At 61.1% G+C, this 55600-nt stretch carries 52 protein-coding genes and 1 pseudogene (1 of these 53 running past the window's edge); 24 read left to right on the forward strand and 29 right to left on the reverse strand.

The annotated features are described in order from the left end of the window. Positions 1–239: 239 nt before the first annotated feature. From moaD to RLEG4DRAFT_RS16605, 4 genes are all read right to left on the reverse strand, one after another. Positions 240–494, reverse strand: coding sequence for a molybdopterin converting factor subunit 1 (gene moaD / locus RLEG4DRAFT_RS16590; RefSeq protein ID WP_003578378.1), 255 nt, complete (start codon positions 492–494; stop codon positions 240–242). Next, the gene (pgsA, locus tag RLEG4DRAFT_RS16595) at positions 491–1081 is read right to left on the reverse strand and encodes a CDP-diacylglycerol--glycerol-3-phosphate 3-phosphatidyltransferase (RefSeq protein WP_003574129.1); all 591 of its coding nucleotides are present in this window, start codon (positions 1079–1081) and stop codon (positions 491–493) included. Before pgsA ends, moaD begins: the two co-directional genes overlap by 4 nt. A 211-nt stretch (positions 1082–1292) precedes the next feature. Continuing rightward, complete coding sequence (uvrC, locus tag RLEG4DRAFT_RS16600; protein ID WP_003578381.1) at positions 1293–3335, reverse strand: excinuclease ABC subunit UvrC; 2043 nt, start codon at positions 3333–3335, stop codon at positions 1293–1295. Then, positions 3332–4099 (reverse strand): SDR family oxidoreductase, encoded by a 768-nt coding sequence (locus tag RLEG4DRAFT_RS16605; RefSeq protein ID WP_003578383.1) that lies wholly within the window; start codon positions 4097–4099, stop codon positions 3332–3334. The genes uvrC and RLEG4DRAFT_RS16605 overlap by 4 nt, the downstream gene beginning before the upstream one ends. 365 nt (positions 4100–4464) lie before the next feature. Here RLEG4DRAFT_RS16605 and RLEG4DRAFT_RS16610 point away from each other — a divergent pair, with 365 nt between their 5' ends. After that, the gene (locus RLEG4DRAFT_RS16610; protein WP_003578385.1) at positions 4465–5100 is read left to right on the forward strand and encodes an outer membrane protein; all 636 of its coding nucleotides are present in this window, start codon (positions 4465–4467) and stop codon (positions 5098–5100) included. Positions 5101–5182: 82 nt separating this feature from the next. Here RLEG4DRAFT_RS16610 and RLEG4DRAFT_RS16615 read toward each other — a convergent pair whose 3' ends face one another. Together RLEG4DRAFT_RS16615 and RLEG4DRAFT_RS16620 are read right to left on the reverse strand one after the other, a co-directional pair. Beyond that, positions 5183–5779, reverse strand: coding sequence for a glutathione S-transferase (locus tag RLEG4DRAFT_RS16615; protein ID WP_003578387.1), 597 nt, complete (start codon positions 5777–5779; stop codon positions 5183–5185). A gap of 63 nt (positions 5780–5842) precedes the next feature. Continuing rightward, positions 5843–6712, reverse strand: coding sequence for a 23S rRNA (adenine(2030)-N(6))-methyltransferase RlmJ (locus RLEG4DRAFT_RS16620; protein WP_003578389.1), 870 nt, complete (start codon positions 6710–6712; stop codon positions 5843–5845). Positions 6713–6728: 16 nt separating this feature from the next. On the opposite strand from RLEG4DRAFT_RS16620, the gene RLEG4DRAFT_RS16625 reads away from it, so the two are divergent. From RLEG4DRAFT_RS16625 to RLEG4DRAFT_RS16645, 5 genes are all read left to right on the forward strand, one after another. Next, the gene (locus tag RLEG4DRAFT_RS16625) at positions 6729–8954 is read left to right on the forward strand and encodes a molybdopterin-containing oxidoreductase family protein (protein ID WP_003578391.1); all 2226 of its coding nucleotides are present in this window, start codon (positions 6729–6731) and stop codon (positions 8952–8954) included. Beyond that, positions 8930–9520, forward strand: a complete 591-nt coding sequence (locus tag RLEG4DRAFT_RS16630; RefSeq protein WP_003578393.1) for an NUDIX domain-containing protein — start codon at positions 8930–8932, stop codon at positions 9518–9520. The genes RLEG4DRAFT_RS16625 and RLEG4DRAFT_RS16630 overlap by 25 nt, the downstream gene beginning before the upstream one ends. A 148-nt stretch (positions 9521–9668) precedes the next feature. Next, a complete protein-coding gene (locus RLEG4DRAFT_RS16635; RefSeq protein WP_003578395.1) occupies positions 9669–10838 on the forward strand; it encodes an alpha-D-ribose 1-methylphosphonate 5-triphosphate diphosphatase in 1170 nt (389 codons plus the stop codon). Positions 10839–11117: 279 nt separating this feature from the next. Beyond that, positions 11118–11345 carry a hypothetical protein gene (locus tag RLEG4DRAFT_RS16640; protein WP_210161333.1) on the forward strand — a complete coding sequence of 76 codons (228 nt, stop codon included), beginning with the start codon at positions 11118–11120 and terminating at the stop codon, positions 11343–11345. 4 nt (positions 11346–11349) lie between these two features. Then, positions 11350–12516 carry an acyltransferase family protein gene (locus RLEG4DRAFT_RS16645; protein WP_003578397.1) on the forward strand — a complete coding sequence of 389 codons (1167 nt, stop codon included), beginning with the start codon at positions 11350–11352 and terminating at the stop codon, positions 12514–12516. Position 12517: 1 nt separating this feature from the next. On the opposite strand, the gene purN is transcribed toward RLEG4DRAFT_RS16645, so the two are convergent. Both purN and purM read right to left on the reverse strand, forming a co-directional pair. Beyond that, complete coding sequence (gene purN / locus RLEG4DRAFT_RS16650) at positions 12518–13189, reverse strand: phosphoribosylglycinamide formyltransferase (protein WP_003578398.1); 672 nt, start codon at positions 13187–13189, stop codon at positions 12518–12520. Next, complete coding sequence (purM, locus tag RLEG4DRAFT_RS16655; RefSeq protein ID WP_003578399.1) at positions 13186–14259, reverse strand: phosphoribosylformylglycinamidine cyclo-ligase; 1074 nt, start codon at positions 14257–14259, stop codon at positions 13186–13188. The genes purN and purM overlap by 4 nt, the downstream gene beginning before the upstream one ends. A 245-nt stretch (positions 14260–14504) precedes the next feature. On the opposite strand from purM, the gene RLEG4DRAFT_RS16660 reads away from it, so the two are divergent. The 4 genes from RLEG4DRAFT_RS16660 to ppx all read left to right on the forward strand — a co-directional run bounded on the left by RLEG4DRAFT_RS16660 (position 14505) and on the right by ppx (position 20135). Further along, on the forward strand, positions 14505–15629 hold the full coding sequence (locus RLEG4DRAFT_RS16660; RefSeq protein WP_037093795.1) for an AI-2E family transporter: 1125 nt from the start codon (positions 14505–14507) through the stop codon (positions 15627–15629). Continuing rightward, positions 15622–16335, forward strand: coding sequence for a DnaA regulatory inactivator HdaA (gene hdaA, locus RLEG4DRAFT_RS16665; protein ID WP_003578401.1), 714 nt, complete (start codon positions 15622–15624; stop codon positions 16333–16335). The genes RLEG4DRAFT_RS16660 and hdaA overlap by 8 nt, the downstream gene beginning before the upstream one ends. Before the next feature lie 62 nt (positions 16336–16397). Continuing rightward, positions 16398–18602 (forward strand): RNA degradosome polyphosphate kinase, encoded by a 2205-nt coding sequence (locus RLEG4DRAFT_RS16670; protein WP_003578402.1) that lies wholly within the window; start codon positions 16398–16400, stop codon positions 18600–18602. 12 nt (positions 18603–18614) lie between these two features. Then, positions 18615–20135, forward strand: coding sequence for an exopolyphosphatase (gene ppx, locus RLEG4DRAFT_RS16675; protein WP_003578403.1), 1521 nt, complete (start codon positions 18615–18617; stop codon positions 20133–20135). A 288-nt stretch (positions 20136–20423) separates the two neighbouring features. On the opposite strand, the gene RLEG4DRAFT_RS16680 is transcribed toward ppx, so the two are convergent. The 4 genes from RLEG4DRAFT_RS16680 to RLEG4DRAFT_RS16695 all read right to left on the reverse strand — a co-directional run bounded on the left by RLEG4DRAFT_RS16680 (position 20424) and on the right by RLEG4DRAFT_RS16695 (position 25695). After that, positions 20424–21782 (reverse strand): esterase-like activity of phytase family protein, encoded by a 1359-nt coding sequence (locus tag RLEG4DRAFT_RS16680; protein ID WP_003578404.1) that lies wholly within the window; start codon positions 21780–21782, stop codon positions 20424–20426. A 105-nt stretch (positions 21783–21887) separates the two neighbouring features. Beyond that, positions 21888–22949 carry an adenylate/guanylate cyclase domain-containing protein gene (locus RLEG4DRAFT_RS16685; protein ID WP_003578406.1) on the reverse strand — a complete coding sequence of 354 codons (1062 nt, stop codon included), beginning with the start codon at positions 22947–22949 and terminating at the stop codon, positions 21888–21890. 77 nt (positions 22950–23026) lie between these two features. Beyond that, on the reverse strand, positions 23027–24172 hold the full coding sequence (rnd, locus tag RLEG4DRAFT_RS16690) for a ribonuclease D (RefSeq protein ID WP_003578408.1): 1146 nt from the start codon (positions 24170–24172) through the stop codon (positions 23027–23029). Between the two features lie 131 nt (positions 24173–24303). After that, on the reverse strand, positions 24304–25695 hold the full coding sequence (locus RLEG4DRAFT_RS16695) for a multicopper oxidase family protein (protein ID WP_003578410.1): 1392 nt from the start codon (positions 25693–25695) through the stop codon (positions 24304–24306). 255 nt (positions 25696–25950) lie between these two features. Here RLEG4DRAFT_RS16695 and aspS point away from each other — a divergent pair, with 255 nt between their 5' ends. Beyond that, positions 25951–27741, forward strand: coding sequence for an aspartate--tRNA ligase (aspS, locus tag RLEG4DRAFT_RS16705; protein WP_003578415.1), 1791 nt, complete (start codon positions 25951–25953; stop codon positions 27739–27741). Positions 27742–27872: 131 nt separating this feature from the next. On the opposite strand, the gene RLEG4DRAFT_RS16710 is transcribed toward aspS, so the two are convergent. Continuing rightward, on the reverse strand, positions 27873–29060 hold the full coding sequence (locus RLEG4DRAFT_RS16710; protein WP_003578417.1) for a hypothetical protein: 1188 nt from the start codon (positions 29058–29060) through the stop codon (positions 27873–27875). A gap of 235 nt (positions 29061–29295) precedes the next feature. Here RLEG4DRAFT_RS16710 and parC point away from each other — a divergent pair, with 235 nt between their 5' ends. Together parC and RLEG4DRAFT_RS16720 are read left to right on the forward strand one after the other, a co-directional pair. Beyond that, positions 29296–31551 carry a DNA topoisomerase IV subunit A gene (gene parC, locus RLEG4DRAFT_RS16715; protein ID WP_003578419.1) on the forward strand — a complete coding sequence of 752 codons (2256 nt, stop codon included), beginning with the start codon at positions 29296–29298 and terminating at the stop codon, positions 31549–31551. Positions 31552–31744: 193 nt separating this feature from the next. Next, positions 31745–32203 (forward strand): SRPBCC family protein, encoded by a 459-nt coding sequence (locus RLEG4DRAFT_RS16720; RefSeq protein ID WP_003578421.1) that lies wholly within the window; start codon positions 31745–31747, stop codon positions 32201–32203. Here the strand turns inward: RLEG4DRAFT_RS16720 and RLEG4DRAFT_RS16725 are convergent. From RLEG4DRAFT_RS16725 to hemB, 6 genes are all read right to left on the reverse strand, one after another. Beyond that, entirely contained in the window at positions 32193–32585 is a 393-nt protein-coding gene (locus RLEG4DRAFT_RS16725) for a type II toxin-antitoxin system death-on-curing family toxin (protein WP_003578423.1), read from the reverse strand. The two genes, RLEG4DRAFT_RS16720 and RLEG4DRAFT_RS16725, sit on opposite strands and share 11 nt — an antisense overlap. Further along, complete coding sequence (locus tag RLEG4DRAFT_RS16730; RefSeq protein WP_003578427.1) at positions 32582–32803, reverse strand: AbrB/MazE/SpoVT family DNA-binding domain-containing protein; 222 nt, start codon at positions 32801–32803, stop codon at positions 32582–32584. The genes RLEG4DRAFT_RS16725 and RLEG4DRAFT_RS16730 overlap by 4 nt, the downstream gene beginning before the upstream one ends. Before the next feature lie 62 nt (positions 32804–32865). Beyond that, on the reverse strand, positions 32866–33744 hold the full coding sequence (locus RLEG4DRAFT_RS16735) for a DMT family transporter (RefSeq protein WP_003578429.1): 879 nt from the start codon (positions 33742–33744) through the stop codon (positions 32866–32868). Next, on the reverse strand, positions 33745–34521 hold the full coding sequence (locus RLEG4DRAFT_RS16740; RefSeq protein WP_003578431.1) for an arginyltransferase: 777 nt from the start codon (positions 34519–34521) through the stop codon (positions 33745–33747). It abuts the gene before it with no gap. A gap of 205 nt (positions 34522–34726) precedes the next feature. Then, positions 34727–35185, reverse strand: a complete 459-nt coding sequence (locus tag RLEG4DRAFT_RS16745) for an RDD family protein (protein ID WP_003578433.1) — start codon at positions 35183–35185, stop codon at positions 34727–34729. Positions 35186–35257: 72 nt separating this feature from the next. Next, complete coding sequence (gene hemB, locus RLEG4DRAFT_RS16750; protein ID WP_003578435.1) at positions 35258–36271, reverse strand: porphobilinogen synthase; 1014 nt, start codon at positions 36269–36271, stop codon at positions 35258–35260. A gap of 222 nt (positions 36272–36493) precedes the next feature. Between hemB and RLEG4DRAFT_RS16755 the strand changes: the two genes are divergently transcribed. The 7 genes from RLEG4DRAFT_RS16755 (at position 36494) to RLEG4DRAFT_RS16785 (ending at position 43252) form a co-directional block, all read left to right on the forward strand. Beyond that, a complete protein-coding gene (locus RLEG4DRAFT_RS16755) occupies positions 36494–36931 on the forward strand; it encodes a DUF6163 family protein (protein ID WP_003578436.1) in 438 nt (145 codons plus the stop codon). Between the two features lie 128 nt (positions 36932–37059). After that, a complete protein-coding gene (gene ldtR / locus RLEG4DRAFT_RS16760) occupies positions 37060–37575 on the forward strand; it encodes a transcriptional regulator LdtR (protein ID WP_003574072.1) in 516 nt (171 codons plus the stop codon). A 442-nt stretch (positions 37576–38017) separates the two neighbouring features. Next, positions 38018–39319 (forward strand): L,D-transpeptidase family protein, encoded by a 1302-nt coding sequence (locus RLEG4DRAFT_RS16765; protein ID WP_003578438.1) that lies wholly within the window; start codon positions 38018–38020, stop codon positions 39317–39319. A 217-nt stretch (positions 39320–39536) separates the two neighbouring features. Further along, a complete protein-coding gene (gene glyA / locus RLEG4DRAFT_RS16770) occupies positions 39537–40835 on the forward strand; it encodes a serine hydroxymethyltransferase (RefSeq protein ID WP_003578440.1) in 1299 nt (432 codons plus the stop codon). Positions 40836–40844: 9 nt separating this feature from the next. After that, positions 40845–41321 (forward strand): transcriptional regulator NrdR, encoded by a 477-nt coding sequence (gene nrdR / locus RLEG4DRAFT_RS16775; protein WP_003547190.1) that lies wholly within the window; start codon positions 40845–40847, stop codon positions 41319–41321. 3 nt (positions 41322–41324) lie between these two features. Further along, a complete protein-coding gene (gene ribD, locus RLEG4DRAFT_RS16780) occupies positions 41325–42641 on the forward strand; it encodes a bifunctional diaminohydroxyphosphoribosylaminopyrimidine deaminase/5-amino-6-(5-phosphoribosylamino)uracil reductase RibD (protein WP_003578441.1) in 1317 nt (438 codons plus the stop codon). Then, positions 42641–43252: a riboflavin synthase gene (locus RLEG4DRAFT_RS16785; protein ID WP_003578443.1), complete on the forward strand. Its 612-nt coding sequence runs from the start codon at positions 42641–42643 to the stop codon at positions 43250–43252. Before ribD ends, RLEG4DRAFT_RS16785 begins: the two co-directional genes overlap by 1 nt. Before the next feature lie 115 nt (positions 43253–43367). On the opposite strand, the gene rfbA is transcribed toward RLEG4DRAFT_RS16785, so the two are convergent. The 9 genes and pseudogenes from rfbA to RLEG4DRAFT_RS16830 form a co-directional block, all read right to left on the reverse strand. Continuing rightward, complete coding sequence (gene rfbA, locus RLEG4DRAFT_RS16790; RefSeq protein ID WP_003578445.1) at positions 43368–44237, reverse strand: glucose-1-phosphate thymidylyltransferase RfbA; 870 nt, start codon at positions 44235–44237, stop codon at positions 43368–43370. Between the two features lie 9 nt (positions 44238–44246). Continuing rightward, on the reverse strand, positions 44247–45134 hold the full coding sequence (rfbD, locus tag RLEG4DRAFT_RS16795) for a dTDP-4-dehydrorhamnose reductase (protein WP_003578447.1): 888 nt from the start codon (positions 45132–45134) through the stop codon (positions 44247–44249). Positions 45135–45137: 3 nt separating this feature from the next. Further along, positions 45138–46193, reverse strand: coding sequence for a dTDP-glucose 4,6-dehydratase (rfbB, locus tag RLEG4DRAFT_RS16800; RefSeq protein ID WP_037094643.1), 1056 nt, complete (start codon positions 46191–46193; stop codon positions 45138–45140). A gap of 6 nt (positions 46194–46199) precedes the next feature. Further along, positions 46200–46778: a dTDP-4-dehydrorhamnose 3,5-epimerase gene (rfbC, locus tag RLEG4DRAFT_RS16805; RefSeq protein WP_003578451.1), complete on the reverse strand. Its 579-nt coding sequence runs from the start codon at positions 46776–46778 to the stop codon at positions 46200–46202. Further along, positions 46768–48779 (reverse strand): annotated as a pseudogene (locus RLEG4DRAFT_RS16810) (glycosyltransferase family 1 protein). The gene rfbC and the pseudogene RLEG4DRAFT_RS16810 overlap by 11 nt, the downstream one beginning before the upstream one ends. 254 nt (positions 48780–49033) lie before the next feature. Beyond that, complete coding sequence (locus RLEG4DRAFT_RS16815; protein WP_003578453.1) at positions 49034–49840, reverse strand: hypothetical protein; 807 nt, start codon at positions 49838–49840, stop codon at positions 49034–49036. A gap of 277 nt (positions 49841–50117) precedes the next feature. Continuing rightward, positions 50118–50633: a GNAT family N-acetyltransferase gene (locus RLEG4DRAFT_RS16820; RefSeq protein WP_003578454.1), complete on the reverse strand. Its 516-nt coding sequence runs from the start codon at positions 50631–50633 to the stop codon at positions 50118–50120. 10 nt (positions 50634–50643) lie between these two features. After that, on the reverse strand, positions 50644–51147 hold the full coding sequence (locus RLEG4DRAFT_RS16825) for a cupin domain-containing protein (RefSeq protein WP_003578456.1): 504 nt from the start codon (positions 51145–51147) through the stop codon (positions 50644–50646). Between the two features lie 147 nt (positions 51148–51294). Next, positions 51295–51654 (reverse strand): hypothetical protein, encoded by a 360-nt coding sequence (locus tag RLEG4DRAFT_RS16830; protein ID WP_003578458.1) that lies wholly within the window; start codon positions 51652–51654, stop codon positions 51295–51297. A gap of 130 nt (positions 51655–51784) precedes the next feature. Here RLEG4DRAFT_RS16830 and RLEG4DRAFT_RS40185 point away from each other — a divergent pair, with 130 nt between their 5' ends. From RLEG4DRAFT_RS40185 to RLEG4DRAFT_RS16845, 4 genes are all read left to right on the forward strand, one after another. Then, entirely contained in the window at positions 51785–51994 is a 210-nt protein-coding gene (locus tag RLEG4DRAFT_RS40185; RefSeq protein WP_125869635.1) for a hypothetical protein, read from the forward strand. 3 nt (positions 51995–51997) lie between these two features. Next, positions 51998–52453, forward strand: a complete 456-nt coding sequence (gene ribH / locus RLEG4DRAFT_RS16835; RefSeq protein ID WP_003578460.1) for a 6,7-dimethyl-8-ribityllumazine synthase — start codon at positions 51998–52000, stop codon at positions 52451–52453. Between the two features lie 3 nt (positions 52454–52456). After that, a complete protein-coding gene (gene nusB / locus RLEG4DRAFT_RS16840) occupies positions 52457–52939 on the forward strand; it encodes a transcription antitermination factor NusB (RefSeq protein ID WP_003578462.1) in 483 nt (160 codons plus the stop codon). Positions 52940–53137: 198 nt separating this feature from the next. After that, positions 53138–55276: a sodium-translocating pyrophosphatase gene (locus RLEG4DRAFT_RS16845; protein WP_003574040.1), complete on the forward strand. Its 2139-nt coding sequence runs from the start codon at positions 53138–53140 to the stop codon at positions 55274–55276. Positions 55277–55379: 103 nt separating this feature from the next. Here RLEG4DRAFT_RS16845 and RLEG4DRAFT_RS16850 read toward each other — a convergent pair whose 3' ends face one another. Beyond that, positions 55380–55600: the 3' end of an outer membrane protein assembly factor BamE gene (locus RLEG4DRAFT_RS16850; protein WP_003578464.1), read on the reverse strand. Its footprint extends 313 nt past the window's final position; only the last 221 of its 534 coding nucleotides appear in the window; its start codon lies beyond the right edge, outside the window; the stop codon is at positions 55380–55382.

Raw genomic sequence — 55600 nt, forward strand, 5'->3', positions numbered from 1 at the left:
ATGCCTCCGCTGCTGTGAGGCGCGGCCAAACCCCCACGCTCCCTCATTCCTGTGCTTGTCACAGGAATCCAGTGCGCCCAAGTCCTTGGGCGCGGGAGACAATCCTACCGCTCGGAGGGAGTCATTCACCGCGCCGACGCGCGGTGGCTGGATTCCTGTGACAAGCACAGGAATGAGGTAGAGAGAGGGAGACGCCGTCTTACCCATTGTCAGCTTTCAACAGCCCAAGCAGAGGGGCCTCATCCCCCCGTCATCGGCGGAAAAATGCCGATCTCACGGGCGGCGCCGATCGGCTCATCATGCTCGACATGCTCCATGTCGAGCGCCACGCGGATCACATCGGGATATTGAAGCGCGGTCTCATATTCTTCGCCCAGCGTCTTCAAATGATTCAGAAGATCGGCAACGGTGACGACGGAGGAGGGGAGGTCGATTTCCTCTTCGCCCTTGCCGATGCGCTCGCGCACCCATGCGAAATAGACAAGCCGGGTCATTCCTCGTCATCCACGATATGTTTCAAGCCGGCACGGAAATAATCATAGCCGGTATAGATGGTCAGCAGTGCGGCGATCCACAAAAGCGCGATGCCGGTCTGCGTCGTATAGGGGAAAATCTCGTCGCCGGCCGGGCCGGCAAGCAGGAAGGCGATGGCGACGAGCTGCAGCGTCGTCTTCCACTTGGCGATCCGCGTCACCGGCACGCTGACCTTCAGCGCCGCCAGATATTCACGCAAGCCGGACACCAGGATCTCACGGCAGAGAATGGTGATCGCCGCCCAGATCGACCAGCCGGCGATGGTCTGGTCGGCTGCGACCAGGAGCAGGATCGAGGCGACCAGCAGCTTGTCGGCGATCGGATCGAGCATGCGGCCGATATTCGACGTCTGGTTCCAGATGCGCGCGAGATAGCCGTCGAGGAAATCGGTGAGCGAGGCGATGACGAAGATCCACAGCGCCACCCAGCGCGCCGTATTGCTGATCGACAGCCTGCCCTCGATGAAGAAGCAGAGAACGATCAGCGGCACGGCGAGGATACGGCCGTAGGTCAAGAGATTGGGGATGCTGTACGCACGCGATGCCATGGGATCGTTTCTCTGAATTGATGCGCCGCTACAGCGCCGCGCGGCTTTTCAGACGCGCAAAAGACGATGTAACACTTTGAACCTGCGCATCGTGCTTTCCAATCGATTCCGATTTTCGGGCCGATGCCGTAGATGACGGCTTTGATCGCGGACCGTCAACATTCTTTCTGTCTTTTCACTGCCTTTGCGTGGAATTTGCGACCGACGCCGGTTATTTCGCGGCGTCGTCGTGGAAATGGTTATAGACCTGCCTGGCAACAGCTTCGGAGATGCCTTCGACGGTCATCAGGTCGGAAAGGGCGGCGCGCGAAACCGCCTTCGCCGTGCCGAAATGCTGCAGCAGCGCCCGTTTGCGGGACGGGCCGATGCCGCCGATCTCGTCGAGCGGGTTCTTGATCATTTCCTTCTTGCGCCGTGCCCGGTGCGAGCCGATCGCGAAACGATGCGCCTCGTCGCGCATGCGCTGGATGAAATAGAGCACCGGATCGCGCGGCGGCAGCGTAAAACTCTCGCGTCCCGGCGGGAAGAAGCGTTCTCGCCCGGCATCGCGGTCGACACCCTTGGCGATGCCGATCGCCGTCACGCTGTCGGTGATCCCCAGCTCGGTGAGGATGGCGCGTACCGCTGTCATCTGCCCCTGGCCGCCGTCGATGAGGATCACATCCGGCCAGGCCGGGAAGGGCATGTCTGCGGCGTCGGTGGTGACCTTCTCTGCGGTCCGGTCGGGAATACCTTCCTCCTTGATCAGCCGCGAGAACCGCCGTGTCATCACCTCCTTCATCATGCCGAAGTCGTCACCGGGGGTGATGTCGGTCGATTTGATGTTGAACTTGCGGTACTGGTTCTTGACGAAACCTTCCGGCCCCGCGACCACCATGCCGCCGACGGCATTGGTGCCCATGATGTGCGAGTTGTCGAAGATTTCGATGCGCTGCGGCGCATAGGCAAGCCCGAACGTGTCCTTGAAACCTTCGAGCAGCCGCGATTGCGACGCCGTCTCGGCCAGCTTTCGCCCATGCGCCTCGCGCGCATTGCCGACGACGTGGTCGACCAGATCGCGCTTCTCGCCGCGCTGCGGCACCAGGATCGAAACCTTGTGAGCGGCCTTTTGGCTGAGTGCGGCCGCGAGCAGTTCCATCTCCTCGATCGTTTCCGACAGCATGATCTGCTTCGGCACCGGCTTGTCGTCGTAGAACTGTGCGAGGAAGGCGTTCAGCACTTCGGCGCCGGAAAGCTGCGGATCGGCCTTGGGGAAATAGGCGCGGTTGCCCCAGTTCTGGCCGGTGCGGAAGAAGAACACCTGGATGCAGGAAATGCCGCCCTCGTGGTGGATGGCGAAAACGTCGGCCTCCTCGACGCCGGCCGGATTGATGCCCTGATGGCTTTGCACATGCGACAGTGCCGCCAGGCGATCGCGGTAGATCGCCGCCCGCTCGAAATCGAGGTCCTCGGCCGCCTGATTCATCACCTCGGCCATATGCGACTTCACCTTCTGGCTCTTGCCGGAGAGGAAGTCCTTCGCCTCCTGCACCAGTTCGCCGTAACCCTCGTCGCTGACCTCGTGGGTGCACGGCCCGGAACAACGCTTGATCTGGTAGAGCAGGCAGGGGCGTGTGCGCGTTTCGAAGACGCTATCGGTGCAGGTGCGGATCAGGAAGGCGCGCTGCAGCGAATTGATTGTGCGCCCGACGGCGCCCGCTGAAGCGAAAGGCCCGAAATAATCGCCCTTTCGCGCCCTCGCACCACGATGCTTGAAAATCGCCGGCGCCCGGTGGTCGCCGGTGATGAGGATATAGGGAAAGGACTTGTCGTCACGCAGCAGCACGTTAAAGCGCGGCCGCAAGCGCTTGATCAGATTCGCTTCCAGCAGCAGCGCTTCGGTTTCCGTGCGGGTCGTCACGAATTCCATGTTCGCCGTCTGCCGCACCATCTGGGCGATGCGGTTGGAATGCACGCGGCCGACGGCATAATTGCTGACGCGCTTCTTCAGGCTGCGCGCCTTGCCGACATAGAGCACGTCGCCCTCTGCATTGAACATGCGGTAGACGCCGGGACTGTTCGGCAGCCGCTTGACGAATTCGCCGATCAGATCCGCGCCGATCAGCCCCGTCTCGTTGATGCTGCCTGCGTTCCAGTCGACGGCAGCCGCAAGCGGGGCGGCGGCGGAAACGTCGCCTTCCACCTCGATATCGTCTTCGCTCTCATCCGTATCGTCGTAGAGAACGCCGCCATCCGGCAGCTTTCGTCCGTTCATTCCGTAATCTCCGCCACATCGGGCGTCTGCCAGGCAAGGTGCTGGCCGCCATCGAGGGCAATCATCTGGCCGGTGATCGAGGGCGTGTCATAAAGGAAGCGAATCGTTTGTCCGAATTCCTCCAGTGCCGGCCCTCGCTGCAAGATAAGGGCTGCGACCTGCGCTTGGAAGTCCTCCTGTGCCTGCCGCTCGCTCGGCATCGACGGGCCGGGGCCGATCGCATTGACGCGGATGCGCGGCGCCAACGCCTGAGCAAGCGTCTGCGTTGCCGTCCACATCGCGGACTTGGAGAGTGTATAGGAATAGAAGCTGGGTCTCAGGGCCCAGACCCGCTGGTCGATGATGTTGACAATCAGTCCCATTGCCTCGGCAGACACCTGTTGCGCGAAGGCTGCCGCGAGGATCGATGGCGCACGCACATGCAGGTCGAAGTGCAGCGCCCATGTGGCGGCGTTAAAACTGCGCGCGGAATCATGCTGGAAAACCGACGCATTATTGACCAGCAGATCGAGCGGCCCGAGCGCTTCCGACGCCTTCGCGACCAACTCAGCCGTTTCGCCGATATTGGTAAGGTCGGCCTGCAAAGCGATCGCCCGAAATCCCTTCTGCCGCAATTCCGCCCCCAGCTCTTCGGCCTCACCGATCGAGCCGTTGGCGTGGATCGCAACGGAAAAGCCATTTGCAGCAAGGTCTTCGGCGATTGCCCGGCCTATTCTTTTGGCGGCCCCGGTTATAAGGGCCGAGCGAAGTCTTTTGTGGTTCAAAATCCTGCCTTCTGATCCCGCGAGTCTGTCTGCCGACTATATAGGCGCGGGCGGAGATTATATAAATAGGCTGTTGCGGTTGCATCCGGGGACGGGATATTCTATGTATTATTTAAGAATGCGATTTCCTAAAATAAGTATTTTCAGTTTAACTCTTCAGTAGGGTTAACGAAATGTATGTTGCGTCAAAGCAACATCGAATTTCGGCCATGCGGCAGCCACAATGATATCACAATTTGGCTCTTTCAAATCCGCATTTGAGTTCCAATTTCAGTCTCGATCCGGAAGGGACATCTGGCAATATCCCGCCAATGCTTCACTGATAGACAGTGATCAAGCGGCGCGGGACTGAAAGGAGACTAAGTATGCGTGTACTCATTGCTGGCCTCATGGCCTCCGTTTTTGCAATTGCGGGCGTCTCGGCAGCTCAGGCGGCCGATGCCGTCGACCAGGTTCCGGAAGCACCGGTCGCCCAGGAAGCTCCGGTCAAGCCGGCTGGTAACTGGGAAGGCTTTTACCTCGGCGGCGCCGGCACCTACAACATGGGTGACTTCGGTTCCGACCGCCACACCTATGGTTTCGGCGGCCAGGTTTTCACCGGCTACAACTGGCAGCAGGGCCAGATCGTTTACGGCGTTGAATCCGATCTCGGCTACAGCGGCGACGACGTCTCCTCGGGCGGCGTCAAGAACAAGTATGGCTGGAACGGCTCCGTCCGTGGCCGCGTCGGCTACGACATGAACCCCTTCCTGCTCTACGGCACGGCCGGTCTCGCCCTCGGCGACGTCAAGGTTTCCGACGGCACCTCGGACGAGAGCAAGACGAACTACGGTTATACGGTCGGCGCCGGCGTCGAAGCCTTCGTGACCAACAACATCACGACGCGCCTGGAATATCGTTACACCGACTACCAGAGCAAGGACTACGACCTCGACTCCGGCAGCTTCTCGCGCGGTTACGACGAGAACAGCGTCAAGCTCGGTATCGGCGTCAAGTTCTAAGCCGAGAACAATCGTTCAAGCATGAAAAAGCCGGGCACATCGCCCGGCTTTTTTGCTGCCCGATCGATGCCGATTTAAGGAACTATGCTGTCGGCTTGAGCTCCTGATGGGCGGGGAATTTCTTTTCGAACTGCGCCAGCCAGTCGACCAGCGACGCATGATCGGCTTCCCACTGGCCCTTGAAGCGCAGGTCGAGATAGTCGAGCGTGGCGGCCAGAGCGAAATGTCCGCCGTTGAGCTTCTTGCCTGATTTCGGCGGATTGGCGCTGAGATGCGCAAGTCCGCTCGTCGCCTTCTTCCATTGCCGGTCGATCCATGGCTGGTGGATCTTTTCCTCATCGCGAAAGCGCCGCTCGTAGATGATGGCGAGCAGGCAGTCGCAGATGCCGTCGCAGAGCGACTCGAGGACTTCCGCATCCGTGCGTTTGCCCTTCTCGGAGGGATAGAGCTTGCCCTTCGCCAGCCGGTCGAAATAATGCATGATCGCCACGCTGTCGAAGACCGAGGCGCCATCATCGGTCAGAAGCGTCGGGATCTTGCCGAGCGGATTGTTGTCCACCAGGATCGCCGGCCCGGCATTGGTGTCGACCCGGATGGCATTCAACTCCAGGCCCAGGAAATGTGCGGCCATCCGCACCTTGCTGGAATAGGGGGAGGCGGGCGACCAAAGCAGCTTCATGGGGAACACCTGATGAAATTGTAAAACTACGGGCCGGGACTATTCCCGAAGCCGATTTCCAGGTCAATCGTCCTTGACCGTCTTGGTCTCGCCGCGCAGCCAGAAGGCCCGGTGCGAGGCGAAACGGTCCTGCGCCAGATGGTCTTTCAGCGCCGGCAGCAGTTGGTGCAGCTCGTCCTTCAGCGTGAAGGGCGGATTGACGATGACGAGGCCGGAGCCCGTCAGTCCCGTGATGCCGCGGTCGCTGCGAACAATGAGTTCGGCGCAGAGCATCTTCGGGATGTCGAGCGCCTGCAGCGTCTCGTGGAATTCCTTGATCGGCGCACCCTTCTTCAGCGGATACCACAGGCAATAGGTGCCGCCGGGAAAACGGCGATAGGCCTTGTCCAATCCTTCGGCCAGGCGCTGATATTCGTCCTCTTCCTCGAAAGGCGGATCGACGAGCACGATGCCGCGCTTTTCCTTCGGCGGCAGGTGCGCGCCCAGCGCCAGCCAGCCGTCGAGCTCGGTGATGCGGGCGTGGTGATCGCCCTCGAACAGCCGGTGCAGCCTGAGGTAATCCTCAGGATGCAGTTCCATTGCCGACAAGCGGTCCTGCGGCCGGAACAGCAGGCGCGCGAGTTTCGGCGATCCGGGATAGAAGCGGACGCCACCCTCAGGGTTGAGTTCGCGGATGGCTGCGAGGTAGGGCTCCAGCAGCTCGGCAACCTGAGGTCCGAGATCGGCGTCCATCAGCTTGCCGATACCGTCGAGCCATTCGCCGGTTTTCTGCGCTTCCTCGGAAGAGAGGTCGTAGAGCCCGATGCCGGCATGGGTGTCGAGCACGCGGAATGCCCCATCCTTCTTCTGCATGTAGCGGATCAGCCGCGCCAGCACGGCATGTTTCAGCACATCGGCAAAATTGCCCGCATGGTAGATGTGGCGGTAGTTCATTTTCGCTGATGTCCGTATGAATTCGCGTCATGGGGAGTTTTTGTGGCTTTTGGCCGTGCAAGCCTTGCAATATACAAATGCCATGAACATTGCGACCCCCATCCACGCCAAATCCTCGAAGCAGGACACCAGGGTTGGCCACACGGCCTGTCCGCACGACTGTCCCTCTACCTGCGCGCTGGAGATCGAACTATCCGAAGATGGCCGCATCGGCCGCGTGCGTGGCGCTGGCGACCATTCCTATACCTCGGGCGTCATCTGCGCCAAGGTCGCCCGTTATGCCGAGCGGCTCTACCATCCCGACCGCCTGATGCACCCCCTGCGCCGCGCCGGCGCCAAAGGGGCAGGGCAGTGGCAGCAGATTTCCTGGGACGATGCGCTGGATGAGATCGCCGAAGCCTTTGTGAAGGCCGAGGCCAGAGACGGCGGCGAAGCGATCTGGCCCTATTTTTACGCCGGCACCATGGGCTGGGTGCAGCGCGATTCGATCGATCGCCTGCGTCATGCCAAGCGTTATTCCGGCTTCTTCTCCTCGATCTGCACCAACCCGGCCTGGACCGGCTTCACGATGGCGACCGGCACGCTGCGTGGTCCCGATCCGCGCGAGATGGGCCGCACCGATTGCGTCGTCATCTGGGGTACCAATGCGGTGTCGACGCAGGTCAATGTGATGACCCACGCCATCAAGTCGCGCAAGGAGCGCGGCGCCAAGATCGTCGTCATCGACATTTACGACAACCCGACGATGAAGCAGGCCGACATGGCCTTGATCGTCAGGCCGGGCACCGATGCCGCGCTTGCCTGCGCCGTCATGCACATCGCCTTCCGCGACGGCTATGCCGACCGTGAATACATGGCTGGATATGCCGACGATCCCGCCGGCCTCGAAGCGCATCTGAAGACGAAGACACCGCAATGGGCAGCTGCTACCACCGGCCTTTCGGTCGAGGAGATCGAAGCCTTCGCCAGCCTCATCGGCACGACGAAGAAGACCTTCTTCCGCCTGGGCTACGGCTTCACCCGCCAGCGCAATGGCGCGGTCGCCATGCATGCGGCGGCCTCGGTCGCCACCGTCCTCGGCTCCTGGCAATATGAGGGCGGCGGCGCCTTCCATTCGAACAGTGATATTTTCCGCATGAACAATGCGGAACTGACCGGCCGGTCGATGAAGGATGCCGATATCCGCATGCTCGATCAGTCGCAGATCGGCCGGGTGCTGACCGGCGATGCGGTGGCGCTGCGCCACCGCGGCCCGGTGACGGCAATGCTGATCCAGAACACCAATCCCGCCAACATCGCTCCCGAGCAGCGCCTCGTCAGGCGCGGTTTTGCCCGCGACGACCTCTTCGTCGCCGTCCACGAGCAGTTCATGACCGAGACGGCCGAGATCGCCGATATCGTCATCCCCGCAACGATGTTCGTCGAGCATGACGACATCTACCGTGCCGGCGGCCAGAACCATATCCTGCTGGGGCCGAAGCTGGTCGAACCGCCGCCAAGCGTGCGCACCAATCTTTTCGTCATCGAGGAACTGGCCAAACGCCTCGGCGTCGCCGACCGCCCCGGCTTCGGCTTCACCGCCCGCGAAATGGTCGACCGCGTGCTCGAATCGAGCGGCCTGCCGGATTACGATCATTTCCTCGAACACAAATGGTTCGATCGCCAGCCGGCTTTCGAGGAGGCGCATTTCCTCAACGGCTTTGCCCATCCGGATGGCAGATTCCATTTCCGCCCGGACTGGATCAATCAGCCGGCGCCGAACAAGCCGCCGGCCGCCGTCGGTGCGCTCGGGCCGCATGCCGCGCTTCCGGCCTTTCCGGATCAGGTCGATGTCATCGAGGTCGCCGATCCCGACCATCCTTTCCGTCTCGCCACATCGCCCGCCCGCAACTTCCTGAATTCGAGCTTCTCCGAGACCAAAACCTCGCGCCAGAAAGAAGGCCGTCCCGAAGTGATGATCAACCCGGCCGATGCCGAAACCAACGGCATCGCCCATGGCGATCTCGTCCGCGTCGGCAACAGCCGCGGCGACCTGCGCATCCACGCCCGCATCACCACCGAGGTGAAGCCAGGCGTGCTGATTGCCGAGGGCCTCTGGCCGAACAAGGCGCATGTCGATGGCGAAGGTATCAACGTCTTGACCGGCGCCGACCCGGTCGCGCCCTATGGCGGGGCCGCCGTTCACGATAACAAGGTCTGGCTTCGCAAGGACGCAGCATGTTGCAGCCGAAATCACGGGTGAAGATCGTCAGCGAGGAAACGCTGTCGAATGGCTGGACGCGGTTGAGCAGCTATCTGCTCGACTATATCGACAGCAAGGGCGCGACCCAGCGGCTGAAGCGGGAGGTTTATCACCGGACGCCGGCCGCCTGCATCCTGCTTTACGATCCGAAACGCGATCTTGTCGTTCTCGTCCGCCAGTTCCGGCTTGCCGTGCATCTCAATGGCGATCCCGCCTGGATGATCGAGGTGCCGGCCGGCCTGCTCGACGACGATCATCCCGAACAGGCGATCCGCCGTGAGGCGATGGAGGAGACGGGCTACCACCTGCGCGATGCGCGCTTCCTCTTCAAATGCTACCCATCGCCGGGCGCCATTGCCGAAGTCGTCCACTTCTTCGTCTCCCTGATCGACACTGCCGATCGCGTCGCCGAAGGCGGCGGCCTGGACGAGGAGCACGAGGATATCGAGGTCCTGGAAATCCCGCTCGACGAAGCCGCCCGGATGATCGAAACCGGCGAGATCTTCGACGCGAAGACGATCATGCTTCTGCAATGGGCGTTGTTGAACAGGAATAAACTTCGATAGCGGATGAGCGGTCTCGGGCAAGCCTTTGGGTTGGGCTCAAGACGGTTTCGCTATCGCGGGTGTGGCGTTCGAAAATTCATACGTTTGTCACGAAGCGGTTCTATCCGCTGCGGTTTGTCGATCATCGGATACGGTCAGGAGAAAGCCCATGTGGCTCAGCAATTTCACCCTCGTTCTCCCAGACGAGGTGGTGAGTGAAGGTTCCGTGCGTGTCGAGGATGGCGCCATCGCCGAGGTCCGGCCTGAATTGGTTGCGGGTGCTGCCATCGACGGCGGCGGCCGGCTGCTGATGCCCGGTTTCGTCGATCTCCACGGCGACATGATCGAGCGCGAGATCGCGCCGCGGCCGAATGCGACGATGCCGATCGATTTCGGCATCCACGAACTCGACAAGAAGCTTGCCGCAGCCGGCGTCACCACGGCCTTCGCCGCCGTCTCCTTCGCCACCGAAAGCGTCTACGGCCACGTCCGCTCGCTGGAGACGACCTCGGCGGTGATCGAGGGCATCAACCGCCTGCGCGACGATCTGCTGATCGACCACCGCGTGCACGCCCGCTACGAAATCACCAATGTCGGCGCCGCTCCTGCGCTCGAACGCCTGCTGAATGCCGACCAGATCGATATGGTCTCGCTCACCGACCACACACCCGGCCAGGGCCAGTACAACAACCTGCAAAGCTACATCCTCAGCATTTCCGAGCGCCGCGCCATCTCCGAGGAAATGGCCGCCGAGATTGTCGCCAAGCGCATCGCCATGCGCAGCAATCCCGAGATCGAGGCCAAGCTGAGAGAGATCGTCGCGCTGTCGCTGAAGCACAAGCTGTCGCTGGCCTCGCATGACGATGACAGCGTCGAGAAAGTCGCCGAGATGCACGACCTCGGCGTCACCATCAGCGAGTTTCCGGTCACCGCGCCTGCGGCGGAAGAGGCGCGCCGCCGCGGCCTCTGGACGCTGATGGGCGCGCCGAACGCCCTGCGCGGCCAGTCGATGTCTGGCAATCTCAGCGCCCTGGACGCCGCAAGAGCCGGCCTACTCAGCATCATCGCCGCCGACTATCACCCCGCCGCCTTCGTGCCCGGCATCTTCAAGCTCGCCGACATGGTCGAGGGCGGCCTCCCGGCAGCCGTCGCCATGGCGACCGGCAACGCCGCCCGCTCTGCCGGCCTCCTGGATCGCGGCGAAATCGCCATCGGCCAGCGCGCCGATCTGGTGGTGGTCGAGCCGGGCGATATCAATCGCATCCGCGCGACATTCCGCGCCGGCCGCTTTGTTTACAGCGACGGGACGCTGCATCCATTGCGGGCACTGGCGGCTTAGCTCCGATAAAATCGATCAATCGTGTTCGTGTGCAGGCATAGCCAAAAGGAAATCGCTTTGGCTGCTAATTGCAACGAGATCATATCTCGCCACCAATAAAACTTTAGCTTACTCTCTGGCGGTTATTTCAACTTTGACGCGGTATATTAGGTCAAAGGGAAAAATCATGAGCTGGAAGATTTTCGCTATATGCAGCGCAATTTCTTACATCTGGGGCGCCAGAGGGTGCATCTGCGGTTCTGTGCCTTCAGTCAGCGAAGCACGCCGGAGCTGAGTAGGGTGGTTAGCAGTGTTGAAGCAGACCTGCCGAGCGATCAGCGGCCGGGCCTCAGCTCCTACGTCGTCCGTACCGAGGTTTCGGACGGCGAATGGCAGAGGCTTGGCCAGGTCACGCCCGTCCCCGGCATGCCGGTCGAGGTCTTCCCACAGACCGGCGAGCCAACATCGCTGGCATTTTTCACGAAACCTTTCACGGATCAGGGCGCGCGAGCCTTCAAGGAAGAATAAAAAGATGCAGCGCCTTGATCACCGACCGGGGGAAGAAACGCTTCTGACCACTGCCGACGCACTTGGACGTTCAGCGTTCCCTGTGCCTGCGTATACTGGTCCGACCGACGCCCAGGACCTCGGTCGCGGCACAGATCTAACGAAAGACCGCTTTATCTTTCTAGACCGGCTTCGAGGAATTGCGGCGCTATCGGTGGCTCTGTTACATGCCAGCCAGGTTTTTGGCTTCAATCTCAATTCTCACGCCTATCTGGCCGTGGACTTCTTCTTTTGCCTGAGCGGCTTCGTGCTCGCAAATGCGTACGATCAGAAACTGAGATCGGGCATTCTGCGGAGCCCTGTGTTCCTCCTGAAACGCATGGTGCGGCTTTATCCCATGATCGTGGTCGGTGTTGGCTTGGGCGTTCTCGCGTTGCAGGTCGCTTACGGGCCAGGGGTTCCTCTCGCGGATGTTTCAATTCTTGCCGTCGGCGCGTTACTCTTGTTGCCGGTGGGGTTTCTGGTGGGGCAAGAGGCGTTCGCGATCAACAATCCGCTTTGGTCCATCTTTTTCGAAATAGTGGCTGGCGTAATTTATGGATCGGTTGCTCGCCGAAGAATTCGTTTTTGGCACGAGATAGCCGCTCTCGCGTCGCTGGCAGCGGCGCTTTTCGCAGTTGTCTCGATCGAAGGCACTATCGGGCCAGTTGGATTTGGGAACTTGCGAGCGTTTTTTGAAGGATTCATCAGGACTGGCTTTTCGTTCCTTGCCGGTATCCTGATCTTCCGCTGGCAAATCATTCACCGTATCCCGGCGGTACGACCTCAAATCCCGCTTTTCGTCCTGATGGCTGTTCTATTTTTCCCGTTTGCCGTCCCAAGAGACATCTACGACTTCTTCTGCATAGCGGTCATTATCCCGATCGTGGTCGCGCTCGCGGCTGCAGTTGCGCAGACTGAGGAGAAGTCACTCGCTGCCTACCTTGGGCAGTTGTCTTATCCCCTTTACATCGTTCATTTGCCCGTTATTCAGCTTGGATCTTATTTCCAAAGCGCCACAAACAGCTTTATTCCATTGCCGATCGCCGTGATCTGCACGCTCTTGGCTGCTGTTGCTGGGGCTCATTTTCTCTACACCCAGTTCGATAGACCCATTCGCGCTTATCTAAGTCGCAGGTTTTCCCTGAACTAACTTAGGCGCGGTCGCAGATCAGCGAGATGAGCTGGGCCTTGGGTGCGCCAGTTGAAGCCTCGGCGCCGACGGCCTTGCCGCCTTCCATGCTCACGCGGCCTTCGGCAAAGAGCCGCAGGGCCTGCGGATAGATCTGGTGCTCGATGGTCAGCACCCGCGCCGCCAGGCTTTCGGCCGTGTCGCCGGAGAGAATCGGCACCGCCGCCTGGCCGATGGTCGGTCCCTCATCCATGGCTTCGGTGACGAAATGCACGGTGCAGCCGGCGATGCGCATGCCGGCGTCGATGGCGCGCTGATGGGTATGCAGGCCCGGAAACAGCGGCAGCAGGGAAGGGTGGATGTTGAGCATACGGCCTTCATAACGCTGGATGAAGGTCGCCGTCAGCAGCCGCATGTAGCCTGCCAGGCAGAGGATGTCGGGGGAAAGCGTGTCGAGTGCGGCAAAGATCGCCGCCTCATGCGCATCCTTGCTGTCATATTCTTTACGAGGGAAGGCGAAGGTGGCGATACCCTCGGCGGCCGCCTTGGCAAGCCCGCCGGCATCCGGCTTGTCGGAAATCACGCCGACGATTTCGGCCGGGTAATCGGCGGCCTTCGCCGCGGCGATCAGCGCCATCATGTTGGAGCCGCTGCCTGATATGAAGACGACGACGCGTTTGCGCGGCGTGCTCATAGGGCAAGCGTGCCCTTGTAAACCGTGCCGGCAGCACCCTCGTCGCGGGCGATCATCCGGCCGAGCGTGATGACGGTCTCGCCCTCGGCTTCGAGGGCCGCGGAAACCGCCGCGACATTCTCAGAGTCGACGACGGTGATCATGCCGACGCCGCAGTTGAAGGTGCGCAGCATTTCCTTGGCTTCGACGCCGCCCATCTTGGCGAGCCACGAAAACACCTTGGGAACCTTGACGGCGGTCAGATCGATCTCGGCTGCCAGATGCTTCGGCAGCACGCGCGGAATATTTTCCGGGAAGCCGCCGCCGGTGATATGGGCCAGCGCCTTGATAGCTCCGGTCTCGCGGATCGCCTTCAGAAGCGGCTTCACGTAGATGCGGGTCGGCGTTAGCAGCGCTTCGCCGAGCTTCTTGCCTTCGGCGAACGGGGCCGGCGCATCCCAGCCGAGGCCGGAGAGCTCGACGATCTTGCGCACCAGCGAGAAGCCATTGGAGTGGACGCCGGAGGAAGCAAGGCCGAGGATCACGTCGCCCTCGGCAATATCGCCGGAGGGCAGCAGCTTGCCGCGTTCGGCAGCGCCGACGGCAAAACCGGCGAGATCGTAATCGCCGGAGGAATACATGCCGGGCATTTCGGCCGTCTCGCCGCCGATCAGCGCACAGCCGGCCTCCCGGCAGCCGGCGGCGATGCCGCCGACGATCGCTGCACCCTGGTCGGGGTCGAGCTTGCCGGTGGCGAAATAATCGAGGAAGAACAGCGGCTCGGCGCCCTGCACCACGAGATCGTTGACGCACATGGCGACGAGGTCGATACCGACGGTGTCGTGATAATCGGCATCGATGGCGATCTTCAGCTTGGTGCCGACGCCGTCATTGGCGGCGACCAGAACCGGATCGGTAAAGCCTGCGGCCTTGAGATCGAAGAGCCCGCCGAAGCCGCCGATTTCGCCGTCGGCGCCCGGGCGGCGGGTCGAGCGGACCGCCGGTTTGATCTTCTCGACGAGGAGGTTGCCGGCATCGATGTCGACGCCCGCGTCGCTGTAGGTCAGGCCGTTTTTCCCAGACTGGCTCATGCTGGTCTCCGATGGCTATTTCAGGCGGCAGACACGCCGCGTCATCTGCCGGTCGCAATTGCATGACAGGGGCGTTTATGCAAGCGCCGCATGGCAAAAGCCCCCAATTTCCCGCGTCTTCCCCGAGCCTTTCCGGGATTTGGCGCGACAGGGTTGACCATCTTCGCGCCTGCATCCTATGTGCTGAATGGCCGCGTCGGTTCGGACGCGGCGTTTGGCGGCGGAAAGCGATCAGCGGGGAAGCGATGCCACAGCAAGTCAGCGGCAACAGTCTCAAGCGTCAGATTTTCTTCTGGCTGATCGTGCTCGTCTTCTTCATCGCCTTTCTCTATGTCTTCAGCTCGATCCTGCTGCCCTTCATCGCCGGCATGGCGATCGCCTATTTCCTCGATCCTGTGGCCGATCGGCTGGAACGCCTGGGTCTGAGCCGCATGATGGCGACGGTCGGCATCCTCATCGCCTTCGTCATCGTCTTTGCGCTGGCGCTGATGATCCTCATTCCCGTGCTGATCAGCCAGTTCAACGATTTCGCCGAGCGCCTGCCGGGTTATATCAGCCAGCTGCAGCAGTTCATCGACAATTCGAAAAACTCGCTGCTGCCGGACTGGGTCAGGAGCCAGGCCGGCACGATCAAGGATAATTTCTCCGGCATCCTCTCCGAAGGCATGGGCTTCCTCACCGGGCTCTTCGCGCAGATCTGGAATTCCGGCAAGGCGATCGTCGACGTCATATCGCTGCTTGTCGTCACCCCGGTCGTCGCCTTCTACATCCTGCTCGATTGGGATCGCATGGTCGCCAAGGTCGACCAGTGGATCCCGCGCGATTATATCAGCGACGTCCGCCAGATCGCCAGCGAGATCGATCAGGCGATCGCCGGCTTCATCCGCGGCCAGGGCTCGCTCTGCCTCATCCTCGGCATTTATTATGCCGCCGGCCTGTCTCTCGTCGGTCTGAATTTCGGCCTGCTGATCGGCCTCTTTGCCGGCATGATCAGTTTCATTCCCTATGTCGGCTCGCTGGTAGGCCTTGTTCTCGCCCTCGGCGTGGCGATCGTCCAGTTCTGGCCGAATTATGCGTGGATCGGCCTGGTGCTCGCCGTTTTCTTCAGCGGCCAGTTCCTGGAAGGCAACATCCTGCAGCCGAAGCTCGTCGGCTCCAGCGTCGGGCTGCATCCGGTCTGGCTGATGTTTGCGCTTTTTGCCTTCGGCGCCCTCTTCGGTTTCGTCGGTCTTCTGGTCGCCGTGCCGGCGGCGGCTGCCGTCGGCGTGCTTGTTCGTTTCGCGCTTTCGCGTTACCTTCAGAGCGATCTTTATTTTGGCGGGTCATCAGGCGGCCGCGCCCGGAAGACGAAATCAGTTCCCAATGAATGACGTGAAGAACGCTGATCCGAAGCGCAAGGCCGGAGAGCAGCTGCCGCTGGTCTTTTCGCACGATGCCGCAAGCGGACGTGACGATCTCCTGATTTCGGAGCGTCTCGCTGCTGCCGTGTCGATCGTCGATGCCTGGCCCGCCTGGCCGTCGCCGGTTGTTGTGCTCGCCGGGCCGGTCGGTTCGGGAAAATCGCATCTCGCCCGCATCTGGCGGGAGTTGAGCGGCGCCGTCGACATCCATCCCGAACTTGGCTCGGACGCTGCTATTGTCGCCGCCGCCGGCCCGGTTTTATTCGAGGATGCCGACCGCCGCGGTTTCGACGACAATGCGCTCTTCCACGTCATCAACAGCGTGCGTGAAAACGGCACCAACCTGTTGATCACAAGCCGTCTCTGGCCGATCTCCTGGCCGGTTTTGCTGCCGGATCTGCGCTCGCGCCTGAAAGCGGCAACCGTCGTCGAGATCGGCGAACCGGACGAGGCGCTGTTGTCGCAGGTGATCGTCAAGCTGTTTGCCGACCGGCAGCTTTATATAGATGACAAACTCGTGCTCTATATCGTCAACCGGATGGAGCGGTCGCTGAACGCGGCCCAGACGATCGTCGAAAGGCTTGACCGGCTGGCCCTGTCGCGTGGCGCGAAAATCACCCGGGCTCTGGCTGCTGAAGTATTGAATGAATTGGGAAATTCGGAGCCGGCCGATTGACTGTCACAGTTCCGTCGTGAAACTGATATAATTGCCTTCGGCGATTGAGAACGGGGTAGACCATGGATAGCGCAGTCGCAGAACATCAGGAACTCACTCCGGAAACCAACGACAATACCCCCCCGCTGGAAGAGCTGCTCAAGAGCCCCGAGCGCTTCATCAACCGCGAATTCTCCTGGCTGCAGTTCAACCGCCGTGTCCTGGAAGAAACCTTGAATACCGAGCATCCGCTGCTCGAGCGTGTCCGCTTCCTCTCGATCTCTGCCGCCAACCTCGATGAATTCTTCATGGTGCGTGTCGCCGGCCTCGAGGGCCAGGTGCGCCAGAACATCGCCATCCGCAGCCCCGACGGCAAGACGCCGGCCGAGCAGCTCGATTCGATCCTGCAGGAGATCGACCATCTGCAGATGGAGCAGCAGGCTTCGCTCGCCGTGCTGCAGCAATATCTTGCCAAGGAGGACATCCTGATCGTGCGTCCCGGCGCCTTGAGCGATGCTGACCGCCAGTGGCTGGCCGCCGAATTCGAGCAGGCAATCTTTCCGGTCTTGACGCCGCTGTCGATCGATCCGGCCCATCCGTTCCCCTTCATTCCGAATCTCGGCTTCTCGATCGGCCTGCAGCTCGTCAGCAAGAACGGCCGCGAGCCGATGACGGCGCTGCTGCGCCTGCCGGTGGCGCTCGATCGCTTCGTTCGTCTGCCGGACGATGGAAACACCATCCGCTACATCACCCTCGAAGATGTCGCCAACGTCTTCATCCACCGGCTCTACCCCGGTTACGAGGTGCAGGGCTCCGGTACGTTCCGCGTCATCCGCGACAGCGATATCGAAGTCGAGGAAGAGGCCGAGGATCTCGTCCGCTTCTTCGAAACGGCGCTGAAGCGCCGCCGCCGCGGCAAGGTTATCCGCATCGAGACCGATTCGGAAATGCCGGCGTCGCTGCGTCAGTTCGTCGTCCAGGCGCTGAATATCCCCGACAATCGCGTCGCCGTTCTGCCGGGCCTTCTGGCGTTGAACACCCTGTCGGAGATCACCAAGGCGCCGCGCGACGATCTGAGGTTTCTTCCCTACAATGCGCGATTTCCCGAGCGCGTCCGCGAACATGCCGGCGACTGCTTCGCCGCCATCCGCGAAAAGGACATGGTCGTCCATCACCCTTACGAATCCTTCGACGTGGTGGTCCAGTTTCTGCTCCAGGCTGCGCGCGATCCTGACGTCCTGGCGATAAAGCAGACGCTTTACCGCACCTCCAACGACAGCCCGATCGTCCGCGCGCTGATCGACGCCGCCGAAGCCGGCAAGTCGGTGACGGCGCTGGTCGAGCTCAAGGCCCGCTTCGACGAAGAGGCGAACATCCGCTGGGCGCGCGATCTCGAGCGCGCCGGCGTGCAGGTCGTCTTCGGCTTTATCGAGCTCAAGACCCACGCCAAGATGTCGATGGTCGTGCGCCGCGAAGAAGGCAAGCTCCGGACCTATTGCCACTTGGGAACCGGCAACTACCACCCGATCACCGCGAAGATCTACACAGACCTGTCCTATTTCACCTGCAATCCGGTCATCGCCCACGACATGGCGAACATCTTCAACTTCATCACCGGCTACGGCGAACCGGAACAGGGCATGCAGCTTGCCATCTCGCCCTATACGATGCGCCCGCGCATCCTGCGCCACATCGAGGAAGAGATTCAGCACGCCAAGAACGGCGCGCCGGCGGCGATCTGGATGAAGATGAATTCGCTTGTCGATCCCGACATCATCGATGCGCTCTATCGCGCCAGCCATGCCGGCGTCGAGATCGATCTCGTCGTGCGCGGCATCTGCTGCCTGCGTCCGCAGGTGCCGGGCCTCTCGGAGAAGATCCGCGTCAAGTCGATCGTCGGCCGCTTCCTCGAGCACAGCCGCATCTTCTGCTTCGGCAACGGCCACGGCCTGCCGTCCGACAAGGCGCTGGTTTATATCGGTTCGGCCGACATGATGCCGAGAAACCTCGACCGCCGCGTCGAAACCATGGTTCCGCTGACCAACCCGACCGTTCACGAGCAAGTTTTGTCCCAGATTATGCTCGGCAACGTGATTGACAATCAGCAAAGCTACGAGATATTGCCCGACGGTACGTCGCGGCGCATGGAAGTGCGCAGAGGCGAGGAACCGTTCAATGCGCAGCAGTATTTCATGACCAATCCGAGCCTGTCGGGCCGTGGTGAAGCTCTGAAGTCCAGTGCGCCGAAGCTGATCGCCGGCCTGCTCGAAGGCCGCAACAACAAGTAAAACTGGACCTAAATGGTTGAATCTGAAGCCCAGGGGCGCCTTCCGGGGATCGCCCCGGTCTCCGTCGTCGATATTGGATCGAATTCCATTCGTCTTGTCGTCTACGAAGGCATGTCCCGTTCGCCAACCGTCCTCTTCAACGAAAAGGTTCTCTGCGGCCTCGGCAGGGGCATAGCCCTTACCGGCAAGATGGATGAAGACAGCGTCGGCCGGGCTTTGGCGTCGCTGCATCGTTTCAAGGCCCTGTCCGACCAGGCGCGCGCCGCCACCATGTATGTGCTGGCGACGGCCGCCGCCCGCGAGGCGAGCAACGGTCCCGATTTCATCCATCAGGCGGAAACCATCCTCGGCCGCAAGATCCGCGTGCTCTCGGGCGAGGAGGAGGCGAAATTCGCCTCGCTCGGCATCATCAGCGGCTTCTTCAATCCCGATGGTATTGCCGGCGATCTCGGCGGCGGCTCGCTGGAACTGATCGATATCAAGGGCAAAGAGGTCGGCAAGGGCATCACCCTGCCGCTCGGCGGCTTGCGCCTGTCGGAATATGCCGGCGGTTCGCTCTCCAAGGCCCGCACCTTTGCCCGCAAGCAGGTGAAGACGGCAAAGCTGCTGTCGAAAGGCGAGGGGCGCACCTTCTACGCCGTCGGTGGCACCTGGCGAAACATCGCCAAGCTGCACATGGAGATCACCCAATATCCGCTGCACATGATGCAGGGTTATGAGGTCTCGCTCGAAGCGATGATGCTGTTCCTCGAACAGGTGGTTACCGCCCGCGATTCCAAGGAGCCGGCGCTGCAGGCCGTGTCCAAGCATCGCCGTTCGCTGCTGCCCTTCGGCGCCGTCGCCATGAGGGAAGTTCTGAGCGCGATGAAGCCGTCGGTGATTTCCTTCTCGGCGCAGGGCGTGCGCGAGGGATATCTCTATTCGCTGCTGTCGGAGTCCGAACGCCGTCTCGATCCGCTGCTCGCCGCTGCCGGCGAGCTGGCGATCCTGCGTGCCCGTTCGCCGGAGCACGCCCGCGAGTTGGCGGAATGGACCGGCCGCATGATGCCGCTCTTCGGCATCCAGGAAACCGATGAGGAAAGCCGCTATCGCCAGGCCGCCTGTCTGCTCGCCGATATCAGCTGGCGCGCTCATCCCGATTATCGCGGCCTGCAGGCGTTGAACGTCATCGCCCACTCTTCCTTCGTCGGCATCAGCCATCCCGGCCGCGCCTTCATCGCGCTGACCAATTATTACCGTTTCGAAGGCCTGCACGACGACGGCGCGACCGGCCCGCTGGCGCAGATCGCCACGCCCCAACTCATCGACCGCGCCAAGCTGCTCGGCGGCATGCTGCGCGTCGTCTACCTCTTCTCGGCCTCGATGCCCGGCATCGTCAAGAACCTGACCTTCCGCAAATCGCCGAGCCCGGACCTCGACCTCGAATTCGTCGTCCCCCCCGAATACCGCGATTTCGCAGGCGAACGCCTGGACGGCCGCCTGCAGCAGCTGTCGAGGCTGACGAACAAAAGGCTGGCGTTTCGGTTCGAGTAGGGCGATTTGCGGCGGTTGTGCCATGGGGCACCCCCCTCTGCCCTGCCGGGCATCTCCCCCACAGGTGGGGAGATCACCAGTGGCTTGAACTTCCTGCCCATCTACTGTTTCGCCGTGCTGAAGGCTCGTTGTTTCCGGAAGCCGTCGCGCCCAGCCGATCTCCCCACCTGTGGGGGAGATGCCCGGCAAGGCAGAGGGGGGCGCCCACGGCATGCCGCCAAATATCGGCCGTGCAAAAAAAGGCGGCACCTTCGCGCCGCCCTCTCGATCTCACATCAGAACGCCGAATTACTTCGCGTTCAAAAACTCGCCAACCTCAAGCAGGCTGAACTCATTATTATCGGCCTTGTCGACGGCGCGGCCGGCCGAGAAGGGCAGGTTGTTGTCGTTGCCGATGATGATGTGGGTGGCGTCGACGCGGTCGACGTTTTCGATCGTCACGAACGGCATGTCGTAGACGCCGTCCTTGCTGCCGGCCTTCTTCTTGTTGTCGGGGTCCTGAATATCAAGGAGGTCGATATAGCCGATCTTGCGGACGGCCTTGCCGACATTGGCGTCGTTGAACTCGATCTTGTAGACGCGCTTCAGCTCGGCAGGCGCCTCGAAGCAATCCGGCTTCGGCTGCTTCGGGTCGGCGCAGGCCTTGTCCTTGGTGCCGGCGCCGCTGTCGCGCTCGATGACGAGAGCGGTCGTGTCGTCGAGCATGTTGAAGTCGCCGATCGAAACGCCCTTGTCTTCGAACGGATAGAGCCAGCTGCGGCCAGTCCACTTCTTGGCGGCGACGTCGAATTCGATCACGCGGATGGCGGTGTGGCCGTCGACCGTTTCCATAGTGCCGTCATCCCTGTAGAGGGCGCCTTCGAGCAGGCCGTAGAGCTTGGAGCCGTCCTTCGACATCGCGAGGCCTTCGAAGCCGCCGGAACGCTTCAGGTTGAAGACAGGCATTTTCGCGGCCGGGTTGCCCGGAAGCTGGATCAGCGGATTGTCGGGCGAAAGCACCGGCTTGCCGTCGAGCGTCGTCGGGATGACGTCGGTCAGCCGGCCTTCGGTGTCGATTTTCAGGATGTAGGGACCGAATTCGTCGCCGAGCCAGAAGCCGTCGGCAACCGGCTGGATCGATTCGATGTCGAAGTCGGCGCCGGTGAGATAACGCGTGTCGGTGCCTTCGAGCACGATCGGGAACGGAGCGATCTTGTTCGGATCGGAAAGGAAGAGGTTCTTGACGATTTCAGCCTTGTTGCCGGCCCAGTCGAATTTCATCTGGTGCAGGAAAAGCATGGCGTCCGAAGAGTTGGCCTTTGAGCCGAAACCGTTGTCCGTCAGCGTCCAGAAGGTGCCGTCGGCCATCGTCTTGATGCCCGAAAAACCTTGGACCGGCTGACCGTCGAAGGGAAGCTTTAGGTCGGTAACGCGGGCGCCATCCTTGCCGGGAACGGTGCCGAGCGCTTCGGTGCGCTTGCGGTCCGGCGTCGTGAACTTGCCGGAATGCTTGAGAAATTCCGGAGCGTCGACCGGCGCCGGAACCATGGTGTTGGCCGGCAGGATCGCCTGGCCGGCGAGCTTGGCCGGGAACTGCTGCTGGTCGGCTAAAACGGGGCCGGCGATCAGGATGAAAAGCGATACGGAAGCAAAAAGGACGTTCTTCATAATATCCCCATGGAACGGAAGCGAATGCCTTCCGCTTAGCAGGGCTTTAATGTCAGCGAATTGACGGTTGAGTGAAGCTTTGGTGACGCGCGGCAGAACGTTTGCTCAGCCGTGCAGAATGACCGCGGGCGTGTTCAGCACGGTGACCGCGCGCGAGGAAAGCGCCATGACGCCGAGCGCCTGGCCGCGCCCCCTGACGGCATGGCTGCCGAGATCCTCGCAGGATATGTCGTCGGGAAACTGCATCCGCCGGGCAAGCTCGGCGGAGATCAGCACCGGCCGGTTCAGGCTGCGGCAGAGCGCCTCCAGCCGGGCGGTGGTGTTCACCGTGTCGCCGAAATAGCTGATCTTGTGATGGTCGACGCCGATTTCGGCGGTGATGATCTCGCCGCCGTGAAGGGCGGCTCTCAGCTTCGGCACTTGGCCGTAGCTTTTCCGCCAGCCGGCGGCATTGGCTTCGATATCGGCGAGGATGTCGAAGATGCAGCGCACGCAGCGCGCATCCTTGACGCCGCGGGCAAGCGGCCAGGTGATGATCGCCGCGTCACCGACATAGTCATTGATCATGCCCTTATGGCGCCGGACCGGCTCCGCGAAAGTCGCAAACAGCGAGCTCAGCAGCTGCTGTGCGCGGAGGTCGCCGTGCTTTTCGGCAAAGGCCGTCGAATCGACCAGATCGATGAACAGGAAGACACGTTCCTCCTTGACCGGATTGCGGTAGCGGCTGACCAGCATGCTCAGAAATACTTCGCGGCCGAGCAGTTCCCGCACCCGCAGGATGAAGATCATCGCCGAGCAGACCGCAAGGGCATAGAGGAAGACCTCATACGGCATGATGACGAGATCGAACAGCGAAGGCGGCTTCACCATGCCGAGCGACCAGAGCAGCAGGCCGCCGCAGGCAAAGCCGATGCTCATCAGGATCTCGTAGATCACCAATTCGGTAATGATGAAGGCGAAGGTCGGCAGCTTCTGGATGCGCCTGTAAAGCGTGCGGAACAGCACCTTGCGTTCGAAGGCGATAATCGGCATGCCGATGAACAGCGCGAAGATCGCGCCGACAACGGGCGTCTGATTGGAATAGAACATCAGATCATAGGCGACGCCGCTCGCGGCCAGAACGAGCGTGATCAAGATCCAGTTCTGCGTCGGAGATATTTCCCGCATGCCACCCTTCGCTGATGATGTTTCTTCCCAGCCATTGTTTCAGCTGGGAAAAAAGCGTCAAGCGAATTCAATCCAACTCAGAGGCTGACGGTTTCGACCTTCCTGTCGACGAAGCGCAGAGCGATCTGACCCTGGATCAGCTGCAGCGCCGGCTCGCCGAAAAGATCGCGCCGCCAGCCGTGCAGCGCAGAGACTTCGGCCTTCTCGCCCTCGGCGGCGATCCTGTCGAGATCCTCGCTGTTGGCGATCACCTTCGGCGCAACGCCGTGTTTTTCCGAAATCAGCTTCAGGAGTACCTTCAGCAGTTCGACGGCGGCAGCGGCCCCTTCGGGTGCCTGCGCCTGACGTGGCACATGTGGCATATCGGCCTTTGGAAGAGCGAGCGCCGCGTTGACGGCTTCGATGACTGATGCGCCGGAGGTCGAGCGCTCCCAGCCTTTCGGAATGGTGCGTAACCGGCCAAGCGCTTCGGTATCCTTGGGCTGCTGTTGGGCGATCTCGTAGATCGCATCATCTTTCAGCACCCGCGAACGCGGCACGTTGCGGGCCCGGGCCTCGCGTTCGCGCCAGGCTGCGACGTATTTCAGGATCGCCAGCTCCTGCGGCTTGCGCAGCCGCATCTTCAGCCGCTGCCAGGCATCGTCGGGATGCATGTCGTAGGTTTCGCGCGCCTCGAGAATGTCCATCTCCTCGGAGAGCCAGGAGGTGCGGCCTTCGCGATCGAGTTCCGCCTTGAGCGACAGGTAGACGTCGCGCAGGTGGGTGACGTCGGCCAGGGCATATTCCAGCTGCTTGTCGGAGAGCGGTCGGCGGCTCCAGTCGGTAAAACGCGACGACTTGTCGATATGGACGTTCTTGATGCGGCTGACCAGCTGATCATAGGAGACGCTGTCGCCGAATCCGCAGACCATGGCGGCGACCTGCGTGTCGAAGATCGGATGCGGAATGAGATTGCCGCGATTGAAGATGATTTCGATGTCCTGACGCGCCGCGTGGAAGACTTTCAGCACCTTTGGGTCGGCCATCAGCTCGAAGAAGGGAGCGAGATCGATCCCCTTTGCCAGCGGATCGACGAGAACTTCCGTTGTCGGGCTTGCCATCTGAATCAGGCAAAGCTCCGGCCAGAAGGTCGTCTCGCGCAGGAATTCGGTGTCGATTGTGATGAAGTCGGACTTGGCCAGCTCTTTGCAGGCGGCCGCCAAATCGGCGGTGGTTTCGATCATATCATTTCATTCGCAAGGAAAAGGTCGGTTGAACCTTCCTTCTCCTTTCGCTTCGATATGTCAATACAACAGCATACGCTTCGAGCCTTGCTGGCCAAGAATCACGTCCAAACTGTGGCAAGACGAGCGCCTCAGCTGACTCTGACATAGCTGGTCATTCCGGTCTTCTGATGCTCGATGATATGGCAATGCAGCAGCCAGTCGCCGGGATTGTCGGCGACGAAGGCGAGCTGCACCTTCTCATCCGGCTGGATGAGATAGGTATCGGACACTAGAGGCATCACCTCCCTGGTCGAGGAAGAGATCACCATGAAGCTCATCCCGTGCAGATGGATCGGATGCGCGTGCGGCGTGGTGTTCTCCAGATTGAAGACATAGCTCCGGCCGAGCTTCAATTCCACCAGCGGCGTCGTCGGATCGGGTGTGTCACCCGGCCACGGCACCTTGTTGATTGCCCAGAAACTGTAGCCGAGCGTGCCGCAGATGCTTTCGGCGGCGGTATTCTCCGCCGTGGCGCTCAGTACTAGGGGAATCTGTTCGGCGGCGGAAAGATCGGCCTTCGCCACCGGATTTTCGACAAGCGGCCCGAGATCGCCGATATCGCGCTTCAGCGATGATCCGGTGGCGCGCAGGCTGGCGATCGTCTTCGGCGTCGTGCCGCGGATATCTTCAAGCGTCGCGACGGCGCCCTCGCTGTCCGGCATGTGCACGGCGAGATCGAGCCGCTGGCCTGGCCCGATCTGCAGCAGGTCGAGGGGAAAACGCTTCGGTACCGGATTGCCGTCGATGGCAATGACGCTCGCAACCGCACCTTCCATCTTCAGCGAGAAGATCCGCGTCACGTCGGTGACCGCGATGCGCAGCCGCACCAGCCCGCCGGCCGGCGCGTCATATCGCGGCTCCTGATGCCAGTTGGCGGTGCGCACCGTGCCGTAGGTCCCCGACTTGGCTGCGTCGCGCGGCCGGAATGCGGCGATGAACTGCCCGTCGCCGCCGAGCCGCCAGTCGCGCAGGTTCAGCACCACTTCCGCATCGAATTCGGGATCGCCAGGGTCTTCGACGACGATGACGCCGGTCATGCCGTGCCCCATCTGCGTCAGCGTATTGCAATGCGGATGATACCAGAAAGTGCCGGCATCGGGCGGCGTGAAGGCATAATCGAAGCTGTCGCCGGTATAGACATAGGGCTGCGTCATGAAGGGCACGCCGTCCATGCGGTTGTCGATGCGAAGCCCGTGCCAGTGGATCGTCGTCGGTTCGTCGAGCCCGTTTTTCAGCCGCGCTGCATAGGGTCGCCCCTTCGTCATCCTGAGCACCGGCGGCATGCCGTCATGACCCCAGCTCATGATATCCCGGGTCGGTCCCGCCTCGCTCAGCATCGCCTCGGTCTTCACCGCCGTCAGCAGTTGCGGCTCGGGTGCCGCCTCGGCAAGCCCGAATTTACCGGCAATGCCCATGCCGACACCATAGGCGCCCGCGACGGCGGATGCCTTGAGAAGGTTGCGGCGGGTCAGCAGAGGCATGCGGAGGCTCCGGGATGATAATACCGATCCTTTTAAAGTTGAGAGGCATCTTCATCAATATGGGAAACGCGGCCAAACTGCCGCAGCTTACGGGCCGCGACCTCGCCACAAACGCGTACCAAACCCGCGGGCAGCGCGCGCCAAGCCTTGACAAATCGGACCGTCCATGCGCTTTTCCGCCCGATTTTCTTGTCGGCGCTTGAGGGGCTTTGAACCCTTGCTGCCGTCTTAAGCCACATGCCAGGATTTGAGATCATGCATCGCTATCGCAGCCACACATGCGCCGCCCTCCGCAAGACGGATGTCGGCTCGACCGTCCGTATCTCCGGCTGGGTCCATCGCGTCCGCGACCATGGCGGCGTTCTCTTCATCGACCTTCGCGACCATTACGGCATCACCCAGGTCGTCGCCGATCCCGATAGCCCGGCCTTCAAGACGGCGGAGACCGTGCGCGGCGAATGGGTCATCCGCATCGACGGCCTCGTCAAGGCCCGCACCGAAGACACCGTCAACAAGACGATGGCAACAGGTGAGATCGAGCTCTACGCCCAGGAGATCGAAGTGCTCTCCGCCGCCAAGGAATTGCCGCTGCCGGTCTTCGGCGAGCCGGACTATCCCGAAGACGTCCGCCTCAAGTATCGCTTCCTCGATCTTCGCCGCGAAACGCTGCATCGGAACATCGTCAAGCGCACTCAGGTCATCTCGTCGATGCGCCGCGAAATGGGCGATGTCGGCTTCACCGAATATACGACGCCGATCCTGACGGCCTCCTCGCCGGAAGGCGCGCGCGATTTCCTCGTGCCCTCGCGCATCCATCCCGGCACTTTCTATGCGCTGCCGCAGGCGCCGCAGCAGTATAAGCAGCTGCTGATGGTTGCAGGCTTCGATCGTTACTTCCAGATCGCGCCGTGTTTCCGCGATGAAGACCCGCGCGCCGACCGCCTGCCGGGCGAATTCTACCAGCTCGACCTCGAAATGAGCTTCGTCACCCAGGAAGATGTCTGGGACACGATGGGGCCGCTGATCACCAAGGTGTTCGAGGAATTTGCCGAAGGCAAGCCGGTCACTAAGGAATGGCCGCGTATTCCCTATGACGAGGCAATTCGCAAATATGGTTCGGACAAGCCGGACCTGCGTAACCCGATCGTCATGGAAGCGGTGACCGAGCATTTCGCCGGCTCCGGTTTCAAGGTCTTCGCCGGCATGATCGCCTCCAACCCGAAGGTTCAGATCTGGGCGATCCCGGCAAAGACCGGCGGCTCGCGCGCCTTCTGCGACCGCATGAACGCCTGGGCGCAGAGCCAGGGCCAGCCGGGCCTCGGCTACATCTTCTGGCGCAGCGAAAACGACAAGCTCGAAGGTGCTGGTCCGCTTGCCAAGAACATCGGCGAGGAGCGCACCGATGCGATCCGCAACCAGCTCGGTCTCGGCGATGGCGACGCCTGCTTCTTCGTCGCCGGCGAACCGGAAAAGTTCTACAAGTTTGCCGGCGAGGCTCGCACGAAGGCCGGCGAAGAGCTGAACCTAGTCGACCGCGACCGCTTCGAATTGTGCTGGATCGTCGATTTCCCCTTCTTCGAATGGAGCGAGGAAGACAAGAAGGTCGATTTCGCCCACAACCCGTTCTCGATGCCGCAGGGTGGCCTTGAAGCGCTGCAGAACCAGGATCCGTTGACGATCAAGGCTTTCCAGTACGATGCCGTCTGCAACGGCTTCGAAATCGCCTCGGGCTCGATCCGCAACCAGTCGCCTGAAACCATGGTCGCTGCCTTCGAAAAGGTCGGTCTCAGCCAGCAGGACGTCGAGGATCGTTTCGGCGGCCTCTACCGCGCCTTCCAGTACGGCGCGCCGCCGCATGGCGGCGCTGCCTTCGGCATCGACCGTATCGTCATGCTGCTCGTCGGCGCAAAGAACCTGCGCGAGATCTCGCTCTTCCCGATGAACCAGCAGGCCCAGGATCTGCTGATGGGCGCGCCGAGCCCGGCAAGCCCGACGCAGCTGCGCGAACTTTCGATCCGGCCGATCCCGCCGGTCAAGAAGGACTGATATAACAGGCTGCGCGGCCAACCCTAGCCTTTGAGGCGCCTTCGAGGCGCCTCGCGATGAGGCTGGAGAGAGTTCAGAAATAAAAGGCCCGGCAGTGGAACTGCCGGTCCTTTTATCGTGAGATCGAAGCGTCAGTCGTTGGCCGAAACCTTGACGCCGAGCACCTGCGGCAGCGTGTTCGGAGCACCCATGGCAGCACCGACGATGGTCGGGAACGGTACCGGCTTTTCGGGAGCGGCCTTGACGGTCAGGCTCTTCGGATCGTCGAGGAAGGTGTTGACCGCTGCCGAAACGGCGTTCTGCAGTTCGGGAATGTTGAGCTGCGCCAGCATGATCGGCGTCATCGCCTTCAGCGAATCCGCCATCTGCTTGCCCGACATGTTCTGCTGCGAGCCGGCATAATCAAGCGCGCGCTTGGTGATCGAGGCATCGTCGAAACGCACCTGCGCGGCCTCGAAGGACAGCTGCTGCATCAGGCCGAGCATGGCAAGGCCGAGCGCCTGCTGCGACTGTTCCTTGTTCGGATTGGCTTCGGATTGCTTCATCGCATCCTGCATCGATTTCATGAAGGCCATCGTATAGCCGGAGATCTTGAAGCCGAGGTTCAGCTTGCCGACATTGGTGAAGTCGAAGGCGAATTCGGAAATGTCGATCGTGCCGGGGGCAAGTTCCCAGGCACCCTTCATGGTGATGTCGCCCTGGACGTGCTGCAGGGCGAGCTTCTCGATCGCGTCCTTACTCTGCGCATCCTCGGACTTAGTGAGATCGGCCTTCATGCTTTTGAAGGCGCCGTCGAAATCGAAGCCGGATTCGTCTTCGCGCAGTGTCAGGTTCATGTTGCTTTCGAGCAGCGAGAATACTTCCGCCCCGTCCTTGACAACCTTCAGCGGGCCGATATGGGCGGTTTCATAAAGCATCATGGTGTCGAGCGTATCGCCACCCGCAGTTGCCGGGACGGAGATGCCGCCGAGCGTCAGATCCTGCGCCGTCACGGTCACACCGTCTCCGGTCTTGTTGATGTCGGGGAAGGCCGCTTCTTCGATGTAATAACCGCCGTCCTCGTCTTCTTCGACGCCGGAAAGGGTGATTTCGCCGATCGGCAGGCTTTCGCCGCCGGTCGGCTTGACGGTGACATTCTTCAACGTCACGGTCGTGCCGTCGATATCGACGCTCTCAGCTGAAATCGTCCCGCCCTGTGCGGCATAGGCGGCATTGATCTTCTTCAGCAGATCGGTGCCGTCGAGAGCGAAAGCCGAGCCGGCGAGCGAGAAAAATGCGGCGCCCGACAGCATCAGCCGCGTTGTCCGGTAAAAATTCATGGGGTGATTCCTCTGGTGGCGTGTGGCGGTTCTTAAATCTGCAGTTACGCTACTACGGATTGGGCCCGCTTTATATTTACGGACTTCTAAATTTCCGTTGAAAGGAACGGCAAACGAAGTCCAAATTGCGGCGGAACGTTTGTCTCATCCTTTGATGTCAGTGCCAAGACTTCATCCACAGCTGCAATGGCCTGGATTCCTTGCCCGCCAGCCTCTTCTGGGCTAGTCAGGACCTATGGGACAAGAGATTTTGCCGCCTTCCGGCGGAGACGACGACAACATCCAGCCGGTCGACCTCAAGGCGGCGCTCGAGCAGCGCTATCTCGCCTATGCGCTGTCGACCATCATGCATCGCGCTTTGCCAGACGTGCGCGACGGGCTGAAGCCTGTGCATCGCCGCATCGTTTACGCGATGAACGAGATGGGGCTGCGGCCGACCTCGGCCTTCAGGAAATGCGCCAAGATCGTCGGCGAGGTGATGGGTAACTACCATCCACACGGCGACCAGTCGATCTACGACGCGCTTGCCCGTCTCGCCCAGGATTTCTCGCAGCGCTATACGCTGGTCAACGGCCAGGGCAATTTCGGCAACATCGACGGCGACAGCCCCGCCGCCATGCGTTACACCGAATCGAAGATGACGGCGGTCTCCGAACTGCTGCTCGAAGGCATCGATCAGGATGCCGTCGATTTCCGCGACACCTACGACGAATCGAATTCCGAACCGACCGTCCTTCCCGGCGCTTTCCCGAACCTGCTTGCCAACGGCTCCTCCGGCATCGCCGTCGGCATGGCGACCTCGATCCCGTCGCACAATGCCCACGAGCTTTGCGACGCCGCCCTGCATCTGATCAAACATCCGGATGCGACCGTCGAAAAGCTGGTCGAATTCATTCCCGGCCCGGATTTTCCCACCGGCGGCATCATTATCGACAACCGCGACAGCATCATCGAGAGCTACCGCACCGGCCGCGGTGGTTTTCGCGTTCGGGCGAAATGGCAGACCGAGGATCTCGGCCGCGGCGGCTACCAGATCGTCATTACCGAAATTCCCTACCAAGTGCAGAAGTCGCGGCTGATCGAAAAGATCGCCGAGTTGCTGATCGCCCGCAAGCTGCCGCTTTTGGAAGACATCCGCGACGAATCGGCCGAGGACATCCGTGTCGTCCTGGTACCGAAGACGCGCAGTGTCGATCCGACGATCCTGATGGAATCGATGTTCAAGCTGACGGAACTCGAAAGCCGCTTCCCGCTCAACATGAACGTGCTGTCCATGGGCCGCATCCCGCGGGTCATGGCGCTGAACGAAGTGTTGAAGGAGTGGCTGGATCACCGCCGCGAGGTGCTGCAGCGCCGCTCGCGCTTCCGCCTGGCCGCGATCGACAGGCGTCTCGAAATTCTCGGCGGTCTGCTGATCGCCTACCTCAATATCGATGAGGTGATCCGGATCATCCGCGAGGAAGACGAGCCGAAGCCGGTCATGATGGCGCGCTGGGATCTGACCGACATTCAGGTCGAGGCGATCCTCAACATGCGGCTGCGCGCCTTGCGCAAGCTCGAAGAGTTCGAGATCCGCAAGGAATTCGACGAACTCACCAAGGAAAAGGGCGAGATCGAGGCGCTGCTTGCCTCAGACGACAAGCAGTGGCAGACGGTCGCCTGGGAAATCGGCGAGGTGAAGAAGAAATTCGCCAAGGCGACTGAGGTCGGCCGCCGCCGCACCCAGTTTGCCGACGCCCCCGAAACCGACGAGGAAGCAATCCAGCAGGCGATGATCGAAAAGGAACCGATCACCGTCGTCATTTCCGAAAAGGGCTGGATCCGCGCGCTGAAGGGCCATATCGCCGATACGGCGACACTGACCTTCAAGGAAGGTGACGGGCTGAAGATAGCCTTCCCGGCGCAGACGACGGACAAGATCCTGATCGTCACTACTGGCGGCAAGGCCTTCACCCTCGGCGGCGACAAGCTGCCGGGCGGCCGTGGCCACGGCGAGCCGCTGCGCATCATCATCGACATGGACAACGACCAGGCGGTGCTGACCGCCTTCGTCCACGATCCCTCGCGCAAGCAGCTGATCGTCTCCACAGCCGGCAATGGCTTCGTCGTTGCGGAAGCAGAGCTCGTCGCCAATACCCGCAAGGGCAAGCAGATCATGAACGTGGCGCTGCCCGAAGAAACCCAGCTGCTCGTGCAGGTGGGTGGCGATCATGTCGCCGTCGTCGGTGAAAACCGCAAGCTGCTGGTCTTCCCGCTGGCGCAGGTGCCGGAAATGTCGCGCGGCAAGGGCGTGCGCCTGCAGCGCTACAAGGATGGCGGCATTTCCGACGTCCGCTGCTTTGCGATAGCAGACGGCCTCGTCTGGGAAGACAGCGCCGGCCGCACCTTCACGAAGAACAAGGACGAACTTGCCGAGTGGCTATCCGACCGCGCCACGGCCGGCCGCACCGTGCCGAAGGGCTTTCCGCGCAGCGGCAAATTCGCCGGTTAATGCATTTCGCCCGGGCATATAATTCCGGGATAACGACATGCATAAAAATTCCGCGCTCGTCTCTTGGCGGGCGCGGGAACTTCTCTATCTCTTTGCTGTTACCCAAAAGAAGAGATGCCGGTCCGTGGGCGGACGGAACGGCTGTGGCCCGTGCGCTTGGAGAAGGCGCGCGCCGTTACCGGAGGAAAAATCGATGCCCGCCAGCACCATCAAATTGCATGTCTGCCACACCTACGGGGTGCCGCCTGCTGTCGTGTACGACGCCTGGCTCAACCCTGAAATCGCCCGCCGCTTCCTGTTTGCCACCGATGAGGGTCATGTCATCCGCGCCGATATCGATCCGCATGTCGGCGGCCGCTTCTTTATCGTCGACCGCCGTCCCACCGGCGACGCCTTTCACCAGGGCGTCTTCCTGGAACTGAAGCGCCCGCAGCGCATGGTCTTCAGTTTTTCCGTCGAGGAACATGATCACAATTGCGACCGCGTCGAAATCGACATCGAGCCGCTCGGCGGCGGCAGCCGCCTGACGCTGACCCATGAAATGTGCGCAGAATGGGCCGAACACGAGGAAAAGACCCGGCGAGGCTGGGCGCATGTGGTCGAAGGACTGGGCAGGGAGCTGGAACAGCAGCAGATGAAGGCTACCGGTTAAGCGGCACGCTGAAATCCCGGAGAAAGCGGGTCGCGCCTTCTTCGTCGATTTTGCCGGCTGCTACATCAAGCACGAATGCAATGACCTGGACGTTATCGGCATCGATCACGTAGTCGTTGATGTAGAGAAATGTAAACGCTGCGAGATAGCCGGTACGTTTGTTGCCGTCCACGAATGGGTGGTTTTTGACAATGGCATAAAGATAAGCCGCGGCGAATACGAAAATATCAGCTTCGCCGTAGGCAACCTTGTTAAGCGGACGGGCCAGACTGGTCTCCAAGGCATTTGCATCACGTAAGCCAGCCAGGCCGCCATGTTCGCTGATCTGCTCATCATGCATATTTTCAATCGCCTCGCGGCTTAGCCATTTAAGCCGCATCATTTTGCGAGTTCGCGGAGAGCTATCCGATATTTCTCCATGCCGATGCGGGCAGCGCGCATCTGTTCAGCAAGGTCTGCCGATTCCGGTACAAGCTGGATGCTGCCTTCGATCTCTCGCAGTTCGAGGCTGTCGCCACTACTCAGGCCAAGTCGCTGCAGTACTTCCTTCGGAATAATGACACCCTCGGAATTTCCGATTTTGCGGATTGTAACGTTCATCGCTTATCCTCTGTGGTAACGCTGTTATAACATGGCGCCGAGCAGGCGACAACATCGCATCATCAGAGTCGCCTGATGCTTTTCCCCCGCACCATCCAGAAGCAATGCCCGGCGATCGTCGCCACCAGAATGCCGCCGCCGACGAGTGTCATCGTCCCGGGCGTTTCGGCAAAGATCAGCCAGACCCAGATCGGCGCGAGCACCGTTTCCAGCAGATAGAACATGCCGACCTCAGGCGCGGAAAGATAACGCGGCCCCGTTGCAAGGCACCAGAAGGCAACCGGCATCACAATGGCGCCATTGAGGAGGATCCAGCCGGGATGGGCGACGGAAAGCCCTGATGGCAGAGCTTGCGCGAGGCCGAGTACTGCCGGAAGGATGGCGGCAAGCAACGGCACGAAGCCCATTTCCCGGCGCGAGGCACGCCCGACCGTGATGGCTGCGGCAAGAATAAGCGCGCTGAGAAGCGCCATGGCGTCGCCAAAAATATGGCCGCTGGAAAGCCCCTCGCGCACGATCAGTCCGACGCCCAAGATCATGAACAGCATGGCGATCAACGTTGCGGCCTGCGGCCTCTCCTTGAGGACAATCCAGGAAAGAAGCGCCCCGAACATCGGGTTGAAGGCGACGATGAAGACGACATTGGCTGTAGCCGTATTGAAGACGGCCAGCACGAAGGTGAGGGACGAGAGACCGTAGAGCAGGCCGGCGAATAGGCCGGCTCGCCCCGGAACGAGCATCGGCCATTTGCCCCAGGCAAGGCGCATTGCTCCAAGGATGATGAGCGTGGCGAGAACCGTTGCTGCGCTTCGCGTGGCCAGGATCGACCAAATGTCCCCATCGCCAAGCCGGACGAGCGGGATATCCATCGAAAGCGCCAGCCCGCCGATCGCCGTCAGCAGCAGACCCTTCCGATGATCGGAAAGAGTGGTGGGGAGCATTTAGTCGTGGGGACTTTCGGGCATGGATGAGGGATCGAAACGTTCCCAGCCGCGCGGGGTCAGATGTTCCTGTGGCTGGAAGCGGGTCTTGTAGTCCATTTTTCGCGACCCTTGAACCCAGTAGCCGAGATAGACATGCGGCAGGCCCAGCGCCTTCGTGCGCCTGACATGGTCGAGAATCATGAAGGTGCCCAGTGATCGCCGCTCGAGATCGGGATTGAAGTAGGAATAGACCATCGACAGCCCGTCGCTCATCGTGTCGGTCAGCGCAGCGGCAAGCAGCTCGCCCTTCGGCCGCTGCTCCAGTCCGGAGCCTTCTTCACGCCGGCGGTACTCGACGATTCGCGTGTTCACATGCGTGTCCTCAACCATGATCGCATAGTCGAGCACGGTCATGTCGGACATGCCGCCCTGCTGGTGGCGATAATCGAGATAGCGGCGGAAAAGCGAATATTGTTCGCTGGAAGGCTGGGCGGTGAATTCGGTGGCGATGACGTCGGAATTTGCGGCAAGCACCCGCTTCATCGATTTCGTCGGCTCGAATTCCTGGGCGAGAATTCTGACGGAAACGCAGGCGCGACAGGATTCGCAGGCCGGCCGGTAGGCGATGTTCTGGGAGCGGCGGAAACCGCCCTGGGTCAGGATGTCATTCATCTCGGCGGCGCGCGGGCCAACCAGATGGGTGAACACCTTACGCTCCATCTCATGCGGCAGATACGGACACGTAGCCGGAGCCGTCAGATAAAACTGCGGGGATGGCGTTGTCTGCGTATTCATCTGTCGCGGAAATTTCCTTGTCGAGACCGTGCCGTTTCTTGACAGCATGACCTAAGAATAAAAAACGTCAACAGCGGCGCGGTTCTTGCCCTTCATTTCGGTCTTCTAATTTTAGATATGGAGCGGTGGCGCCCTCGGGCAAAGAGAAAGCGGAGACTTTATTTCGTCTCCGCTTAAAGGTTTAGCTGTGATCTCGAGCCAATGCTCAGGCGGTGCGAACCGTCGCTGTGCCGACAAGCAGGTCGTGGATGAGACGGCTGCGCTCGGTAAACAGGCCGGCAAGCAGGATCAGCGGCGTCAGCACCGAGTTGAGGATCCAGAACAGCGCCAGATGCACGATCGCCGTCAGGAAATCCATCGGCCGGCCGTCGACGCGCATGATGGCGATCCCCATAGCGCGCATGCCGAGCGAGGCTTGGCTCCGCCCGCCGACCGTCAGGCCGAAATAGATGCCGGCGACGATGACGAAGAGGGCAGGGTAGAGCAAGAAACCGAGCCCGAGCGTGACGATCGACAGGAAGAACAGCACGATGCCTGCGGGGATGCAGAGCAGCAGCACGATCAGATAGTCGAGGATGAAGGCGAAGACACGGCGGCTCAACACGCCGCTATAGGCGCGCCAGTCCTCCGGTGCGGCATAAAGCGGATTAGGGTTGTAGCTCATCTCAATCTCCTGCGGAAAAGCGATGCCGCTGATATGGTATCGGCCGGGCGAAATACAATAATTCCCCCAAAATCACCGTTTGCTGAGGATCTTCGCCACCTCGACCGCGAAATAGGTGAGGATGCCGTCGCATCCGGCCCGCTTGAATGACAGCAGCGTTTCGAGCATCGCCCGCTCGCCATCGATCCAGCCGTTCATTGCCGCTGCCTTGATCTGCGAATATTCGCCGGAAACCTGGTAGGCGAAGGTTGGCAGGCCGAAGGCTTCTTTCATCCGCCAGCAGATGTCGAGATAGGGCAGGCCGGGCTTGACCATCAGCATGTCGGCACCTTCCTCGACGTCGAGGGCCGCATCGCGGATCGCCTCGGTGCCGTTGGCTGGGTCGATATAATAAGTCTTCTTGTCGCCTTTCAGGAGCCCGCCCGTCGAGATCGCCTCGCGATAGGGCCCGTAGAAGGCGGAGGCGAATTTCGTCGCATAGCTCATGATGCCGACGCTCTGGTGGCCGGCCGCATCGAGCGCCATGCGGATCGCGCCGATGCGCCCGTCCATCATCTCCGACGGCGCAATGATGTCGGCGCCGGCATCGGCCTGCATCACGGCGGCGCGGGCGACCTGATCGACCGTCTCGTCGTTGACGATCTCGCCGTCTCTCAAGATTCCGTCATGGCCATGGCTGGTGAAGGGATCGAGCGCGACGTCGGTGATGACGCCGATATTGGGCACCGCCTTCTTGATCGCCGCCGTCGCCTGGTTGATCAGATTGTTGGCTTCGAGGCTGTTCGAGCCGGTCTCGTCGCGCAGTTCCATCTCGATGTTTGGAAAGGTGGCGAGTGCCGGAATGCCGAGGCCGGCCGCTTCTCGCGCCGCCTCGACTGCCTTGTCGATGCTCATGCGGTTGACGCCGGGCATGGCCTGGATCGGATCGACGATGCCGGAGCCGGGCACGATGAAGATCGGCCAGATCAGGTCGTCTACCGTCAGCCGGTTCTCCTGCACCAGCCGGCGCGTCCAATCCGCCTTGCGGTTGCGCCGCATGCGGCGATGGCCGGTGATGTCGTCGACGAGATGCGTCCTATCCTGCATGATATCTGCCCCTGGCCCATTCCATTTATCGGAGCGCTCATTATCATGCCCCCCGAAAAATCCAAACCGGACGATTGGCTGCGGCGGAAAAACCTAAGGCGTATAACCCCGAGATCGATTTTCGGCGTTACGCGCGGACGCGATGTGATAGAGCGTCGTTAGCGCGTCGTCAGACGCGCGGCGCTCGTGAAGAAGATGCAACCCCGAACCGATGTCTGCGCTATGGAAACCGATTCCCCGACGATACCGAAACGCACGCTGGCGGATATACTCTTCATTCTCTTCCTGAGGCTGGTTGCCGTATCCTGCTTCTGGTTCGGTCTGCAATACTGGGCGATGCTCGTCGGTTATTCGCTGGTCGGCGCCGGCCGCTTCGATCTTTTGAGCCTGCCGTGGAAGGTGGCGAGCACCAGTCTCGCCGTGCTTTTCCCCGTTGCCTCCCTCGGCCTTTGGCTTACCGTCTCCTGGGGGCCGGTCATCTGGGTGCTGGCCGCTGGCGGGCAGATCCTGATGTATGGCCTGCTGCCGGATATCTTCGGCCCCAACAAGCTGATCATCCTGCTGCATCTGATGGTCGCCGTGGTTTACTGGATTTTCCGCCTGCTGCTCTGGCTGGAAAAGCGCCGGCATCGCCGCCAGGTAAGTGTTGATTTACCCTGAGACAACGTGGGGTTTCCAGTAAGGCTCCGTTAAGCCTGCGGTTTAAGTCGAATTTTATATGTATTCGATAGGGTCTCACTCAAGGCGGGAAGAAAACACACCGCCAATCAAACAGTGAGGCAGTCAATATGAACACGAAAATTAAGCCGCAGGCGGTATCGAACTTCCGTGACCAGCAGGATCAGGGCATCCGTGATCTTTACATGGAATCCCTTCATCTTGTTGAACGTCTTCACCGCCGTCTTCTCGACGTCATCAAGGACGAGTTCGACCGTCAGGGTCGCAGCGACGTCAACGCCATCCAGGCGCTGCTCCTTTTCAACATCGGCAATTCCGAGCTGACCGCCGGCGAGCTGCGCTCGCGGGGCTACTATCTCGGCTCCAACGTTTCCTACAACGTCAAGAAGCTGGTCGATCTCGGCTTCATCAACCACCAGCGCTCGCGCATCGACCGCCGCTCGGTCCGCATCAGCCTGACCGAAACCGGCCAGGACATCGCCGAAACCGTGGCCAAGCTCTACGAACGCCACATCACCTCGATCGACAAGGTGGGCGGCATCGGCACCGACGAGTTCACCCAGATGAACAAGCTGCTCCAGCGCCTCGACCGCTTCTGGAACGACTCGATCATGTATCGCCTCTAAGACCCTTGACCTCCTTTCAGGGTTGCAGAAAATCGGACGTGTCCCTGCACGTCCGATTTGCCGTTTGTCTCCCGTGGCATCTTTGCAACGCAAGGCAGGCAAGCATTATCGCCCGTATCCAAGCCGTTTTTTAGCCGTTATTAACCCGCACGGTTTAGCCCGTCATATGGTTCGTCGTGTCGCGTTTCCGGTAGCCGGGTCATCCGTCTTCCTGCCCGATAACACGAATTGGCCATATTGGTGTGGCAGCGGAAGGCTTAACAACCGGCGCTTTCAATGGACCGATCAAAATGGTCAGCCTGTCGCATCGCAATCTTGTGATGGGGCAAGCGGAAAGTTTTGATGTGCCGGGACAACAAATGCACAGAGATCTGCGTTAAAGCGCAGTGATATCGCAAAGAGCCGCGGCTTCTCTTTATCGCCGCATTCAGTGGTTGGGACTATGTCGAAGAAAAACGGAAATGAAGCTCTCTCGCGCCGCGCTTTCCTTGCGTCCGCGGCAACGGTTGGCGCCAGCGCGATTGCCGCGCCGGCCTTTGCGCAATCGGCGATCGATACGCTGATCAATGCGCCGCGCCGCGGCAACTGGGACGACCAGTTTGATGCCAAGGCGGCTTCGCGCACGGCAAGTGCCGTCGTTTCCAACACGCCGATCCTTGGCCCCCAATCGGTCGCCAGCGCCCAGCAGGCGATCATGCAGTATCAGCAGATCGCGGCTGCCGGCGGCTGGCCAGAAGTCAATCCCGGTGACCAACGCCTGCAGCTCGGCGTCAGCCACCCCGCCGTTCAGGCGCTGCGTCAGCGCCTCGCGATCACCGGCGACCTGCCGCGCGAGGCCGGCATGTCGAGCGCCTTCGATTCCTATGTCGACGGCGCCGTCAAGCGCTTCCAGGCCCGCCACGGCCTGCCATCCGATGGTGTGCTCGGCGAATTCACGCTGAAGGCGATGAACATCCCGGCCGATGTCCGGCTGCAGCAGCTGAACACCAATATCGTCCGCCTGCAGACTTTCCCGGAGGACCTCGGCCGCCGCCACGTGATGGTCAACATCCCGGCCGCCTATGTCGAAGCTGTCGAAGACGGCAGTGTCGCGACGCGCCACACCGCGGTTGTCGGCCGTTTGAGCCGCCCGACGCATCTCGTCAACTCGAAGATCTACGAGGTCATCCTCAACCCCTACTGGACCTCGCCGCGCTCGATCGTCGAGAAGGACATCATGCCGCTGATGCGCAAGGATCCGACCTATCTCGAAAAGAACGCCATCCGCCTGATCGATGGCAAGGGCAACGAAGTCGCCCCCGAGACCATCGACTGGAACGGCGAGGCGCCGAACCTGATGTTCCGCCAGGACCCCGGCAAGACCAACGCCATGGCCTCGACCAAGATCAACTTCTACAACAAAAACGGCGAGTACATGCACGACACGCCGCAGCAGGGCCTGTTCAACAAGCTCATGCGCTTTGAGTCGTCGGGCTGTGTCCGCGTCCAGAACGTGCGCGACTTGTCGAACTGGCTCTTGCGCGAGACCCCCGGCTGGAACCGCCAGCAGATGGAGCAGGTGATCGCAACCGGCGTCAACACGCCGGTCAAACTCGCCATCGAAGTTCCGGTCTATTTCGTCTACATCTCTGCCTGGGGCATGCCCGACGGCATCGTCCAATTCCGCGACGACATCTATCAGATGGACGGCAATGCCGAGCTGGCGCTCGATACCACGGCCGGCATGGAACAGCCGGCCCAATAAGCGGCGACCTCTGCATCGCAACCCTCAAACCGCGCCTTCCGGCGCGGTTTTTTTTGTGCCGGGGAGGGCGCGCTATCTCGTAGCCATCATTCGTCGGCGCCACACTGTCGCAAAATGATCGGACCGCGCGCTTTGCTCAGCAAATGTCGTTCTTCGTATTGCCCTTGCCACAACGGAAGGCTAATACCTCACCGCATTCCAGTTGAGGAGCCCGCCCATGACCAATGCTTCCACCGAATCCTTCTTCAATCGCTCGCTTGCGGACGTCGATCCGGAAATTTTCGGCGCGATCGGAAAGGAACTCGGTCGCCAACGGCACGAGATCGAACTGATCGCTTCCGAGAACATCGTCTCCCGCGCCGTGCTGGAAGCCCAGGGCTCCATCATGACCAACAAATATGCCGAGGGTTATCCTGGCAAGCGCTACTACGGCGGCTGCCAGTTTGTCGATATCGCCGAGGAACTGGCGATCGAGCGCGCCAAGAAGCTGTTCGGCGTCAATTTCGCCAACGTCCAGCCGAATTCCGGTTCGCAGATGAACCAGGCCGTGTTCCTGGCGCTGCTGCAGCCGGGCGACACCTTTATGGGTCTCGACCTGAATTCGGGCGGCCACCTCACCCATGGTTCGCCAGTCAACATGTCCGGCAAGTGGTTCAACGTCGTCTCCTACGGCGTGCGTGAAGGCGACAACCTGCTCGACATGGACGAAGTCGCCCGCAAGGCCGAAGAAACCAAGCCGAAGCTCATCATCGCCGGCGGCACCGCCTATTCCCGTATCTGGGACTGGAAGCGCTTCCGCGAGATCGCCGACAGCGTCGGCGCCTATCTGATGGTCGACATGGCCCACATTGCTGGCCTCGTTGCCGGCGGCCAGCATCCGTCGCCGTTCCCGCATTGCCATGTCGCGACGACGACGACCCACAAGTCGCTGCGCGGCCCGCGCGGCGGCGTCATCCTCACCAATGACGAGGATCTGGCGAAGAAGTTCAACTCGGCGGTTTTCCCGGGTCTCCAGGGTGGTCCGCTGATGCACATCATCGCCGCCAAGGCCGTCGCCTTCGGCGAGGCGCTGCAGCCTGAGTTCAAGGAATACGCCGCCCAGGTGGTCAAGAACGCCAGGGCGCTGGCCGAGACGCTGATCGCGGGCGGTCTCGACGTCGTCTCCGGCGGCACCGACAACCACCTGATGCTGGTCGACCTGCGCAAGAAGAACGCCACCGGCAAGCGCGCCGAGGCAGCTCTCGGCCGCGCCTACGTCACCTGCAACAAGAACGGCATTCCCTTCGACCCGGAAAAGCCCTTCGTCACCTCGGGCGTGCGCCTGGGCGCGCCGGCCGGCACGACCCGCGGCTTCAAGGAAGCCGAATTCCGCGAAATCGGCAATCTCATCGTCGAGGTTCTCGACGGTCTGAAGGTCGCCAATTCCGATGAAGGCAACGCCGCCGTCGAAGCCGCCGTACGCGGCAAGGTGGTCAACCTCACAGACCGCTTCCCAATGTATGACTACATGGGATAAGGAGTAGCGATGCGCTGCCCCTATTGCGGTTCGGAAGATACCCAGGTTAAAGATTCGCGTCCGGCGGAGGACAATACGTCCATCCGCCGGCGGCGTATCTGTCCGGATTGCGGCGGCCGCTTCACCACTTTCGAGCGCGTGCAGCTGCGCGAGCTGATGGTCATCAAGAAGACCGGCCGCAAGGTGCCCTTCGACCGCGACAAGCTGGTGCGCTCCTTCGAAGTGGCGCTGCGTAAACGCCCTGTCGAGCGCGACCGCATCGAGCGCGCCGTTTCCGGCATCGTCCGCCGGCTTGAAAGCTCCGGCGAGACCGAAATTTCCTCCGAGCAGATCGGCCTGCAGGTGCTCGAAGCGATGAAGAGCCTCGACGATGTCGGCTTCGTGCGCTACGCCTCCGTCTATCGGGATTTCTCGCTTGCCGAGGATTTCGAAAAGGTCATTTCCGAAATCAACGCCAAGATCGCCCGCGACCCGCTGGACAGGTGAGCCATGAGCGTAATGCCGCATGACGAGAGTTTCATGGCGGCGGCGATCCGCCTGTCGCGCCGGCATCTCGGCCGCACCGCCACCAACCCCTCCGTCGGCTGCCTCATCGTCAGGGACGGCGTCGTCGTCGGCCAGGCGGTCACCGCCATCGGCGGCCGCCCGCATGCCGAGCCGCAGGCGCTCGCTGAAGCCGGCGCGGCTGCCCGTGGCGCCACTGCCTATGTGACGCTTGAACCCTGCTCGCATCACGGCAAGACGCCGCCCTGCGCCGAGGCGCTGATCGCCTATGGCGTTGCCCGCGTCGTTATCAGCGTCACCGATCCCGATCCGCGCGTCTCGGGCCGCGGTATCGCCATGCTGCGTGAGGCCGGTATCGAGGTAGATGCCGGTCTGCTCGAGGCGGAGGGCCGGCGTTCGCTCGCCGGCTATCTCACCCGCCAGACGAAGAATCGGCCCTATGTGACTCTCAAACTTGCGGTTTCCGCCGACGGCATGATCGGCCGCGAGGGGGAGGGACAGGTGGCGATAACGGGCCCGAAGGCCCGCGCCGAGGTTCAGGCGCTGCGCGCCGAAACCGACGCGATCCTCGTCGGCATCGGCACCGCGATTTCAGACGATCCGCTGCTGACGGTACGAACACCAGGTCTCGAAGCACAGTCACCCATCCGCATCGTGCTCGATCCCTCGCTGGCATTGCCGCTGACGAGCAAGCTGGTTCGGACGGCACGGGACGTGCCTGTGATCGTTGTGGCGAGCGAGGAAATTTCGACTTTAGCTGCGGATGCGGAGGGACTACCCCCCTCTGCCCTGCCGGGCATCTCCCCCACAAGGGGGGAGATCGGCAAGGAGCGCGCTCCGAATTCCCTCGCTCCCGTTGGCGATAAATCACCGTCGGCACCTGTTGGGCAGGAAGCAAGCCCCCAGCCAATCTCCCCCCTTGTGGGGGAGATGCCCGGCAGGGCAGAGGGGGGTACCCCACCCACCGACATCATCGCCGAAACAGACTCCCGACGCGCAGCGCTCGAAGCCGCCGGTGTCGAGATCGTCTACTGCAATCCCTATCATCCGGAAATCCTGCTGCCGGCCTTGGCAACACGTGGTATTTCCTCGCTTCTGGTCGAGGGCGGCGCCAAGACCGCCCGGCTTTTCCTCGAGGCTGGCCTTGTCGACCGCATCCAGCTTTACCAGGCGCCTGTCGTCATCGGTGAGGGCGGTATTGAATCCCCGCTTGACGCAACCGACATACCATCGGGTTTTGCCCATACGGGCACGCAGATGTTCGGCGAGGATCGCCTGGACGAATACGAAAGAGGGCTTTGATGTTTACCGGAATAGTCACCGATGTCGGCACGGTCGAATCCGTATCCCCGCTGAAGGAAGGCATCCGGCTGCGGGTCGCCACCGCCTACGATCCCACGACGATCGACATGGGCGCCTCGATCTCGCATTCCGGCATTTGCCTCACCGTCACCGCACTTCCTGACGAAGGCAGCAACGGCCGCTGGTTCGAGGTCGAGGCCTGGGAAGAGGCGCTGCGGCTGACGACGATCGCCACCTGGCAGGAAGGCAGCCGCATCAATCTCGAACGGTCGCTGAAAATAGGAGATGAACTCGGCGGCCATATCGTTTCCGGCCATGTCGACGGCAAGGCGGAAATCCTCTCGGTTACATCGGAAGGCGACGCCACCCGTTACCGCCTGCGGGCGCCCGAACATCTGGCGAAATTTGTCGCCCCCAAGGGCTCGATCGCCCTCGACGGCACCTCGCTGACGGTCAATGCGGTCGACGGCACGGATTTCGACGTCCTGCTCATCCGCCATACGCTCGAGGTCACCACCTGGGGCGAGCGCAAGGCCGGCGATTTCGTCAATTTCGAAGTCGACACCATGGCGCGTTACGCTGCCCGGCTGGCTGAATTCCCGAGCGCCTGAATCGAAAACCTGTACCGGTTTCCAGGGGCATACGACTGGCTCGCCGGGCGCGGAACATCACCAGGCGCTCGCCGCATGCGACTGCACGTCTGCGATGCGGCGCGGGCCATATAGCTCACCAATCCGGCGACAGTTTCGTCAGATACTGGCCGTAGGCGCTCTTGCCGAGTTTCTCCGCGAGCTTGGCGAGGTCGTGCTGCGAGATGTAACCCATGCGCCAGGCGACTTCTTCGGGGCAGGCGATCTTGAAGCCCTGGCGTTTCTCCAGCGTGCTGACGAAACCTGCGGCATCGTGCAGGCTGTCCGGCGTGCCGGTGTCGAGCCAGGCATAGCCCCGGCCCATCAGTTCCACGAAAAGCTCGCCGCGCTCAAGATAGGTTCGGTTGATATCGGTGATTTCCAGTTCGCCGCGGGGTGACGGCTTCAGATTGGCGGCGATATCGACCACCTGCTGATCGTAGAAATAAAGTCCGGTCACCGCCCAGTTCGATTTTGGCTGCGTCGGTTTCTCCTCGATCGACAGCGCATTCATCTTTTCGTCAAAGCCGACAACGCCATAGCGTTCCGGATCGGTGACGTGATAGGCGAATACCGTCGCGCCTTCCCGCCGACTCGTGCCGGATTTCATGATTTCGGGCAGCCCGTGCCCATAGAAGATGTTGTCGCCGAGAACGAGTGCCGAGCTGTCGCCGTGCACGAAGTCGGCGCCGATGATGAAGGCCTGGGCAAGGCCGTCCGGGCTCGGCTGTACGGCATAGGTCAGCGAAATTCCCCATTGCGAGCCGTCGCCGAGAAGGCGCTTGAAGGCTTCGACGTCGTGAGGCGTGGTGATGATCAGCAACTCCCTGATGCCGGCGAGCATGAGCGTCGTCAGCGGATAGTAGATCATCGGCTTGTCGTAGACCGGCATCAGCTGTTTCGAGACGCCCTGGGTGATCGGATGCAGACGCGTGCCTGTGCCGCCGGCTAGAATAATTCCCTTCATGCCCTCTCCTTAAAGACCCTTATTCAGAAGGTCTTGCATGACAATCATCATGGACTGCTTCCACTCCGGGAGCCGGATTCCATATGTTTTGGCGAGCTTGTCGCCGTTGAGACGCGAATTGGCGGGACGCTTCGCCGGTGTCGGATAGTCCGCCGTCGGGATGCGCTCGACGCCGACTTTTTTGCCGCCGGATTTAAGAAGCTCCGCGAATATCTCTTCGGCGAAGTCCGCCCAGCTTGCTTCGCCGCTGCCGGTCAGGTGAAAAGTGCCGCGGAGCGATGGCGCAGGGTCCGCTTCGAGACGGGTTGCGATGGCAAGAATCGCGTCGGCGATATCGAGTGCCGAAGTCGGGCATCCTCTCTGATCGGCGACAACGCGAAGATGATCGCGCGTCTCGGAAAGCCGCAGCATCGTTTTCAGGAAATTGGCGCCAAAGGGGGAATAGACCCAGGCGGTGCGCAGGATGACGTAGTTCGGGTTCGCCGCCGCGACGGCTGTCTCGCCGGCGAGTTTCGAACGCCCGTAGACGGAGATCGGCGCCGTCGCATCCTCTTCGCAATAGGCGGAGGCTTTGTCGCCGCTGAAGACGTAGTCGGTCGAAATGTGGATGACAGGAACCCCGATCCGCGCGGCAGCCTCGGCAACCGCCCCGGCGCCTGCCGCATTGACGGAAAAAGCAAGCTCGGGCTCGCTCTCGGCCTTGTCGACCGCCGTATAGGCGGCGGCCGAGACGATCACATCCGGACGCAGAGTCGAGAAGGCGGCTGCGATGCTTGCAGGATCCGCAAGGTCCATTTCCGGCCGCCCGACCGCGCTGATTTCGATACCCATTTCGGCGCCACGTCTGAGCAGCGACTGAACGACCTGGCCCTGTTTGCCAGTGACGGCAATGCGCATCGCTTATTGTCCCTTGAAAACGCCGAGGCGTTCGCCGGAGTAGACGGTTTCGCGCAACGACCTCCACCACCATTCGTTTTCCAAGTACCAGTGCACAGTTTTCTCGATGCCGGTTTCGAAGGTCTCTTGCGCCTTCCAGCCGAGTTCGCTTTCGAGTTTCGAGGCATCGATCGCATAGCGTGCGTCGTGCCCGGGGCGGTCCGTGACGTTGGTGATCAAACGCGTATGCGGTGCCTTGTCACTAAAGACGCCGTCGAGAATAGCGCAGATGCGATGAACGACGTCGATGTTCCTGCGCTCATTGCGGCCGCCCACATTGTATTTTTCGCCGGGGCGGCCTCTGGATGCGATCGTGAACAGCGCGCGGGCGTGGTCTTCGACATAGAGCCAGTCGCGGACATTCGCGCCATTGCCGTAAACCGGAAGAGGCTTGCCCTCCAGTGCGTTCAGGATCATCAGCGGAATGAGCTTTTCCGGGAAATGGAACGGGCCGTAGTTGTTGGAGCAATTGGAGACGACCACGGGCAGGCCGTAGGTGCGGTGCCAGGCGATCGCCAGATGGTCGCTCGCGGCCTTGGAGGCCGAGTAGGGCGAGGACGGATCGTAAGGCGTCGTCTCCTCGAAGAGGCCCTCGTCGCCGAGCGAACCGTAGACCTCATCCGTCGAGACATGCAGAAAGCGGAAGGCGCTCTTTCGACGGGCGTCAAGCCCGTCCCAATAGTGCCGGGCGGCATCCAGCAGGCTGAATGTGCCGACGATGTTGGTCTGAATGAAATCGGCCGCGCCTGAGATCGAGCGGTCGACATGGCTCTCCGCCGCGAGATGCATGACGATATCAGGACGGAAGGACGCGAATGCTTCCTGCATCCTGGCGCGGTCGCAGATGTCGGCGCGCAGGAACTGATAGTTCGGCGCCGATTCGACGGATTTCAGCGATGCCAGATTGCCGGCATAAGTCAGAGTGTCGACATTCAGCACCTCGGCGCCGATCTCGCTGACGAGATGGCGCACCAATGCCGATCCGATGAAGCCGGCTCCGCCCGTGACCAGTATGCGCATCATGGATCAATCCTTGGGTAGCTGTGCTGAATAGGAAAAATGGTTTGGCAGATCGGCGATCCGCGGCAGCGTCTTGTCCTTGTCGGACGATACCATGTCTCTTTCATCAAAGGGCCAGCGAATGCCGATCATCGGATCGTTCCACGCGATGCCTCGATCATGCTGGGGGCTGTAGGGTGCGGTTACCTTGTAGCTGATGACGCTGTTCGGCTCGATCGTGACGAACCCATGTGCGAAACCGGCCGGTATCCAGAGCTGCTTGCCGGTTTCCGGCGAGAGCTCTTGAGAGAGCCATTTGCCGAAGCTCGGCGATCCCACGCGGATATCGACGACCACGTCCATGATCCGGCCGGCAAGGCAGCGCACCAGCTTGCCCTGTGCGAAGGGCGGGATCTGGAAATGCAGCCCCCGGACGGTGCCGGCCTGCGCCGAAAGTGATTCATTGTCCTGGACGAACGTGACGTCGGCCACATTTTCCCGGAACCAGGCATCCTTAAATACCTCGGAGAAGTAGCCGCGGTGATCGCCGAAGCGTGGCGGGGTGATTGCAACAATGCCCTCGATGGCCGCGGTCTCAATGCGCATGACTTACCTTTTCTGCGGCCTTCATCAGGCGCCTGCCTTCATGACGCTCATCAGCATCTCCGCCTGCGAGCGGCTCTGCATGGCCGCAAGGCCAGTCGCGGCAATGGCATCGCGCTCGTTGGCATCGGCGATCAGCTTGTAGCAGCGTTCGATCATGTCGTCATAGGGCTCGATTGCCAAGCCGCCGACGAAGGGCTGGAGGTCCGGATCGCGGATGTCGCCTTCCGTCAGCACGCAAACGCGATTGGCGAGCAGATAGGAAATGCGCACGATCTCGAAGACGCCGCTCGCATAATGATGGATGTTGATCACGATCTTGGCGCGGGCAATCGCTGCATCGCGTTCCGCGCCATAGATGTTGAAGAGGTGCGCGACCTTGAGCCCGCCGTCCTTCAGCGTCTTGAGGATATGGTGGCGGCGTTCATTCATCGAGCCGTAGAAGAGCACGTCGATGTCTTTGACGGGGGCGTGGCTTATCTGGCTGAGGCAGCGACTGTAGCCGATTTCGAGGACGCCGGCGTGATCAATGCCCTTGGCGGCGAGATTTTCCCGGTTGCGCGGGCTGTAGTCGAGAACCGGCAGCGACTTCAGGACCGAGGTGTAGCGCGAGTTGATCCACGTGCTTTCTTCTGACACCTGCTCGAGATTGATGACGACGCTGTCCGTCGGCAGATGGTTGACGATGTCGGCGGCGAGAAGATTGCCGCCGTAGATGATCGGCGCACGGCCGGCGAATGCGTTCATGTCGCGGGTGATCGGTGCCGAGCCGCCGAGTTCCTCGAAGGCGCCCTGCAGGCCAAGCGCGACTTCGTCGAAGGCGTGGCTGTGATTGTAGTTTTCGGGCGTCACGATCCAGATGCAATGGCGGTCCTTGTGCGCCTGCCATCCGCCGGCAAAGGGCTGCAACAGCTTGCCGAGCGGCTGCTCGATCTTCGGTGCGGCCGGTATAGCAGGCCTTTCCGTCTGTACCGGCTGCTGCGGCACCGGCGAGGCGCCTGAAGGCTGCGGAGCATAGGCGCGCGTCAATTCGCGGCCGCCGATGAATTGGCCGCGCGGCATCCAGGCGGGCGGATCATCAGCCATCCAGATCAGATGCGGCTGCTTGATGAGCGGCTGGCGGCCTTGCTGCCAAGAGGTCAGGAGAGCATCGTCAGGGCTCCGCAGAAAAGCCTCCTTGGCGGCGAAGAGGCCGTGTAGCATCCGGCCGAGGCGGACGCCGAACTTCCATTCGAAATCGGCAGCGGTCGGTACGAAGGCGGCGACCTTCAAGCCGGAGGCGCTAGCCTGCTGGACATAAAGCCCGAGCAGACGCTCGATCACGAAGGGTCGCATCTTGGCGCTGGCATCGCGTGAATAGTGAGCCGTACCGGCATAGGCGGCGCCCGCCGCCGTGCCGGCGCGGGCTTGGTTTTCCAGCGAGTCGAGAATGCGTTCGCAAAAGGCAAAATACCCGGACCAGAATTTCCGGTTGCCGCAGAAATAGTTGCAGAACATGAAGGCCGTCTTGTCCTGCGGCGGCGCGATCGGATAGCCGAGTTCCTGGATATGCAGAAAGATCGGCTCCATGCCGGGGTGACCGCCAAGCAGCGAATGTTCCCAGACGTTGCTGTAGATCGCCGCGTGACCGATCAGCGGATTGTAAAGATAGGCGTCCGCACCCTCTGCCCTGGCCTTTTCCGCCTCCGTGACAAAGGACGGGAAGCTCGTCACCGACTTCATCTCGAATTTGCTGGAGAGCAGCCCCCAAAACACGTCCTCGCCGAGGCCGATCGCCTGGTGATGCTGATGCAGGGTGAGGAAAAGTTCATATTCGCGGGTCGTAGCCTGCGTATTGAACGAGATGTCGAGCGGCATGGCGGCCGCGTCGAGCTGGCTGCGCTGCGAAGGATCGAGATAAGGCTGATAGATAATGACGGATCCCGTGCCGGCAGCCTTCTCGGTGAGAAGCGCCAGATCAGGAAGGCCGGCCGGCAAAGAAGGAATGGGCTGATTGATCGTCAAGGTATTGTCCTTCGCGAAAGGCTACCGTCTGCATGGAAATCTGCAGGACGGCAATTCGAGCCTGTTTGGTGCTACTATTTGAGGTGAAGCTTGCGCCACACTGTTCGCAGGACTGTCGCTGGCAGCCTGGAGGGGTTGTCGGAGCTCGACGGTCCCCTGTCGGTTTTATCCAGCCAGCTTTATTGGCTCAGCCGCTCCCGCTGCCACCATAGCAAAGAGTTGCGATGTTGCGTTTGGAATTGGTCCGCCTCGGTTTAGACGCCGCTCCTGTAGACCCCATCATTCGATACGGTCACTATATCCCCGAACAAGGACCCAGGTAGGGTATTGCCATAGAGTTCGGCGATCCGTTTGACGAGAAGATAGCTTCCCAGACGCTCCTGGCAAAATGAGATCGCACGTTTCTGCACGGGGTCATCGGCTTGAAACGGCTGGTATCGTTTCGCAAATTCAAAAGACGGCGCCACCATGCGGACAAAAGTGTCCAGCCACCAGTCCGTCGGATAGGTGCCGAGTTCAATGCCTCCAGGAACGAAAGTGCTGGAATTAAAAAACTGCAAAGCTTCGGCTTGCGCTAGAGTGTTTGCTTCGACTGCAAACGCTGTATATCTGAGAAAGTCAACAATATTATGGAATCTGGCATAGTGTTGAGATATGTTGTGGAGGTTTAACGGCCGAGGCAGAAAGAAATTTTCTGAAAAAAATTCCGGGTCCTCCGGCCTTGCGATTTCAACTTCTTCTGAAGTCGCTGTATTCATCCCAGGATATTCGGGATTCGGTATTCCGACCTTTAGGCGTGTTAAAAATTTACGATACTGCCAGATGGTAATGTTATGAGGTTTTACTGATTCTTCCGAAACTACTTTCGCAATTACGATCGTTCCAAGAGATCCCGACAATTTCGCGTGAAGCTCCTCCGGCTCGCTGAAAAAGTCATAGCCGGCAATGACATCCATTCCCCTGTTTTCCGAAGGTAATTTAGAGTTGAGCCATATGATTTTCGCGCCCTCGGGTGGAGGGTAGCTCGGCAAATCCTTGTGGCAGACAATAAAAATGGTCATGTTTGTGATCAGCCTCTTGTGGATGGGGAGTTCTGCCGGCTGCAATTACCATGCGGCTCGCCGTCGATGCTTCGTTGTGTCAAGGTCGCGGACGTCAGTATTCCAAGCGCTTCTGCCTCTTGTCGGCGACTCTAAAGGGCGTTCCTTGCGCGTAGCAGGTGCGAAGCCCGGACCCATCCGGGGATGAAGTCGGGCTTTGCTGTTGCCATTGGCGATATCGGCAAGTGGCAGCAAACCCGCAATGGTGGGCGCTGCGTTGCCCACTTGGCGGAAGTCCCTACCGCGAAAACTGAATGACCTCGCCATTATACTGCGTGCGCGTGATCTCGCGAAAACCGAGTTTGGCTGCGACCCTCAACGAGGCCCGGTTGTCCGGGCTGATGATGCAGCTCATCGGTTTTTCCGGGAAATGCGCTTGCCCCCAGCCGATCAGGGCGGTCAATGCTTCGGTGGCGTACCCGCGCCCCTGCGCCGAGGGCATCAGCGCCCAGCCGAGTTCCATCGTCCCCTCGATCGACGGCGTCATCTCGCGGCGGGATTCCATGAAGCCCGCTTCGCCGATGAACCGGCCGCTCGCCTTTTCCACGATCGCAAGAAAGCCGAAGCCCATATGGTGCCACATGCCGGCAATCCGCAGCATGCGGCTCCAGCTCTGCTCGCGCGTCGACGGGATGCCGCTGATGAATCGGACGACGTCTTCATCCGCCCAGAGTGCCGCATGCGCCTCGAAATCGTCGAGGCGGTGCGGGCGGAGCGTCAGCCGCTCGGTTTCGAGGATCGGAATTTCGGTCATATCGGATCCTTCAAGCGCCGGGTTCGCCGTGCCAATAGTCGAGATCGCTTTCCGGTCGGCCGATATGGCGGAAGCGCTGAGGTGTGGTATCGCCCCTGTTGGTCTTGGCAAGAAACTTTCCGGAATCCGGATATTCGACGATCTCGGTCTTCGCCATCGTCGAGATGCCGAGATAGACAAGGGGAGCCGTGCCGGTGTTGATGATCTGGTGCGCCGTTTCCGGGCCGCCGGCCGGTGCGCCAAGCGCGTCGCCCGCCTTGATCGCATGGCGCTCGCCGCCGAAGCGGTATTCGCCGGTGCCTGCGATCACGTAGAAAAGCTCGTCTTCGACATGGTGGTTGTGGAAGGGGCAGCCCGATTTGCCCGGCGGCACCTCATTGTAGCTGATGCCGAGGCCGGTCAGGCCGAGAAGCGCGCCGAACGACGTGTCGACGCTTTCATAGAGCGTGCCCTGTTGCCAATGGTCGAGCTTGAGATCGGCGATATTGATCACTGCCTTCGATTCCGTCGCCATGATGGTCCTCCTGTTGCAGGAGGAGAAACCATCATCGCCTGGAAAAATTCAATGGTTTTCTGTAAAAATCCGCGGCATGGGCGGAGAGGAGACCGCCGCCCATGCTGTGAGCGCCGCGCACCGAAGGGGACGCGATGCGCTGAAGCGTCAGCGGACGTAGAAGGTCAGGCTTCCGTCGGCTGCCTGTTCGGCATTGACGATAGTGCGGACGTCGACGCCCTGGTTGTTGAGACGATGGGCAAGCGACCTGTTGGCGTCGATCGAGGCCTGGATGGCGTGAACGGTCTGGCCGGATCGTTCCGGCGCGGAGCGAGGCCCGGTGTTCTCGTCGTCGAGGTTGCGCCAGTTATGGACCTGCTCGACGTTGAAATCATTGCCGTGGAAGGTCCGGAGTGTCTGCTCGATGCCCTGGGCACTGTTCATCCCGAGGCTTTCGGCCCGGCTGACGCCGGCAAATGCGAGGGAGGAGAGGGCGGCAGCGATGCTGATCGTGACAACGCGGTTCATGATTGTATCCTTTCATCTGCTTTGACGGTCGACTGTCGTTGCAGGGGATCGTCTGTCACGACATGGAATTGGCGCTCTTCCATTCGCGATTCAATAGGTTAAGCCACTGAAAACCCATTAAGAATTGTTCATGAAATCCGCCTTCGAATTGCCGTTTTCCAGGCATGCGGAAAAACCGGTTCGAGAAGCTTACCGAGCACTGCATGCGCGGCACGGCTATCCCCTTGCTGATATTTCTTCTTTGGCATTGCGGCATCGGGCGAAAGAGCTTGCCATTCTGGTGAAGGCATGTTTTGTCCGCGGACTGCCGAGTGGAAAACGCCCCACAAAACGAAGGTGAACCATGCCGAGAGAGACCTCTCCCCATATTTTGATCGTTGAGGCCCGCTTCTACGACGACATGGCCGACGCCCTGCTCGAAGGTGCGACCTTCGCATTGGAACAGGCCGGCGCCACCTTCGAGGTCGTCACCGTTCCCGGCGCACTGGAAATTCCGGCGGCAATTGCCATGTCGCTCGATGGAGACGACAATGGCGGAACGCATTATGATGGCTATGTCGCGCTCGGCATGGTCATTCGCGGCGAGACCTATCACTTCGATATCGTCTCGAACGAATCCTCGCGTGCTTTGATGGATCTTGCGGTCAGTGAGTCCCTTGCCATCGGCAACGGCATTCTGACCGTCGAGAACGATGAACAGGCATGGGCGCGCGCGCGCCGCTCGGACAAGGACAAGGGCGGATTTGCCGCTCGCGCGGCTCTGACGATGATCGAGCTGAAGCAGAAACTGGGTGCATAACGAATGAACGACGACAAGACGGAACGGCCGGTCAAGAGTGCGAACCAGCGGGGCGCTGCCCGTCTTGCTGCCGTTCAGGCACTGTATCAGATGGATGTCGGCGGCACCGGCGTTCTGGAAATCGTCGCCGAATATGAGGCGCACCGTCTCGGCCAGGAACTCGACGGCGCGACCTATCTCAAGGCAGATGCCGGCTGGTTCCGTTCCATCGTCTCCGGCGTCGTGCGCGATCAGGTCCGTCTCGATCCACTGATTGCCGCAGCTCTGCAGGATGATTGGGCCTTGTCGCGCCTCGACAGCACCGTGCGCGCCATTCTGCGCGCCGGCGTCTTCGAGATCACCGACCGCAAGGACGTCCCGGTGGCGGTCATCGTCACCGAATATGTCGAGATCGCCCAGGCCTTCTTCGATGATGACGAGCCGAAGCTCGTCAATGCGGTGCTCGACCGTATTGCAAAGCAGGTTCGCGGCGAGACGAAGAAGTAAGTCTTTAGCCGCCAAACAATCTCCCTAAGTCTTTCTTCGCACTGCAACGGTTTTCGCTCGTTGCGGTCTTGACGCCACGTGATCGACCACGCAATCTCCGCACGGCTTAGCTGTGGCATTTCTGTGGAGAGGAAGGCGATTCGGCGGCGTATCTGCCGGAGAAGGAGTGAGCTCCGGCCTATGGGAGGAAAGAGCGAAATGACGATTCTTTTATGCGTAATCGCATGCGGTCTGCTCTCGGTGGTCTATGCCGCCTGGGCAACCCGGTCGGTGCTTGCCGCCGATCAGGGCAACAGCCGCATGCAGGAGATCGCGGGTTATATCCGCGAAGGCGCTCAAGCCTATCTGACGCGCCAGTACAGAACCATTGCCCTTGTCGGCGTCGTCGTTTTCATCGCAGCCTGGCTGCTTCTTTCCGCCGAGGCCGCCATCGGCTTCCTGATCGGCGCCGTACTATCCGGTGCTGCTGGCTTTATCGGCATGCATGTTTCCGTACGCGCCAATGTGCGCACCGCCCAGGCGGCTTCCGCCAGCCTATCCGCCGGCCTCGACATCGCCTTCAAGTCAGGTGCGATCACCGGCATGCTGGTGGCCGGCCTCGCACTGCTCGGCGTCTCCATCTACTACACCATTTTGACCGTCGGCCTCGGCCATGAGAGTGGCTCGCGCGAAGTCATCGATGCGCTGGTGGCGCTCGGCTTCGGCGCTTCGCTGATTTCGATCTTCGCCCGTCTCGGCGGCGGCATCTTCACCAAGGGCGCCGATGTCGGCGGCGACCTCGTCGGCAAGGTGGAAGCCGGCATTCCCGAGGACGATCCGCGCAACCCGGCAACGATCGCCGATAACGTCGGCGACAATGTCGGCGACTGCGCCGGCATGGCCGCCGACCTTTTCGAGACCTATGCGGTCTCCGTCGTCGCCACCATGGTTCTTGCCGCGATCTTCTTTGCCGGCGCGCCGATCCTCCAGTCTGCGATGATCTATCCGCTGGCGATCTGCGGCGCCTGCATCATCACCTCGATCATCGGCACCTTCTTCGTCAAACTCGGCTCGAACGGCTCGATCATGGGCGCTCTTTACAAGGGCCTCATCGTCACCGGCCTGCTGTCGATCGTCGGTCTTGGCGCCGCCACCTCGCTGACGGTCGGCTGGGGCTCGCTCGGCACGGTTGGCGGCGTCGACATTTCAGGCACGCACCTCTTCTTCTGCGGCATCGTCGGTCTTGTCGTCACCGCGCTAATCGTGGTGATCACCGAATATTATACCGGCACGGGCAAGCGCCCGGTCGTTTCGATCGCCCAGGCCTCGGTCACCGGTCACGGCACCAATGTCATCCAGGGCCTGGCCGTCTCGCTGGAATCGACGGCACTGCCGGCGATCGTCATCGTTGGCGGCATTCTCGCCACCTACCAGCTCGGCGGCCTTTTCGGCACCGGCATTGCTGTCACGGCGATGCTTGGCATTGCCGGGATGATCGTCGCGCTCGACGCCTTCGGACCGGTGACGGATAATGCCGGCGGTATCGCCGAAATGTCGCATCTGCCGCCGGAAGTGCGCAAATCCACCGATGCGCTTGATGCCGTCGGCAATACGACCAAAGCCGTCACCAAGGGTTATGCCATAGGTTCGGCCGGTCTCGGCGCACTGGTTCTCTTCGCAGCCTACTCCTACGACCTCAAATATTTTGCGGCGAATGGCGACAAGTTCCCTTATTTCGCCGGCATAGGCGATATTTCCTTCGATCTTTCCAACCCCTATGTAGTGGCGGGATTGATCTTCGGCGGTCTCGTTCCCTACCTCTTCGGCGGCATCGCAATGACGGCCGTCGGCCGTGCGGCCGGCGCGATCGTCGAAGAAGTTCGCCGGCAGTTCAAGGAAAAGCCGGGCATCATGCAAGGCACGGAAAAGCCGGATTACGGCAGGGCCGTCGACCTTCTGACCAAGGCCGCCATCCGCGAGATGATCGTGCCGTCGCTGCTGCCGGTGCTGGCGCCGATCGTCGTTTATTTCGGCGTGCTGCTCATCTCCGGCTCCAAGGCCTCGGCTTTTGCCGCGCTTGGCGCATCGCTGCTCGGCGTCATCATCAATGGCCTCTTCGTCGCCATCTCTATGACATCGGGCGGCGGCGCCTGGGACAATGCCAAGAAGAGCTTCGAGGACGGGTTCGTCGACAAGGACGGCGTGCGTCACATGAAGGGCTCAGATGCGCACAAGGCGTCGGTCACCGGCGATACCGTCGGCGATCCCTACAAGGATACCGCCGGCCCCGCCGTCAACCCGGCGATCAAGATCACCAATATCGTCGCGCTGCTGCTGCTCGCCGTTCTCGCCGGATAAACAGCGCCGGCCGGTTCGGCACGGTACGCGTCAAGTCGGAGCAGCGATCATTAAAAAACCCGCCGGAGCGATCCGGCGGGTTTTTCGTATGAGGCGTATCGGGTCAGCGCAGGCTGCTCGGATTCTGTGGCGTGCCGCCGGCGCCGCCGCCGAACAGGCTGCGGGCAGCGCTCGCGGCGCTGCCGCCGGAGAGCATCTGCTGCAGGAAGGTGAGTTCCTTGCCGCCGGTCGGCGTGACGCGCCCGATCGAGTCGAACACCTTGCCGTCCTGCAGCGTATAGTTGGCGCGGCGGCTGACGACGCTGTCCTTGTCGAAATAGATCG

The organism is Rhizobium leguminosarum bv. trifolii WSM2297 (genome assembly GCF_000271845.1).

Bases quoted from the DNA above. Each gene is read 5' to 3' on its own strand.
- moaD (WP_003578378.1), bottom strand. From the start codon at position 494: ATGACCCGGCTTGTCTATTTCGCATGGGTGCGCGAGCGCATCGGCAAG.
- pgsA (WP_003574129.1), bottom strand. From the start codon at position 1,081: ATGGCATCGCGTGCGTACAGCATCCCCAATCTCTTGACCTACGGCCGT.
- uvrC (WP_003578381.1), bottom strand. From the start codon at position 3,335: ATGAACGGACGAAAGCTGCCGGATGGCGGCGTTCTCTACGACGATACG.
- RLEG4DRAFT_RS16610 (WP_003578385.1), top strand. From the start codon at position 4,465: ATGCGTGTACTCATTGCTGGCCTCATGGCCTCCGTTTTTGCAATTGCG.
- RLEG4DRAFT_RS16615 (WP_003578387.1), bottom strand. From the start codon at position 5,779: ATGAAGCTGCTTTGGTCGCCCGCCTCCCCCTATTCCAGCAAGGTGCGG.
- RLEG4DRAFT_RS16620 (WP_003578389.1), bottom strand. From the start codon at position 6,712: ATGAACTACCGCCACATCTACCATGCGGGCAATTTTGCCGATGTGCTG.
- RLEG4DRAFT_RS16625 (WP_003578391.1), top strand. From the start codon at position 6,729: ATGAATTCGCGTCATGGGGAGTTTTTGTGGCTTTTGGCCGTGCAAGCC.
- RLEG4DRAFT_RS16630 (WP_003578393.1), top strand. From the start codon at position 8,930: ATGTTGCAGCCGAAATCACGGGTGAAGATCGTCAGCGAGGAAACGCTG.
- RLEG4DRAFT_RS16635 (WP_003578395.1), top strand. From the start codon at position 9,669: ATGTGGCTCAGCAATTTCACCCTCGTTCTCCCAGACGAGGTGGTGAGT.
- RLEG4DRAFT_RS16645 (WP_003578397.1), top strand. From the start codon at position 11,350: ATGCAGCGCCTTGATCACCGACCGGGGGAAGAAACGCTTCTGACCACT.
- purN (WP_003578398.1), bottom strand. From the start codon at position 13,189: ATGAGCACGCCGCGCAAACGCGTCGTCGTCTTCATATCAGGCAGCGGC.
- purM (WP_003578399.1), bottom strand. From the start codon at position 14,259: ATGAGCCAGTCTGGGAAAAACGGCCTGACCTACAGCGACGCGGGCGTC.
- RLEG4DRAFT_RS16660 (WP_037093795.1), top strand. From the start codon at position 14,505: ATGCCACAGCAAGTCAGCGGCAACAGTCTCAAGCGTCAGATTTTCTTC.
- hdaA (WP_003578401.1), top strand. From the start codon at position 15,622: ATGAATGACGTGAAGAACGCTGATCCGAAGCGCAAGGCCGGAGAGCAG.
- RLEG4DRAFT_RS16670 (WP_003578402.1), top strand. From the start codon at position 16,398: ATGGATAGCGCAGTCGCAGAACATCAGGAACTCACTCCGGAAACCAAC.
- ppx (WP_003578403.1), top strand. From the start codon at position 18,615: ATGGTTGAATCTGAAGCCCAGGGGCGCCTTCCGGGGATCGCCCCGGTC.
- RLEG4DRAFT_RS16680 (WP_003578404.1), bottom strand. From the start codon at position 21,782: ATGAAGAACGTCCTTTTTGCTTCCGTATCGCTTTTCATCCTGATCGCC.
- RLEG4DRAFT_RS16685 (WP_003578406.1), bottom strand. From the start codon at position 22,949: ATGCGGGAAATATCTCCGACGCAGAACTGGATCTTGATCACGCTCGTT.
- rnd (WP_003578408.1), bottom strand. From the start codon at position 24,172: ATGATCGAAACCACCGCCGATTTGGCGGCCGCCTGCAAAGAGCTGGCC.
- RLEG4DRAFT_RS16695 (WP_003578410.1), bottom strand. From the start codon at position 25,695: ATGCCTCTGCTGACCCGCCGCAACCTTCTCAAGGCATCCGCCGTCGCG.
- aspS (WP_003578415.1), top strand. From the start codon at position 25,951: ATGCATCGCTATCGCAGCCACACATGCGCCGCCCTCCGCAAGACGGAT.
- RLEG4DRAFT_RS16710 (WP_003578417.1), bottom strand. From the start codon at position 29,060: ATGAATTTTTACCGGACAACGCGGCTGATGCTGTCGGGCGCCGCATTT.
- parC (WP_003578419.1), top strand. From the start codon at position 29,296: ATGGGACAAGAGATTTTGCCGCCTTCCGGCGGAGACGACGACAACATC.
- RLEG4DRAFT_RS16720 (WP_003578421.1), top strand. From the start codon at position 31,745: ATGCCCGCCAGCACCATCAAATTGCATGTCTGCCACACCTACGGGGTG.
- RLEG4DRAFT_RS16725 (WP_003578423.1), bottom strand. From the start codon at position 32,585: ATGATGCGGCTTAAATGGCTAAGCCGCGAGGCGATTGAAAATATGCAT.
- RLEG4DRAFT_RS16730 (WP_003578427.1), bottom strand. From the start codon at position 32,803: ATGAACGTTACAATCCGCAAAATCGGAAATTCCGAGGGTGTCATTATT.
- RLEG4DRAFT_RS16735 (WP_003578429.1), bottom strand. From the start codon at position 33,744: ATGCTCCCCACCACTCTTTCCGATCATCGGAAGGGTCTGCTGCTGACG.
- RLEG4DRAFT_RS16740 (WP_003578431.1), bottom strand. From the start codon at position 34,521: ATGAATACGCAGACAACGCCATCCCCGCAGTTTTATCTGACGGCTCCG.
- RLEG4DRAFT_RS16745 (WP_003578433.1), bottom strand. From the start codon at position 35,185: ATGAGCTACAACCCTAATCCGCTTTATGCCGCACCGGAGGACTGGCGC.
- hemB (WP_003578435.1), bottom strand. From the start codon at position 36,271: ATGCAGGATAGGACGCATCTCGTCGACGACATCACCGGCCATCGCCGC.
- RLEG4DRAFT_RS16755 (WP_003578436.1), top strand. From the start codon at position 36,494: ATGGAAACCGATTCCCCGACGATACCGAAACGCACGCTGGCGGATATA.
- ldtR (WP_003574072.1), top strand. From the start codon at position 37,060: ATGAACACGAAAATTAAGCCGCAGGCGGTATCGAACTTCCGTGACCAG.
- RLEG4DRAFT_RS16765 (WP_003578438.1), top strand. From the start codon at position 38,018: ATGTCGAAGAAAAACGGAAATGAAGCTCTCTCGCGCCGCGCTTTCCTT.
- glyA (WP_003578440.1), top strand. From the start codon at position 39,537: ATGACCAATGCTTCCACCGAATCCTTCTTCAATCGCTCGCTTGCGGAC.
- nrdR (WP_003547190.1), top strand. From the start codon at position 40,845: ATGCGCTGCCCCTATTGCGGTTCGGAAGATACCCAGGTTAAAGATTCG.
- ribD (WP_003578441.1), top strand. From the start codon at position 41,325: ATGAGCGTAATGCCGCATGACGAGAGTTTCATGGCGGCGGCGATCCGC.
- RLEG4DRAFT_RS16785 (WP_003578443.1), top strand. From the start codon at position 42,641: ATGTTTACCGGAATAGTCACCGATGTCGGCACGGTCGAATCCGTATCC.
- rfbA (WP_003578445.1), bottom strand. From the start codon at position 44,237: ATGAAGGGAATTATTCTAGCCGGCGGCACAGGCACGCGTCTGCATCCG.
- rfbD (WP_003578447.1), bottom strand. From the start codon at position 45,134: ATGCGCATTGCCGTCACTGGCAAACAGGGCCAGGTCGTTCAGTCGCTG.
- rfbB (WP_037094643.1), bottom strand. From the start codon at position 46,193: ATGCGCATACTGGTCACGGGCGGAGCCGGCTTCATCGGATCGGCATTG.
- rfbC (WP_003578451.1), bottom strand. From the start codon at position 46,778: ATGCGCATTGAGACCGCGGCCATCGAGGGCATTGTTGCAATCACCCCG.
- RLEG4DRAFT_RS16815 (WP_003578453.1), bottom strand. From the start codon at position 49,840: ATGACCATTTTTATTGTCTGCCACAAGGATTTGCCGAGCTACCCTCCA.
- RLEG4DRAFT_RS16820 (WP_003578454.1), bottom strand. From the start codon at position 50,633: ATGACCGAAATTCCGATCCTCGAAACCGAGCGGCTGACGCTCCGCCCG.
- RLEG4DRAFT_RS16825 (WP_003578456.1), bottom strand. From the start codon at position 51,147: ATGGCGACGGAATCGAAGGCAGTGATCAATATCGCCGATCTCAAGCTC.
- RLEG4DRAFT_RS16830 (WP_003578458.1), bottom strand. From the start codon at position 51,654: ATGAACCGCGTTGTCACGATCAGCATCGCTGCCGCCCTCTCCTCCCTC.
- RLEG4DRAFT_RS40185 (WP_125869635.1), top strand. From the start codon at position 51,785: ATGAAATCCGCCTTCGAATTGCCGTTTTCCAGGCATGCGGAAAAACCG.
- ribH (WP_003578460.1), top strand. From the start codon at position 51,998: ATGCCGAGAGAGACCTCTCCCCATATTTTGATCGTTGAGGCCCGCTTC.
- nusB (WP_003578462.1), top strand. From the start codon at position 52,457: ATGAACGACGACAAGACGGAACGGCCGGTCAAGAGTGCGAACCAGCGG.
- RLEG4DRAFT_RS16845 (WP_003574040.1), top strand. From the start codon at position 53,138: ATGACGATTCTTTTATGCGTAATCGCATGCGGTCTGCTCTCGGTGGTC.